The organism is Streptomyces sp. P3 (assembly GCF_003032475.1).
Lineage (GTDB): Bacteria > Actinomycetota > Actinomycetes > Streptomycetales > Streptomycetaceae > Streptomyces.
This window is the reverse complement of the sequence record NZ_CP028369.1, coordinates 6,760,846-6,818,192: the sequence shown is the minus strand read 5'-3', so window position 1 is coordinate 6,818,192 and position 57,347 is coordinate 6,760,846. Positions and strand designations below refer to the sequence as shown.

At 72.5% G+C, this 57,347-nt stretch carries 49 protein-coding genes and 4 pseudogenes (2 of these 53 only partly in view); 28 read left to right on the top strand and 25 right to left on the bottom strand.

From position 1 onward, the window contains the following. Positions 1–708, bottom strand: the 5' portion of a protein-coding gene (locus C6376_RS29915; protein ID WP_107446264.1) for an oxaloacetate decarboxylase. Its footprint begins 228 nt before the window's first position; 708 of the gene's 936 nt are visible here — the first part of the coding sequence; the start codon lies at positions 706–708; its stop codon lies off the left edge, out of view. A gap of 217 nt (positions 709–925) precedes the next feature. After that, a pseudogene (locus C6376_RS29910) lies at positions 926–1,437 on the bottom strand (ThuA domain-containing protein); the annotation flags it as partial. Positions 1,438–1,550: 113 nt separating this feature from the next. On the opposite strand from C6376_RS29910, the gene C6376_RS29905 reads away from it, so the two are divergent. Then, positions 1,551–1,946, top strand: a complete 396-nt coding sequence (locus C6376_RS29905) for a VOC family protein (RefSeq protein WP_107446263.1) — start codon at positions 1,551–1,553, stop codon at positions 1,944–1,946. 138 nt (positions 1,947–2,084) lie between these two features. On the opposite strand, the gene C6376_RS29900 is transcribed toward C6376_RS29905, so the two are convergent. Both C6376_RS29900 and C6376_RS45595 read right to left on the bottom strand, forming a co-directional pair. After that, complete coding sequence (locus C6376_RS29900) at positions 2,085–2,885, bottom strand: helix-turn-helix domain-containing protein (protein ID WP_107446262.1); 801 nt, start codon at positions 2,883–2,885, stop codon at positions 2,085–2,087. A 98-nt stretch (positions 2,886–2,983) separates the two neighbouring features. Continuing rightward, positions 2,984–3,126 (bottom strand): annotated as a pseudogene (locus C6376_RS45595) (AraC family transcriptional regulator); the annotation flags it as partial. A 108-nt stretch (positions 3,127–3,234) separates the two neighbouring features. Between C6376_RS45595 and C6376_RS46510 the strand changes: the two are divergent. Both C6376_RS46510 and C6376_RS46505 read left to right on the top strand, forming a co-directional pair. Next, a complete protein-coding gene (locus C6376_RS46510; protein WP_367881058.1) occupies positions 3,235–3,705 on the top strand; it encodes a hypothetical protein in 471 nt (156 codons plus the stop codon). 136 nt (positions 3,706–3,841) lie between these two features. Then, the gene (locus C6376_RS46505) at positions 3,842–3,973 is read left to right on the top strand and encodes a hypothetical protein (protein WP_319596763.1); all 132 of its coding nucleotides are present in this window, start codon (positions 3,842–3,844) and stop codon (positions 3,971–3,973) included. A 16-nt stretch (positions 3,974–3,989) separates the two neighbouring features. Here the strand turns inward: C6376_RS46505 and C6376_RS29885 are convergent, their stop codons facing one another. Continuing rightward, positions 3,990–5,369, bottom strand: a complete 1,380-nt coding sequence (locus C6376_RS29885; RefSeq protein WP_254076120.1) for a YihY/virulence factor BrkB family protein — start codon at positions 5,367–5,369, stop codon at positions 3,990–3,992. Positions 5,370–5,492: 123 nt separating this feature from the next. Between C6376_RS29885 and C6376_RS29880 the strand changes: the two genes are divergently transcribed. The 15 genes from C6376_RS29880 (at position 5,493) to C6376_RS29810 (ending at position 20,544) form a co-directional block, all read left to right on the top strand. Next, a complete protein-coding gene (locus C6376_RS29880; protein WP_107446261.1) occupies positions 5,493–7,142 on the top strand; it encodes an acyl-CoA dehydrogenase family protein in 1,650 nt (549 codons plus the stop codon). Between the two features lie 322 nt (positions 7,143–7,464). Continuing rightward, complete coding sequence (locus C6376_RS29875) at positions 7,465–8,742, top strand: helix-turn-helix domain-containing protein (protein WP_173985760.1); 1,278 nt, start codon at positions 7,465–7,467, stop codon at positions 8,740–8,742. Positions 8,743–8,908: 166 nt separating this feature from the next. Next, complete coding sequence (locus tag C6376_RS29870; protein WP_107446259.1) at positions 8,909–10,225, top strand: hypothetical protein; 1,317 nt, start codon at positions 8,909–8,911, stop codon at positions 10,223–10,225. A 16-nt stretch (positions 10,226–10,241) separates the two neighbouring features. Next, a complete protein-coding gene (locus C6376_RS29865) occupies positions 10,242–10,814 on the top strand; it encodes a GNAT family N-acetyltransferase (protein ID WP_107446258.1) in 573 nt (190 codons plus the stop codon). A gap of 164 nt (positions 10,815–10,978) precedes the next feature. Beyond that, positions 10,979–11,062: a putative leader peptide gene (locus C6376_RS46500; RefSeq protein ID WP_309486338.1), complete on the top strand. Its 84-nt coding sequence runs from the start codon at positions 10,979–10,981 to the stop codon at positions 11,060–11,062. Positions 11,063–11,235: 173 nt separating this feature from the next. Then, positions 11,236–12,933 (top strand): nitrite/sulfite reductase, encoded by a 1,698-nt coding sequence (locus tag C6376_RS29860; RefSeq protein ID WP_107446257.1) that lies wholly within the window; start codon positions 11,236–11,238, stop codon positions 12,931–12,933. Next, the gene (locus tag C6376_RS29855) at positions 12,930–13,118 is read left to right on the top strand and encodes a hypothetical protein (protein ID WP_107446256.1); all 189 of its coding nucleotides are present in this window, start codon (positions 12,930–12,932) and stop codon (positions 13,116–13,118) included. Before C6376_RS29860 ends, C6376_RS29855 begins: the two co-directional genes overlap by 4 nt. Next, complete coding sequence (locus C6376_RS29850) at positions 13,115–13,825, top strand: phosphoadenylyl-sulfate reductase (RefSeq protein ID WP_107446255.1); 711 nt, start codon at positions 13,115–13,117, stop codon at positions 13,823–13,825. The genes C6376_RS29855 and C6376_RS29850 overlap by 4 nt, the downstream gene beginning before the upstream one ends. A 5-nt stretch (positions 13,826–13,830) precedes the next feature. Next, positions 13,831–14,439 (top strand): adenylyl-sulfate kinase, encoded by a 609-nt coding sequence (gene cysC / locus C6376_RS29845; protein WP_107449270.1) that lies wholly within the window; start codon positions 13,831–13,833, stop codon positions 14,437–14,439. Beyond that, entirely contained in the window at positions 14,436–15,374 is a 939-nt protein-coding gene (gene cysD / locus C6376_RS29840) for a sulfate adenylyltransferase subunit CysD (protein WP_107446254.1), read from the top strand. Before cysC ends, cysD begins: the two co-directional genes overlap by 4 nt. A gap of 2 nt (positions 15,375–15,376) precedes the next feature. Continuing rightward, positions 15,377–16,711 carry a sulfate adenylyltransferase subunit 1 gene (locus C6376_RS29835; RefSeq protein WP_107446253.1) on the top strand — a complete coding sequence of 445 codons (1,335 nt, stop codon included), beginning with the start codon at positions 15,377–15,379 and terminating at the stop codon, positions 16,709–16,711. A 236-nt stretch (positions 16,712–16,947) separates the two neighbouring features. Beyond that, positions 16,948–18,078 carry an aliphatic sulfonate ABC transporter substrate-binding protein gene (locus C6376_RS29825; protein ID WP_107446251.1) on the top strand — a complete coding sequence of 377 codons (1,131 nt, stop codon included), beginning with the start codon at positions 16,948–16,950 and terminating at the stop codon, positions 18,076–18,078. Next, the gene (locus C6376_RS29820) at positions 18,075–18,887 is read left to right on the top strand and encodes an ABC transporter ATP-binding protein (RefSeq protein WP_173985759.1); all 813 of its coding nucleotides are present in this window, start codon (positions 18,075–18,077) and stop codon (positions 18,885–18,887) included. Before C6376_RS29825 ends, C6376_RS29820 begins: the two co-directional genes overlap by 4 nt. Beyond that, a complete protein-coding gene (locus C6376_RS29815; RefSeq protein ID WP_107446249.1) occupies positions 18,874–19,788 on the top strand; it encodes an ABC transporter permease in 915 nt (304 codons plus the stop codon). Before C6376_RS29820 ends, C6376_RS29815 begins: the two co-directional genes overlap by 14 nt. Before the next feature lie 6 nt (positions 19,789–19,794). Then, positions 19,795–20,544 (top strand): sirohydrochlorin chelatase, encoded by a 750-nt coding sequence (locus C6376_RS29810; RefSeq protein ID WP_107446248.1) that lies wholly within the window; start codon positions 19,795–19,797, stop codon positions 20,542–20,544. A 357-nt stretch (positions 20,545–20,901) separates the two neighbouring features. On the opposite strand, the gene C6376_RS29805 is transcribed toward C6376_RS29810, so the two are convergent. The 3 genes from C6376_RS29805 to C6376_RS29795 all read right to left on the bottom strand — a co-directional run bounded on the left by C6376_RS29805 (position 20,902) and on the right by C6376_RS29795 (position 23,566). Continuing rightward, entirely contained in the window at positions 20,902–21,501 is a 600-nt protein-coding gene (locus tag C6376_RS29805; protein ID WP_107446247.1) for a TIGR03086 family metal-binding protein, read from the bottom strand. A 5-nt stretch (positions 21,502–21,506) separates the two neighbouring features. Continuing rightward, positions 21,507–22,550, bottom strand: a complete 1,044-nt coding sequence (locus tag C6376_RS29800) for a ketopantoate reductase family protein (protein WP_107446246.1) — start codon at positions 22,548–22,550, stop codon at positions 21,507–21,509. 467 nt (positions 22,551–23,017) lie between these two features. Next, positions 23,018–23,566, bottom strand: a complete 549-nt coding sequence (locus tag C6376_RS29795; protein WP_107446245.1) for a DUF1697 domain-containing protein — start codon at positions 23,564–23,566, stop codon at positions 23,018–23,020. 394 nt (positions 23,567–23,960) lie between these two features. Here C6376_RS29795 and C6376_RS29790 point away from each other — a divergent pair, with 394 nt between their 5' ends. Next, entirely contained in the window at positions 23,961–26,228 is a 2,268-nt protein-coding gene (locus tag C6376_RS29790; RefSeq protein ID WP_107446244.1) for an MMPL family transporter, read from the top strand. 84 nt (positions 26,229–26,312) lie between these two features. Here C6376_RS29790 and C6376_RS29785 read toward each other — a convergent pair. Next, positions 26,313–26,696 (bottom strand): annotated as a pseudogene (locus C6376_RS29785) (glycosyl transferase); the annotation flags it as partial. 87 nt (positions 26,697–26,783) lie between these two features. Between C6376_RS29785 and C6376_RS29780 the strand changes: the two are divergent. Beyond that, entirely contained in the window at positions 26,784–27,647 is an 864-nt protein-coding gene (locus tag C6376_RS29780) for a phosphotransferase enzyme family protein (RefSeq protein WP_107446242.1), read from the top strand. A 105-nt stretch (positions 27,648–27,752) separates the two neighbouring features. On the opposite strand, the gene C6376_RS29775 is transcribed toward C6376_RS29780, so the two are convergent. From C6376_RS29775 to C6376_RS29760, 4 genes are all read right to left on the bottom strand, one after another. Then, positions 27,753–28,478 carry a 3'-5' exonuclease gene (locus tag C6376_RS29775; protein ID WP_107446241.1) on the bottom strand — a complete coding sequence of 242 codons (726 nt, stop codon included), beginning with the start codon at positions 28,476–28,478 and terminating at the stop codon, positions 27,753–27,755. 108 nt (positions 28,479–28,586) lie between these two features. Then, complete coding sequence (locus tag C6376_RS29770; RefSeq protein ID WP_107446240.1) at positions 28,587–29,825, bottom strand: SAV2148 family HEPN domain-containing protein; 1,239 nt, start codon at positions 29,823–29,825, stop codon at positions 28,587–28,589. A 102-nt stretch (positions 29,826–29,927) separates the two neighbouring features. Then, a complete protein-coding gene (locus C6376_RS29765) occupies positions 29,928–31,274 on the bottom strand; it encodes a copper amine oxidase (RefSeq protein WP_107446239.1) in 1,347 nt (448 codons plus the stop codon). Between the two features lie 127 nt (positions 31,275–31,401). Next, complete coding sequence (locus tag C6376_RS29760; RefSeq protein WP_107446238.1) at positions 31,402–32,220, bottom strand: Tat pathway signal sequence domain protein; 819 nt, start codon at positions 32,218–32,220, stop codon at positions 31,402–31,404. A 193-nt stretch (positions 32,221–32,413) separates the two neighbouring features. On the opposite strand from C6376_RS29760, the gene glgX reads away from it, so the two are divergent. From glgX to C6376_RS29745, 3 genes are all read left to right on the top strand, one after another. Continuing rightward, entirely contained in the window at positions 32,414–34,522 is a 2,109-nt protein-coding gene (glgX, locus tag C6376_RS29755) for a glycogen debranching protein GlgX (protein WP_107446237.1), read from the top strand. Between the two features lie 140 nt (positions 34,523–34,662). Continuing rightward, complete coding sequence (treY, locus tag C6376_RS29750) at positions 34,663–37,014, top strand: malto-oligosyltrehalose synthase (RefSeq protein ID WP_107446236.1); 2,352 nt, start codon at positions 34,663–34,665, stop codon at positions 37,012–37,014. Positions 37,015–37,310: 296 nt separating this feature from the next. Next, complete coding sequence (locus C6376_RS29745; protein WP_107446235.1) at positions 37,311–38,561, top strand: M14 family zinc carboxypeptidase; 1,251 nt, start codon at positions 37,311–37,313, stop codon at positions 38,559–38,561. A 118-nt stretch (positions 38,562–38,679) separates the two neighbouring features. Here C6376_RS29745 and C6376_RS29740 read toward each other — a convergent pair whose 3' ends face one another. The 3 genes and pseudogenes from C6376_RS29740 to C6376_RS29730 all read right to left on the bottom strand — a co-directional run bounded on the left by C6376_RS29740 (position 38,680) and on the right by C6376_RS29730 (position 40,045). Beyond that, positions 38,680–39,138, bottom strand: a complete 459-nt coding sequence (locus C6376_RS29740; protein WP_107446234.1) for an SSI family serine proteinase inhibitor — start codon at positions 39,136–39,138, stop codon at positions 38,680–38,682. Next, positions 39,135–39,422, bottom strand: a pseudogene (locus C6376_RS29735) (dehydrogenase); the annotation flags it as partial. The gene C6376_RS29740 and the pseudogene C6376_RS29735, both read right to left, overlap by 4 nt. A 71-nt stretch (positions 39,423–39,493) precedes the next feature. Continuing rightward, positions 39,494–40,045, bottom strand: a complete 552-nt coding sequence (locus C6376_RS29730) for a DUF1707 and FHA domain-containing protein (protein WP_057575862.1) — start codon at positions 40,043–40,045, stop codon at positions 39,494–39,496. A 165-nt stretch (positions 40,046–40,210) separates the two neighbouring features. On the opposite strand from C6376_RS29730, the gene treZ reads away from it, so the two are divergent. Beyond that, positions 40,211–41,956 (top strand): malto-oligosyltrehalose trehalohydrolase, encoded by a 1,746-nt coding sequence (gene treZ / locus C6376_RS29725; protein WP_107446233.1) that lies wholly within the window; start codon positions 40,211–40,213, stop codon positions 41,954–41,956. Between the two features lie 75 nt (positions 41,957–42,031). Here treZ and C6376_RS29720 read toward each other — a convergent pair whose 3' ends face one another. The 4 genes from C6376_RS29720 to C6376_RS29705 all read right to left on the bottom strand — a co-directional run bounded on the left by C6376_RS29720 (position 42,032) and on the right by C6376_RS29705 (position 46,347). Further along, positions 42,032–43,012, bottom strand: a complete 981-nt coding sequence (locus tag C6376_RS29720) for an aminoglycoside phosphotransferase family protein (protein ID WP_107446232.1) — start codon at positions 43,010–43,012, stop codon at positions 42,032–42,034. A 48-nt stretch (positions 43,013–43,060) separates the two neighbouring features. Continuing rightward, positions 43,061–44,188, bottom strand: coding sequence for an aminopeptidase P family protein (locus tag C6376_RS29715; protein WP_107446231.1), 1,128 nt, complete (start codon positions 44,186–44,188; stop codon positions 43,061–43,063). Positions 44,189–44,588: 400 nt separating this feature from the next. Continuing rightward, complete coding sequence (locus tag C6376_RS29710; protein WP_107446230.1) at positions 44,589–45,296, bottom strand: PDZ domain-containing protein; 708 nt, start codon at positions 45,294–45,296, stop codon at positions 44,589–44,591. 178 nt (positions 45,297–45,474) lie between these two features. Beyond that, the gene (locus C6376_RS29705; protein WP_107446229.1) at positions 45,475–46,347 is read right to left on the bottom strand and encodes a LysR family transcriptional regulator; all 873 of its coding nucleotides are present in this window, start codon (positions 46,345–46,347) and stop codon (positions 45,475–45,477) included. Positions 46,348–46,441: 94 nt separating this feature from the next. Here C6376_RS29705 and C6376_RS29700 point away from each other — a divergent pair, with 94 nt between their 5' ends. Continuing rightward, a complete protein-coding gene (locus C6376_RS29700; RefSeq protein WP_107446228.1) occupies positions 46,442–47,161 on the top strand; it encodes a hypothetical protein in 720 nt (239 codons plus the stop codon). 1 nt (position 47,162) lies between these two features. Here C6376_RS29700 and cyc2 read toward each other — a convergent pair whose 3' ends face one another. From cyc2 to C6376_RS29680, 4 genes are all read right to left on the bottom strand, one after another. Then, on the bottom strand, positions 47,163–49,334 hold the full coding sequence (cyc2, locus tag C6376_RS29695; RefSeq protein ID WP_107446227.1) for a germacradienol/geosmin synthase Cyc2: 2,172 nt from the start codon (positions 49,332–49,334) through the stop codon (positions 47,163–47,165). A gap of 161 nt (positions 49,335–49,495) precedes the next feature. Then, positions 49,496–50,698: a damage-control phosphatase ARMT1 family protein gene (locus tag C6376_RS29690; protein ID WP_107446226.1), complete on the bottom strand. Its 1,203-nt coding sequence runs from the start codon at positions 50,696–50,698 to the stop codon at positions 49,496–49,498. Positions 50,699–50,805: 107 nt separating this feature from the next. Continuing rightward, positions 50,806–51,456 (bottom strand): ScbR family autoregulator-binding transcription factor, encoded by a 651-nt coding sequence (locus C6376_RS29685; protein ID WP_107446225.1) that lies wholly within the window; start codon positions 51,454–51,456, stop codon positions 50,806–50,808. 570 nt (positions 51,457–52,026) lie between these two features. Then, positions 52,027–53,841, bottom strand: coding sequence for a S8 family serine peptidase (locus C6376_RS29680; RefSeq protein WP_107446224.1), 1,815 nt, complete (start codon positions 53,839–53,841; stop codon positions 52,027–52,029). A 387-nt stretch (positions 53,842–54,228) separates the two neighbouring features. On the opposite strand from C6376_RS29680, the gene C6376_RS29675 reads away from it, so the two are divergent. Beyond that, complete coding sequence (locus C6376_RS29675) at positions 54,229–55,167, top strand: lytic polysaccharide monooxygenase (protein WP_107446223.1); 939 nt, start codon at positions 54,229–54,231, stop codon at positions 55,165–55,167. Positions 55,168–55,207: 40 nt separating this feature from the next. Here the strand turns inward: C6376_RS29675 and C6376_RS29670 are convergent, their stop codons facing one another. Further along, a complete protein-coding gene (locus C6376_RS29670) occupies positions 55,208–55,849 on the bottom strand; it encodes a Tat pathway signal sequence domain protein (RefSeq protein WP_107446222.1) in 642 nt (213 codons plus the stop codon). Positions 55,850–56,533: 684 nt separating this feature from the next. On the opposite strand from C6376_RS29670, the gene C6376_RS29665 reads away from it, so the two are divergent. Next, positions 56,534–57,199: a DUF6230 family protein gene (locus C6376_RS29665; protein WP_107446221.1), complete on the top strand. Its 666-nt coding sequence runs from the start codon at positions 56,534–56,536 to the stop codon at positions 57,197–57,199. Then, positions 57,199–57,347, top strand: partial view of a DUF6114 domain-containing protein gene (locus tag C6376_RS29660; protein WP_107446220.1) — the start only. Its footprint extends 313 nt past the window's final position; only the first 149 of its 462 coding nucleotides appear in the window; the start codon lies at positions 57,199–57,201; its stop codon lies beyond the right edge, outside the window. The genes C6376_RS29665 and C6376_RS29660 overlap by 1 nt, the downstream gene beginning before the upstream one ends.

Genomic DNA, 57,347 nt, shown 5'->3' with positions numbered 1-57,347 from the left:
ATGGGCAGCGAACAGACACGGAGTGCTGTAGATGGCAACGTTCACACCGAGGTCCGAGAGCTCACCCAAGGAGAGCCGGGGCGACTTGCCGCCGGCGATCTGGTTGAAGAGCAGCGGCTTGTCCCCGACCACGGCGCGGATCCGGCGGATCCACTCCACACTGCGGACACCGTCGACCAGGACCATGTCCGCGTCCGTCGCGGCGAGGGACGCGGCGCGGTGCAGGATGTCGTCCTCCTCGGTTGCGTCGGTGCGGGCGACCACCACCAGGTCCTGGCGGGTGGCCAGCACCATCTGCAACTTGGCGAGATATTCGCGCAACGGCAGCACCTGCTTGCCGTCGGCGTGCCCGCACCGGCGCGGCCGTTTCTGGTCCTCCAGGATGACGCCGGACGCTCCGATCCGTTCCAGTCCCGCCACCACGTGGCAGGCGACCTCCGGGTCGACGTAACCGTCGTCGATGTCGACGAGCAGATGGTGCGTCGGGAACGCACCCCGCAACCGTTGCACAAAAGCCATCATGTCCGGCCATGCGATGAAACCGATGTCCGGCAGTCCGTAGTACGAGGCCGCGAAGCCGAAACCGGAGACGAACATCCCGTCGTAGTGCTGCGCCGCGATCGACGCCGAGTACATGTCGTACACGCCGATCAACGGAGTCGTTCCCGGACCGGCGATCCGGTCCCGCAGCTTGGTCCCGTGAGTCAACGTACGGCTCCTCCTGACATCCCTTTTCCGAAACGATCTCCGCAAGGCGTTTCGGAACAGATTTCCGAAACAAGAGGATGTCCGTGTCGAGCCAGAAGTCCGGCCTCGGTGCCGTTCTCACTCACTCCGATGGCGCAAGCGGTTCACCGAAGAAACGTCACTGGAGACTCGGTTCGCCGCACGCGGTTCAGCGCCGCCCACCCCAGCAGCCCGGCACTCAGCTCCGCATCCCGGCCGCCCACAGGAGTCCGCCTCGCCGGTGTGCCAGGAAGTCGGGGTTGCGGTAGGCCTCGGCCGCGTGGCCGAGAGCGGTGCAGAAGACCCGCCCTCGGCCCTGTTCACGGCACCACGCCAGTGGATGGTCGGCGCCCATCCCGCCGCCCTCGTACGACGTCTCGTCGGCGGTGACGAGGACGTGCACCCGTGTGCGGGGGTTGGAGCGGAAGTCGTACCACTCGTCGGTGAAGTCCCGGACGGCCGGCAGGGAACGGGGGGGGCGGGATGGTCGTGGTCCTCGACCACCGCCGTACCGGGCTGATGGTCCGGATGCCGGGCGAAGCGGACCCCGAGGAGTTCACCGTAGTACGGCCAGTCGTATTCGGTGCACGCCGCGGCGTGCACGCCGACGAATCCGCCGCCCGCTTCGATGTACCCGCGGAGCCGGCCCCGCCCACCCCGGGTGAGCACCTCACCGCTGGTGGTGAGGAAGACCACGGCCGCGTACCCGTCCGTTCCGACGTGCCCGTTCTGACGTTCCTGTCCCGACGTGCCTGTGGCGTCTCCGCTGCGACGTGTCCGTTTCTTTCAAGACCACCAGGGGCGACCTTGCCTACCGTGGCCTCATGAGTCCACGATTCGATGCCATCGGCTTGGTCGTATCCGACATGGCCGCCTCCGTCACCTTCTACCGCCGGCTGGGGTTCGTCTTCCCCGAAGACGCAGAAGAGCAGCCGCACACCGAGGCCGAACTGCCGGGTGGGATGCGGCTGCTGCTGGACACCGAGAGCACGGTCCGTTCGTTCCATCCGCAGTGGCAGGCGCCGTCAGGGGGCGGCCGGGCGTCGCTCGCGCTGCGCTGTGACACCCCGCAAGAGGTCGACACGGTGTACGCGGAACTGGTGGGCGCCGGCCACCCGGGCGAGCTGAAGCCCTGGGACGCCTTCTGGGGCCAACGGTACGCCGTCGTGCACGACCCGGACGGCAACGGCGTCGACCTCTTCGCACCACTGGGTCAGTAGGCCCGGACTCCCGATCGCCGCCGCCGTAACGGACGGCGCCGGACCCGCTCGGGCCGACTCGCAGCCCCCCTCATCCACCGGACCACCAGGCCCATCCCACCGGCCCACCAGAGGTGTCCCACCCGATCACCATGACTTTCACCGGGCCCCCCGTCCTGCGGGATCATGTGCCCGCCCGGACGGGCCGTCCGGTGGTTCGGCCGGCCGTGCCCGATGCACCGGGTCGGCAGGGCAGGGCTGCGGCATCGCCATCGGTCGCCGTCGGCGCAGCAGCAGGTCTCCCAGCGTGAGGCCGGTGAACTCCCGCACCTCCCGGGCCAGGTGGGCTTGGTCGGCGTATCCGGTGCGGGCCGCCGTGGCCGCGCGGGGCATGCCCTCGCGGGCCAGCGCGAGCGCCCGTTGCAGACGCAGGATCCGGGCCAGCGTCTTGGGTCCGTAGCCGAAGGCGGCGAGCGAACGACGGTGCAGCCGGCGTGCCCCGATGCCGAGCTCGTCGGCCGTCGCGGCCACCGAGCGGCCTGCGGCGAGGACGGCGACGAGGCGGCGCAGTTCCGGGTCGGGGGGAGCCGCTCGTTCCAGAGCCAACGACTCCAGCTCCGTGGCCGGTTGGGCCGCTGTGGTGATCCGGTCGGTCAGCCGCCGCACCTCGGCAGCCGGCCACAGGTCTGCCAACTCCACGCGCCGGTCACGCAGTTCGTGAGCCGGTACACCGAGGAGGGGAGGCGCGGCGCCCGGAAAGAAGCGGATGCCCGCCCAGGGCGCCGGCGGACCGTCGAGGATGTGAGCCCGGGTGTCCGGTCCGGCGACCAGCAGCCTGCCCTCGCTGTAGAGCAGGTCCATGCAGCCGTCGGGCAACACGGGAAACGCACGGTTCGACGCCGACGGCGTATTGGTCCATACCGTCGCCCCTGCCAGCCGGGAAGCCCGCTCCGCGTACACCCTTGGCAGCCTACGTCGCAGGAAGGGACGGCCTCGTCGTCGTCAAACGCCCGTGTCTCCCCTTGCCGCGTGCCCCTGATGCGCCCTCGTCCGGTGTTCCGAGGGCTGACGCCGTACACCCGCTTGAAGGCGCCGGGCAGGGAGAACGCGTTCGGTGACCGATCTGGCGGGCGATCGCGCCGATGGTGTCCTCCCGGTCGCGCAGTCGGTCGGCGGCGAGGGCGAGGCGCCGGCCGGAGACTCGGGGCACGGTTCGCAACGCGGCCCGGAGCATGACGGTCGTGGTGACCGTGGCGTCAGGTCGTACCGGCGGTTGGGTGGCATGCGCCGGCGGGCGGTGAGGCTGGACGTGCGGAGCACCTCGCGCGCCCAGGGGTTCGACTGGTGCGACGCCTCCACATGGGCGGACGTCCTGCGGGGCGCAGACGCGGCGTACCTGCTGTACCCGACGGACGTGGGCGACCCCGGTGGCCACGTCCGCGCGGTCGGACGGCTGGCCCGGGAGGCGGTCGTGCTGGGGGGTCGCGGCGGCTGGTGCTGTTGTCGTCGCGGGGGAGGAGCGGGCACTGCCGACCGAGGAGACGCTGCGGACGTCGGGCGCGGACTGGACCGTCGTGCGGCCGCGTGGTTCGCGCGGGACTTCAGTGAGGGGCCGCTGGTGGAGGGGCTGCGGGACAGCGGGGAGCTGGTGTTCCCTGGCGGGGAGGTCCAGGAGTCGTTCGTCCACCTGCGGGGCGTCGCCGACGTGGTGGTGAAGGCGTTCACGGCGGGCGACCGGTACGCGGGGCGGACACTGAATGTATCCGGGCCGCGCTGCTGACGTCCGGGAAGCGGTTTCACAGGTCGGGCGCGCGGCCGGACGCGAGCTGATGGGACGCCGGTGTACGTGCGCCGGTACGGCGGGCGGTCGGCCGGTTTCGGAGTCCCGCCGGAGGAAACGGAGTTCCTGGTGGGGCTTGTTCGAGTCGCTGTTGGACGGACACAACGCCCGTCTCTCGGCGGGCGTCCAGGAGGTGCTCGGACGCGAGCCGCGCGACTCCGAGGAGTTCGCGAGGGAGGCGGCGGTAACGGGTGTCTGGAAGTCGTAACGCCTTTCTCCTGAGGTCACCGTCGGGGAGGCTGTTCCTCACCGTTTCCGCCGGTTCCCCTGGCTCCGCTGATTCCGCCGTTACCGTCGAACCCGCTGTCTCCCGGGTCCGTGCTGTTTCGGCCGCTCACGCTGTCTGCCGGGTTCCCGCTGCTTCCGTGGCTCACGCTGTTTCCGGTGTTCACGCTGTTTCCGCCGCTCGCGCAGTCACCCTCGTTGCCGTCGTTTCCCCTGCTCGCGCCGTTCACCCCGTTCACCCCGTTTCCCTTCGCGGTGCTCTTCGCATGGGCGCGGAACCGTCCCGTCACGTCCTCCGGGGGCAGGAAGCGGGACCACCGCTCGGGGAACTCGGAGGGCATGTCGGGATCGTCCGGGTCGTCGTCCTCGTAGGAACGGGCCGCGGCCATGCGGGCGACGTATTCCGCGGCCTCCTCCTGGCGCAGTCGTTCGTTGGCCGCGCGGGCGGCGGCGGTCGCGGCGGCCGGCCAGACCCGGTCGATGGCGGCGTTGACGGCGGCGCCCACCAGTACCGCGAACGCGGACACCCCGATCCACAGCAGGACGGCGACGGCGGCGGCGAGAGAGCCGTAGATGGTGGCGCCCTCGATGGTGCTCGTCAGGTAGATACGCAGGAGGAAACTGCCGAGCACCCACATGGCGAGGGCGACGAGGGCGCCGGGGACGTCCTCGATCCACGGCGACCGGACGGGCACGGAGACGTGGTAGAGCGTGGTCAGGAACGCGATGGACAGGACGATCACCACCGGCCAGTACAGGACCTGTACGACGGTAGTCGACCAGGGGACGATGCGGACGACCGCGTCCGGTCCGGCGACCATCAAAGGCAGCGCGACCGAGCCGATCAGCAGGGCTCCGACGAACAGCAGGAAGGCGACCAGCCGGGTCTTGACGATGCCGCGGACGCCGTCGAGGCCGTACATGACGGTGATGGTGTCGATGAAGACGTTCACCGCGCGCGAGCCGGACCACAGCGCGAACAGGAACCCTATGGAGATGACGTCGGGACGGCCGCCCGTCATGACGTCGTCGAGGATCGGCTGCGCGATCTGCCGGACGCCCTTGTCGGACAGGACCGTGCGGGAGGCGTCGAGGAGGTTGGCCTCTAGGCTGGTGATGGTGTCGGTGCCGGTCCAGTCGTCGACGTAGCCGAGCAGACCGATGAGGCTCAGGAGCAGCGGAGGGACCGAGAGCAACGTGAAGAAAGCGGCTTCTGCGGCGAGACCGAGAATGCGGTACTCGATGCAGGAGTTGACGGTGTCCTTCAACAGCAGCCAGGCGGTCCGCCGCTTGGAGACGTTCCGGTAAAGGGCACGCGCCCGGTGGAGACGCCCCTCGGGGCTCCCGGGTTGCTCGGGTGACTGACTTGCTGGCTGCACGCCCTAAAGGTATCCGCCGTTCGGGGCTGCACTCACCCCCGGCAAGGCCTCTTCACCGGGTCGGGGAGCGGCGCGCGGGCCGCTGACGGTCATGACCGCGGTACCCGGGGGTAGGTTCGGGCCATGGCAGGCAGCACGCACACGGTGACCAACCAGCCCCCGCCCCTGACCGGATACGACGTCTACGGCGCAGACCAGGCGCTGGTGACGGCCGTCGAACGGCACCTGGATCCGGGGCTGCTCGACGAGGTGCGCGGCGAATTGTCGGCGCTCGGGCGGGCGGCGGGGTCCGCGCAACTGCAGGAGTGGGCGGCGCAGGCCGACGCCCATCCTCCGAAACTTCGTGCGTATGACCGTCACGGGCACCGGATCGACGAGGTCGACTTCCATCCGGCGTGGCATCGGCTGCTCGGCAAGGGGGTGGGCGCCGGGCTGACCGGGGCGTGGGGGCGGCCGGGCGGGCATGTGCGGCGGGCGGCGGGGTTCCTGGTGTGGACGCAGGTCGATGCGGGCAACTGTTGTCCGCTGTCGATGACCCATGCGGCCGTGCCCGCGCTGCGCACCGACCCGGTGCTGGCCGCCGAGTGGGAGCCCCGGCTGACGTCCACGGTCTACGACCGCGGGCTGCGGCCGGCCCGGTTGAAGGCCGGTGTGTTGTTCGGCATGGGGATGACGGAGAAACAGGGCGGCAGCGACGTCCGGGCGATCACGACGGTCGCCGCTCCGCTCGCCGAGGACGGGGCCTACGAGCTGACCGGGCACAAGTGGTTCTGTTCCGCACCGATGTCGGACGGTTTCCTGGTGCTGGCGCGGACGGCCCCCGGCGGGGGCGACGGCGGGCTGACGTGTTTCCTCGTTCCGCGCGTTCTCGAGGACGGTTCCCGGAACGTTTTCCGTCTCCAGCGGTTGAAGGACAAGCTGGGCAACCGGTCCAACGCCTCCGCCGAGGTCGAGTTCGACGGGACGTGGGCGCGCCGGGTCGGCGAGGAGGGGCGCGGGGTGCGGACCATCATCGACATGGTGGCGGCGACCCGGCTGGACTGTGTGCTGGGGTCGGCGGGGCTGATGCGGCAGGCGGTGGCGCAGGCGATCCACCACTGTTCCCATCGCGCGGCGTTCGGCGGCAAGCTCGTGGACAAGCCGCTGATGCGCAATGTGCTGGCGGATCTGGCGCTGGAGTCGGAGGCCGCGACCACGCTCGCGCTGCGGCTCGCGGCGGCCTGCGACGACGGGGGCGAGCAGGAGCGGGCGTTTCTTCGGATCGCTGTTCCGGCGGCCAAGTACTGGGTGACCAAGCGCTGCGCTCCGGTGGCGGTGGAGGCGTCGGAATGCCTCGGCGGAAACGGTTACGCGGAGGAGTCGGGGATGCCCCGGCTGGTGCGGGAGTCGCCGCTGAACTCGATCTGGGAGGGCGCGGGCAACGTCCAGGCGCTGGATGTGCTGCGGGCGCTGCGGCGCGAACCGCAGGCGTTGAACGCCTACCTCCACGAGGTGGGCCTGGCGCGGGGGGCCGACCACCGGCTGGACGGCGCGATCAAGGATCTGCTGACGGACCTCGCCGATCTGGACGGGGTCGAGGGGCGAGCCCGGCGGTTGACGGAGCGGTTCGCCCTGGTGCTCCAGGGATCGCTGCTGGTGCGGTTCGCGCCGCCCGGGGTGGCAGACGCGTTCTGCGCCTCGCGGCTGGGCGGGGACGGGGGTGCGGCTTTCGGGACGTTGCCGCACAGCCTGGACCTGGCGGCGCTCGTCGAGCGGGCCGCTCCCCGGGAGTGACGCCCCGGCCTTGGGAAAACCACGGGAACAGGAAGCGGGGGTGGTGCTGCGCCGACACGGCACCACCCCCGCCGCAATGGCCCTGCGAGGCCAGAATCGCCGCTCGGGACGGCGTGGCTCAAGTTTCAAACAACCTGTGGACGTGCACCAGGGTTGCAGGGGGTTGCAACTTGTCGATGGTTGTGACCGGAGTATGCCCCTCCGTCACGGGTGGACGGCAAGATGGGAGGGTTCCAGTAAGACCGGAAACAGTCGGCACAGGCGCTTGACAACCGGTTGTCAGCCTGTGTCCAACCCGGGAGGCCCAGTGGCGATGCCGCCGATGAACGTGCCGCAGCTCGCGGCCGTCGACGCCGCGCGCGCGGCGCGGGTGCTCAACGAGGTCCGTGACGCCCGGCTGGCCGGCCAGCGGGTGCGTGTCGCCCCGCGTCCGGTGATCGAGCAGTCCTGGGAGCGTCTGCTGCGCAGTGGCGTCGATCCGGAGCGTGATGTCCGGGCGGGGCTGCTCAGCGCCGACGAGGTGCGGCGGCGGCGCGAGGAATCGCCGCTGCGTGAGGTGTTGCCGGTGCTGCGGGAGGGGTTGCTGTCGGTCGCGGACGTCGCTCACCACATCATGGTGGTCGCCGACGGGGAGGGCCGGGTGCTGTGGCGCGAGGGCTGCGGCCCGGTGCTGCGCAAGGCCGACGGGCTCGGCTTCGAACTGGGCGCGGACTGGGGCGAGGCGGTGGTGGGCACCAACGGGGTGGGCACGCCGGCGGTGGTGCGCCGGCCCGTGCAGGTGTTCGCCGCCGAGCATTTCGTGCGCTCGCACGCCGCCTGGACCTGCGCGGGTGCGCCGATCACCGATCCGCGCAACGGCCGACTGCTGGGTGTCGTCGACGTCAGTGGGCCGCTGGAGACGATGCACCCGGCCACCCTCGCGTGGGTCGACTCGGTGGCGAAGCTCGCCGAGTCCAGGCTGCGGGAGCAGCATCTCGGTTCGCTGGAGCGGCTGCGCGCGGTGGCGGCGCCGGCGCTGGCCCGGATCGGCGGCCGGGCCGCGGCGGTCGACGGCGAGGGATGGACGGCCGCGGTGACCGGGATGCCGTACACGAGCCGGATCGCGCTCCCCAAGTCGCCTTCCCCGGGGCGTCGATGGCTGCCGGCGCTGGGGCTGTGCACTCTCGAGCCGTTGGCCGGGGGTTGGCTGGTGCGGTCGGTGGACGAGGCGGCCGGGCGGCCGCCGAGCGGTGCGAGCCGGATCGTGCTGGACCTGACCAGAGCCCGGCGCTGGTCGGTGACGGTGTCGGGGGACGCGGGCTCGTGGTCCCACGAACTCAGTCCCCGGCACGCGGAATTGCTGTATCTGCTGGCGACGCAGCGCGGCGGGCGCAGTGCGGCGGAGCTCGCGCAGGACATGTTCGGCGACTCGGACCGTACGGTGACGGTGCGGGCGGAGATGTCCCGGGTGCGGCGTTATCTGGGGGGATTTCTGGAACACCGGCCGTATCGTTTCTGCGAGGACGCCGAGGTCGACGTGCTTCTGCCCGCCGATCCTGCGGGGCTGTTGCCCCACTCGACCGCGCCGACGGTGGTCAGAAACAGAACGCCGTCACCGTAGCAATGGTGATTCATCCGCGTTCTTCCGACAACGTCTTCCGCATATTTGCGCGGACTTCGTCCTCCGGGGCGGCTGACTGCCGTAGCATCGCTTTACGGGTCACCCCACCTGCTCCTCTGTCAACGTATGGATCATCAGGCGCAGTTGGCCCGCCTCGGGAGGGCGAATGAGACAGCGCGGCCGACACCGCCGGCGCAGGCGCGGCAGGGCACTGCGGGCGTTTCTGTCCGGAACCGCTCTCGCCCTCACCGCCACCGCCACCGTGATCAGCGCTTCCCAGGCGACGGTCACCCACGACGGCCCGGGGGACCTGAAGCCGCTCACCTCCGCGTCCGAGGTCGCCGGGCTGCGGCTGACGGAGAACATGGTGCCCCAGGCCTCCCTGGACCGGCTCGCGGCAGGGATGGGCCGCCCGGTCGGTGTCGGCGCGGTGCTGGACGGCGCCGACCGCACCCTGCGGGACGCCGTCGACTGCTCGCCCGCCGAGCGCCGTGCCCTGCCCGTCTCCCCCACGGCGACGCGCGCGTACTGCTGGAACACCGACGACACGGCGGGCTGGCGGCCGGGCGCGGTCACCACGTCGGGGGACGCGGACGACGACGGCGTGTGGGGCTCGAACCGGGTGATCCTCTCCGGCTGGTCGCGCAGCGGCGGCGCTGCGGCGGACCGGGGCCTGGCCCGGGTCGGCTTCGTCGACGCCGCCGATCTCGGCCACCTCTCCTACACCTGGGCTCTGCTCGCCGTCCCCGTGGACGGCGGCCGGGACTACCGCGGACTGGTCTCGCACGTCTCCGGCATGGTCTGGTACCAGGACAAACTGCTGGTCACCGCGGACGACGGGGACCGGTCCGCGCTGTACGTGTACGACATGAACCGCGTCCAGCGCACCACGGTCGCCGCCGACGCGGTGGGCCGGGTGCCGGGCGGCTGGTCGGCGCACGGGTACGGTTTCGTGCTTCCGGCCGTCGGCTCCTACGAGCTGAGCGGCGGCTCGGGCGCGCCGCGTCCCTCGACCGTCTCCCTCGACCGCAGCACCGCGCCGGACAGTCTGGTCGCCGGGGAGTGGACGCTCGACGACGGCGACCGCGGCGCCCGGCTGTGGCGCTATCCGTTCAGCACCGCGTCCGGCCACGCGGGTCTGCTCGCCGCCGGTCCGAACGGGCGGGTGACGGCGTCCGAGGCCTACACGACGAAGGTCACGGGGGTGCACGGCGTGCTGTCCTGGGACGCGCGGTGGTACGTGACCCGCGGCGCGGGCCCGCACGACGAGCACGGAACACTGTGGCGGCAGAGCCCGGACGGCGAACGCGGCGCGGACGGCGGCCCGGGCGCCGCGGTGTGCGGCGCGGCGGACCGGCACGACTGCTGGAGCACGCAGACGGAGTCCCTCTCGTACTGGGCTGCGACCGGCGAGGTCTGGGCACAGTCGGGCCGGGCGCTGTTCGCGCTGCCCTTGGCCTCGATCGACAGAATGTCGCAGTGATGATTCCCTGACGGGCATGACGAACATCCCCGTGACCACCTGGTCGCTGGAGCAGACCGGTCCCGGCGACCTCCTCCCGGCCGCCGCGCCCGAGGGCGGCGTCCGGATCGTCCGCTCCGAGGTCCCCTCCCCCGAGTTCAGCCGTTTCCTGTACGCGTCCGTCGGCGGGGACATTCGCTGGATCGACCGGCTGCGCTGGACGTACGCGCAGTGGCGCGAGCATCTGGAGCGTCCCGGGGTGGAGACCTGGGTCGCCTACGAGCGGGGCACGCCGGCCGGGTACGTGGAGCTGGAGCCGCAGGACGACGGGGTCGTCGAAATCGTGTACTTCGGTTTGCTGCCGGCTTTCCGCGGGCGGCGGATCGGCGGGCACCTGCTGTCGTACGGCGCCGCCCGGGCGTGGGATCTGACCGACCGCTGGCCGGGGCTGCCGCAGACCAAGCGGGTGTGGCTGCACACCTGCAGCCTGGACGGCGAGCACGCGATGGAGAACTATCGGCGACGCGGTTTCACGCTGTTCGACACGAGGGTCGAGGAACAGCCCGAGGTGTCGGCGCCGGGTCCCTGGCCGGGAGCGTTCCCCGTCTGAACCGCTGTTTCCCCCGGCTGTTTCCTCCTCACGGTGACCTGCGCGCACAAGAGATCTCGCACGTCATGTGACAGACGACACCCTTGTCTCGCATTTCGGGACAAGGGTGTCCGCATCGCGGACGAAGCTGGACTGTGTCCAGATCGCCGTGACACGCTTTCGCCATGTCCGGAACTGGAATTGCCTTGGTGAGTCGGCGGCACGTCGACCTCGGCCGCATGTCCAGCGCCATCTGTCCGGCGAGCTGACGAGCCGCAGCTCCGCCCGACATCCGAGTACAGCCTCCCCCCTGCGCAATGACGCGTATGGTCCCTGTGCGCCCGTGCGCGCAGGTCAGAGCCTCTCGCCCCGTCACCCGACCACCGCCGGACGGCGCTGCGCGCCGACACCTTCCGCTGCTGTCCCGAAGGACGTATCAACCATGGCCGCCACCCCGCAGAAGCCTGCAGCCGCGACTCCCCGCCGCAAGGTGAGCCGTCACCGCGGCGAGGGCCAGTGGGCCGCGGGGCACCACACCCCGCTCAACGGCAACGAGCAGTTCAAGAAGGATGACGACGGTCTCAATGTGCGGACACGCATTGAGACGATCTACTCCAAGCGGGGCTTCGACTCGATCGACCCCAACGATCTGCGCGGCAGGATGCGCTGGTGGGGTCTGTACACCCAGCGCAAGCCCGGAATCGACGGCGGCAAGACCGCGATCCTGGAGCCGGAGGAGCTGGACGACAAGTACTTCATGCTGCGCGTGCGCATCGACGGCGGTGCGCTCACCACACAGCAGCTGAGGGTCGTCGGCGAGATCTCGCAGGAGTTCGCGCGGGGCACCGCCGACCTCACCGACCGGCAGAACGTGCAGTACCACTGGATCCGCATCGAGGACGTGCCCGAGATCTGGAACCGCCTGGAGGCGGTGGGCCTGTCCACGGTCACCGCGTGCGGCGACACCCCTCGTGTGATGATCGGCTCCCCCGTCGCCGGCATCGCCGAGGACGAGATCATCGACGGCACCCCGGCGCTGGAGGAGATCAAGCGCCGCGTCCTCGGGAACAAGGCGTACTCGAACCTGCCGCGGAAGTTCAAGACGGCCATCTCGGGCTCCCCCGTGCTGGACGTGGTCCACGAGATCAACGACGTCGCGTTCGTCGGCGTCCGCCACCCCGAGTACGGGCCGGGCTTCGACCTGTGGGTCGGCGGCGGGCTGTCCACCAACCCCAAGCTGGGCGTGCGGCTGGGCGCCTGGGTACCGCAGGACGAGGTCCCGGACGTCTACGAGGGTGTGCTGTCGATCTTCCGTGACTACGGCTACCGGCGTCTGCGCACCCGCGCCCGTCTGAAGTTCCTGGTCGCCGACTGGGGAGCGGAGAAGTTCCGGCAGGTGCTGGAGGACGAGTACCTGCAGCGCAAGCTGGTCGACGGCCCGGCCCCGGACCAGCCGGTGGACCGCTGGCGCGACCACGTCGGCGTGCACCGGCAGCGGGACGGCCGTTTCTACGTCGGTTTCGCACCGCGTGTCGGCCGGGTGGACGGCACGACCCTGACGAAGATCGCGGAGCTCGCGGAGGCACACGGCTCGGGCCGCGTCCGGACCACCGTCGAGCAGAAGATGATCGTCCTCGACGTCGAGGAGGCGCAGGTCGCGTCGCTCGTCGAGGGCCTGGAGGCGCTGGACCTGACGGCCCGGCCGTCGACGTTCCGGCGCGGCACCATGGCCTGCACCGGCATCGAGTTCTGCAAGCTGGCCATCGTCGAGACCAAGCAGCGCGGCTCCCAGTTGATCGACGAGCTGGAGCGCCGCCTGCCGGACTTCGACGAGCCCCTCACCATCAACCTCAACGGCTGCCCGAACGCCTGCGCCCGCATCCAGGTCGCGGACATCGGCCTCAAGGGCCAGCTGGTCCTCGACGAGCGGGGCGAGCAGGTCGAGGGCTATCAGGTGCACCTCGGCGGCGCGCTCGGACTCGAAGCCGGTTTCGGCCGCAAGGTCCGTGGTCTGAAGGTCACCTCGGACGAGCTGCCGGATTACGTGGAACGCGTTCTCAAGCGATTCCAGGACGAGCGCGAGGACGGCGAGCGGTTCGCCGCCTGGGCCGCGCGCGCCACCGAGGAGGCCCTGTCATGAGTGAGCGGGCCGCCCCTTTCCACTGCCCCTACTGCGGCGACGAGGACCTGCGTCCGAGCGAGGCCGCACAGGGCGGCCACGGCGCCTGGGAATGCGCGGCGTGCAACCGCGCATTCCAGCTGAAGTTCCTCGGGCTGCTGTCCCGAGGCGTTCAGCGCACCGAAACGGGAGGGGACCGGATATGACGACGCTTCAGGAAGGCCGTACGACCGACGAGTTGAAGGCGCTGGCCGAGCAGGCGGGCCGCGACCTCGAGGACGCGTCGGCGCTCGAGATCCTGCGGTGGGCGGTGGACACCTTCGGCAGGCAGTTCTGTGTGACGTCCTCCATGGAGGACGCCGTGGTCGCGCACCTCGCGTCCCGCGTCCTGGGGGGCGTGGACGTGGTGTTCCTCGACACCGGTTACCACTTCCCCGAGACCATCGGCACCCGGGACGCGGTCGAGGCCGTGATGGACGTCAACGTCATCACGCTCACCCCGCGCCAGACGGTGGCCGAGCAGGACGCCGAGTTCGGGCCGAAGTTGCACGACCGCGATCCCGACCTGTGCTGCAGGATGCGCAAGGTGCAGCCGCTGGAGGAGGGGCTGCACGGCTACCGCGCCTGGGCCACCGGGCTGCGGCGCGACGAGTCGCCGACCCGGGCGAACACCCCGGTCGTCGGCTGGGACGACAAGCGCCAGAAGGTCAAGATCTCGCCGATCGCCCGCTGGACCCAGGACGACGTCGACGCCTACATCACGGAGCACGGCGTACTGTCCAACCCCCTGCTGATGGACGGCTACACCTCCGTCGGCTGCGCCCCGTGCACCCGCCGGGTCCTCGAGGGCGAGGACGCGCGCGCCGGGCGCTGGGCGGGACGCGGGAAGACCGAGTGCGGACTGCACGGCTGACCGCCATGACCGCGACCTCCACGAACAGCGCCGCCCCCGGCGGCACCCCCCATCCCCCTACGAACCGGGAGAACCACGTGACGACCGGAGCCACCGTCTGGCTCACGGGTCTGCCGAGTGCCGGCAAGACCACCATCGCGTTCGAGCTGGCCGGCCGGCTGCGCGAGGAGGGCCACCTCGTCGAGGTGCTCGACGGCGACGAGATCCGCGAGTTCATCTCCGCCGGCCTCGGTTTCAGCCGCGAGGACCGGCACGCGAACGTGCAGCGCATCGGTTTCCTGGCCGAGCTGCTGGCCCGCAACGGAGTCAAGGTGCTCGTCCCGGTGATCGCGCCGTACGCGGACAGCCGTGAGGCCGTGCGCAAGCGTCACCAGGAGAGCGCAACCGGTTACCTGGAGGTGCACGTGGCGACTCCGGTCGAGGTGTGCTCGGTCCGTGACGTGAAGGGCCTGTACGCCAAGCAGGCGGCGGGCGAGCTGACCGGACTCACCGGGGTCGACGACCCCTACGAGGCCCCCGAGGCGCCCGATCTGCGGATCGAGTCCCAGGACCAGACCGTGCAGGAGTCCGCGGCGTCGGTGTACGCCCTGCTCAGCGAGAGGGGACTGGCGTGACGACGACCGTCGCCGACACCGAGGAGGGCACGGTCAGCCCGTACGCCCTCAGCCACCTGGACTCCCTGGAGTCCGAGGCGGTGCACATCTTCCGCGAGGTGGCGGGCGAGTTCGAGCGGCCGGTGATCCTGTTCTCCGGCGGCAAGGACTCCATCGTCATGCTGCACCTGGCGCTGAAGGCGTTCGCCCCGGCCGCCGTCCCCTTCTCGCTGCTGCACGTGGACACCGGGCACAACTTCCCCGAGGTCCTGGAGTACCGCGACCGGGTGGTCGCCGAGCACGGGCTGCGCCTCCATGTGGCCTCCGTGCAGGAGTACATCGACCGCGGGGCGCTCAGGGAGCGTCCGGACGGCACCCGCAACCCGCTCCAGACGCTGCCGCTCACGGAGAAGATCCAGGCCGAGAGGTTCGACGCGGTCTTCGGCGGGGGCCGGCGCGACGAGGAGAAGGCACGCGCCAAGGAGCGGGTGTTCTCCCTGCGCGACGAGTTCTCGCAGTGGGACCCGCGTCGCCAGCGGCCCGAGCTGTGGAACCTGTACAACGGCCGCCACGCCCCCGGCGAGCACGTCCGGGTCTTCCCGCTCTCCAACTGGACCGAGCTGGACGTCTGGCAGTACATCGCCCGTGAGGGCATCGAACTGCCGGAGATCTACTTCGCGCACGAGCGGGAGGTGTTCCGGCGGGCCGGCATGTGGCTGACCGCCGGCGAGTGGGGCGGCCCCAAGGACGGGGAAACGGTCGAAAAGCGTCTCGTGCGTTACCGCACCGTCGGTGACATGTCCTGCACCGGCGCCGTCGACTCCGACGCGGTGACGCTGGACGACGTCATCGCCGAGATCGCCGCCTCCCGGCTGACCGAGCGCGGCGCGACCCGCGCCGACGACAAGATGTCCGAGGCCGCGATGGAAGACCGCAAGCGCGAGGGGTACTTCTAAGCATGAGCACGATCACCTCCGAGGAACTCTCGGCCACGACCCTGTTGCGGTTCGCCACCGCCGGCTCCGTCGACGACGGCAAGTCCACCCTGGTGGGCAGGCTGCTGCACGACTCCAAGTCGATCCTGAGCGACCAGCTGGAGGCCGTCGAGCGCGCCTCGGCGAGCCGCGGGCAGGAAGCGCCCGACCTGGCGCTCCTCACCGACGGGCTGCGCGCCGAACGCGAGCAGGGCATCACCATCGACGTGGCCTACCGCTACTTCGCGACACCCCGGCGCCGGTTCATCCTGGCCGACACCCCAGGTCACGTGCAGTACACCCGCAACATGGTGACGGGCGCCTCCACGGCGGAGCTGACGGTGATCCTGGTCGACGCCCGCAACGGCGTCGTCGAGCAGACCCGCCGGCACGCGGCGATCGCGGCCCTGCTCCGGGTCCCGCACGTCGTTCTCGCCGTCAACAAGATGGACCTGGTCGACTACCGGGAGCCGGTGTTCGCGGCGATCGCCGAGGAGTTCACGGCGTACGCGAGCGAGCTCGGCGTTCCCGAGGTGACCGCCATCCCGATCTCGGCACTGGCCGGCGACAACGTGGTGGATCCGTCGGCGAACATGGACTGGTACGGCGGGCCGACGTTCCTGGAACACCTGGAAACGGTTCCGGTCAGTCACGACCTCGCGCACTGCCACGCCCGGCTGCCCGTCCAGTACGTGATCCGGCCGCAGACCGCCGAGCACCCGGACTACCGGGGCTACGCGGGCCAGATCGCCGCGGGCACCTTCCGGGTCGGCGAGCCGGTGACCGTCCTGCCGTCCGGCCGCACGTCGACGATCTCCGGCATCGACCTGCTGGGCGAGCCGGTGGACGTGGCGTGGACGACGCAGTCGGTGACCGTGCTGCTCGCCGACGACGTCGACGTCTCGCGCGGCGACCTGATCGTGCCCACCAAGGACGCGCCGGCCACCACCCAGGACGTCGAGGCGACCGTGTGCCATGTCGCCGACCAGCCGCTGACCGTCGGGCACCGGGTGCTGATCAAGCACGGCACCCGCACCGTCAAGGCGATCGTGAAGGACATCCCGTCCCGTCTCACGCTCGACGACCTGTCCCTGCACCCGCATCCGGGACAGCTCGTCGCCAACGACATCGGCCGGGTGAAGATCCGCACCGCACAACCGCTTCCGGTGGATTCCTACGCCGACTCGCGCCGTACCGGCTCGTTCATCCTGATCGACCCGGCCGACGGCACGACGCTCACCGCGGGCATGGTCGGCGAGTCGTTCGCGTCGCCGGAGCCGGTCAAGGACGCGCTCGACGACGACGGCTGGGACTTCTGACCGTGGCCGCGACCGACGTCTACGCGACGTTCGCGAAGGAGGGCGGCCGGGTGGGCAGCGGCGCCCTCGGCAGCGGGCAGGGCGGAGTCGCGCGATGTGCGCGCTGACGTACGCGCACCGCCTGCGCGCCCGCCCGCCCCTCCCGCCGTCGTGGAAACGACGAAAACCCTTTGCCGAGCTCCCGGCCACGACCTGAGAGACCGTGACCGCCGGGCCGACGAGAGGAACCCCTCCCGGTGCCTGCCAGTCTCCCCCTGTCACGGCTTCGCCGCGGCGTCGCGGCCCTAGCGGCGCTGCCCCTGCTCGCCCTCGCGGCCTGCGGTTACGGTTCGCAGGCCAAGGAGGGCAACGCCAACGAGCAGGTAGCCGCCGGGGCGCGGAAGATCGACGGGCTCGACACCGTGCGCATCGGGTACTTCGGCAACCTGACGCACGCGACGGCGCTCGTCGGCCGTGAACAGGGCATCCTGCAGCAGGCTCTGGGCGCCACCAAGGCGTCGTACGCGACGTTCAACGCGGGCCCCTCGGAGATCGAGGCGTTGAACGCCGGTTCCCTCGACATCGGCTGGATCGGTCCGTCCCCTGCGATCAACGGCTACGCCAAGTCCGACGGCAGGAGCCTGCGCATCGTGGGGGGCTCGGCGTCCGGCGGGGTGAAGCTGGTGGTGGATCCGGACAAGATCACCTCGCTCGAGGACGTCAAGGGCAAGAGGATCGCGACGCCTCAGCTCGGAAACACGCAGGATGTGGCGTTCTTGCACTGGATCGCGGAGCAGGGCTGGAAGGTCGACGCGCAGAGCGGCAAGGGTGACGTGACCGTCGTCCGCAGCGACAACAAGGTGACGCCGGACGCGTTCAGGTCGGGGTCGGTGGACGGCGCCTGGGTGCCGGAGCCGACCGCCTCGAGGCTGGTCGCCGAGGGCGGCAGGGTGCTGCTGGACGAGGCGTCGCTGTGGCCCGGCGGGAAGTTCGTGATCACGAACGTCATCGTGTCGCAGAAGTTCCTCGAGAAGCACCCGAAGGTCGTGGAGGCCGTGCTGAAGGGCTCGGTGGAGACCAACAGGTGGATCGGCGCCAATCCGGCGAAGGCGAGGGCCGCGGCGAACAGGCAGCTGGAGACGGACACCGGCAAGGCGCTGCCCGCCGACGTGCTGGACCCGGCGTGGCAGTCGATCAGGTTCACCGACGACCCGCTGGCGGCCACCCTCGACGCCGAGGCGGCGCACGCCGTCGAGGCGGGCCTGCTGGAGAAGCCCGACCTCGAGGGCATCTACGACCTGACGATCCTGAACAAGGTCCTCGAGGCCGAGGGCGAGTCCGCCGTCGACGACGCCGGTCTGGGTGTCGACCGACCGAAGTCCCGATGAGTCCCCAGGAGGTGACGACCATGGCCACGACCTTCGCCAAGGCCGCCGAGCCCACCGAGTCCGTGGCGTTCGCGGCACGCCTCGACCACGTCTCGAAGTCCTTCGCGGGTCCGGGCGGGCAGCAGCTCGTACTGGACGACATCACCCTCGATGTCGCGCCCGGCGAGTTCGTCACCCTGCTCGGGGCGTCGGGCTGCGGCAAGTCCACCCTGCTGAACCTGGTGGCCGGCCTCGACCGGCCCACCGCCGGGTCCATCACGACGGACGGCCGCCCTGCACTGATGTTCCAGGAACACGCGCTGTTCCCGTGGCTGACCGCGGGCAAGAACATCGAACTCGCCCTGAAGCTGCGGGGGGTCGCGAAGCCCGAGCGGCGCGGCAAGGCCGAGGAGCTGCTCGAGCTGGTCCGGTTGAAGGGCGCGTACGGAAAGCGTGTTCACGAGCTTTCCGGCGGTATGCGGCAGCGAGTGGCGATGGCCCGCGCGCTGGCACAGGAGAGCCAACTGCTGCTGATGGACGAGCCGTTCGCGGCGCTGGACGCCATCACGCGGGACGTGCTGCACGACGAGCTCACCCGGATCTGGGAGGAGACGGGGCTGTCCGTCCTGTTCGTCACGCACAACGTGCGGGAGGCGGTGCGGCTCGCACAGCGCGTCGTCCTGCTGTCCTCGCGGCCCGGCCGGGTGGCGCGCGAGTGGACGGTGGACATCCCGCAGCCGCGCCGGATCGAGGACGCCCCGGTGGCGGAACTGTCCCTGGAGATCACCGAAGTCCTGCGTGGGGAGATCCGCCGTCATGGCCAGCACTGAGACGAGGACGACGGTGGCCAAGGGCACCGATACGAAGGCCGACGCCGGCGGGCTGGCCGGTGTGGAGGCGGGGCTCGACGCGCTGGACGTCGTCGCGCCCGCCGCGCGGGTGCCCTTCCGGCGGACCCTGGTCGACAAGATCCTGCCGCCGGTCGTCGCGACGGCGCTGCTGCTGGTCGTCTGGCAGATCACCTATCGGACGGTCGACGACCCGACCAAGCTGGTCTCCCCGCTGGACGTCTGGCACACGCTCCGCCGGGCATGGCTCCAGGGCGAGTTGCTCGGGTACATCTGGACGAGCGTCTCGCGCGGACTGCTCGGCTTCCTGTTCGCCCTGGCGATCGGCACCCCGCTGGGCCTGCTGGTGGCGCGGGTGAAGTTCGTGCGGGCGGCCATCGGGCCGATCCTGTCCGGGCTGCAGTCGCTGCCGTCGGTGGCGTGGGTGCCGCCGGCCGTGCTGTGGCTGGGTCTGAACAACTCGATGATGTACGCGGTGATCCTGCTGGGCGCGGTGCCGTCCATCGCCAACGGACTGGTCTCCGGCGTCGACCAGGTGTCGCCGCTGTTCCTGCGGGCGGGCCGCACGATGGGGGCGACGGGGCTGAAGGGCACCGTGTACATCACGCTGCCGGCCGCGCTGCCGGGCTATGTGGCGGGTCTGAAGCAGGGCTGGGCGTTCTCGTGGCGTTCGCTGATGGCGGCGGAGATCATCGCGTCGTTCCCCGATCTCGGCGTCGGCCTCGGCCAGTTGCTGGAGAACGGGCGCAACGCCAGTGACATGTCGATGGTGTTCGAGGCGATCCTGCTCATCCTGTTCGTCGGCATCGCGATCGATCTGCTGATCTTCAGTCCGCTCGAGCGGTGGGTGCTGCGCAGCCGCGGCCTGCTGGTGAAGAGCTGACGTCCCATGCACAAGAAGCCCGTTCTCCCCGCCCTGGTGGTGATCGCCCACGGCAGCCGTGATCCGCGGCATGCGGCGACCGTCCACGCCCTGGTACGCCGGGTGCGTTCGCTGCGGCCGGGATTGCGTGTCGAGACCGGTTTCCTCGACTTCAACGTGCCGTCCGTCCACGGGGTGCTGAGGTCGCTGGCGGCGGACGGCGTGCGGGACGTCGTGGCTCTGCCGTTGCTGTTGACCCGCGCGTTCCATGCGAAGGCGGACGTCCCGGCGGTGCTGCGGGACGCGCCGCCGCAACTGCGGATCAGGCAGGCCGAGGTGCTCGGCCCCTCGCCGTTGCTGCTCTGCGCGCTGGAACGGCGGTTGTACGAGGCGGGGCTGTCGCCCGCCGACAAGTCCTCGACCGGGGTCGTGCTGGCCTCGGCGGGGTCCTCCGACCCGGAGGCGATCGCAGTGATCGCAGAAATCGCGCGGGAGTGGCGGCGCACCGGTTGGTGTGCCGTGCGGCCTGCGTTCGCCTCCGCCTCTCTGCCGCGCACCGAGGACGCGGTCCGCGAGTTGCGGGCGCTGGGGTGTGCGCGGGTCGCCGTCGCGCCGTACGTCCTGGCTCCCGGTTTCCTGCCGGACCGCATCGCGCGCGGAGCGACCGAGGCGGACGTCCTGGCCGACGTGCTGGGCCCGGCGCCGGAGGTGGCCCGGGTGCTTCTGGAACGTTACGAAACAGCCCGGACACCGGCGCTGGCGGCTGTGGGGGCGTGAGGTCGTCCGGCGGCAGTTGCGGTACGGCGAGGACGTGCTCACCGGTCACCGGGCCCGCCCGGCGGATGCGCGGCCGCAAGCGACGGGCGGGCGCCTGTGCGGGCCCGCCCAACGCCTGTGCGTCGTGCGTGTGCGGTGTGCGTCGTGGCATGTGAGTCCTTGCGGTGGCGGACGTCGGCACGGCGGGCGCGCTTGGACGCCGTCCGGCAACCACCGGGAACCGCCGGAACCACCGGGACCGCCGGTAAGGGTCCCAGGGCCGAGGGGACGAACCGGCCGTCAGCCTTCCCCCGGGCAACCACCGCAGCCCAGGCCTCCCGGCCACGCGCGCCGCGAGCCGACGGCACGGACCGGCCGTCAGCCTCGCGGTCGGACGGCGCCCCGGCGCGGGTCGCGGCCGCTCGCCGCGAGCGCCCGCTCGAACACCGGCGCGTCCTGCGCCACCGGCACCGCCTGCGCGAAGCCGTCGTAGCGGCGGTAGAGGTCCCCGTGCCGTTCGACGACGCCGAGGACGGACCGGGCCGCGTCGTCGCAGATGCGGAACTCCTGGCCGGTGGCGACCGCGACGTCCCATCCGTGCACCGCGGTCTCCTTGAGGATCAGCGAGGCCACCTCGGCGGCGGGCATCGCGGCCGACCCGAGGTCGATCTCGCCCTCCCACACAGCCGGGTCGGCCCACGCGGCGACGGCCCGCTCGAGCTGCTCGGCGTACGCCGTCGCCCAGTGCGGGTCGGCGGTGAAGTCGCGGCCGGTCAGTTCGTCGGGCAGCGGCTTGCGCAGGGCGCGGTGCTCGAGGCCGTGGGAGGTGTAGAGGACCCAGTGGTCGACCAGGGTGCGCAGGGTCCAACCGGGGCAGTGCGTGGGGTCGTCCAGCCGTTCCGCGGGGACGCCGCGGGCGACGCGCGACGCCTCGGCGGCGCATTCGGACAGGTACCGGTGGGTCTCGTCGTGCTGCATGCCGCTCACGCTACGGAGCGGGGTCCCCGGGAATCTTGAAGAAACGCGACAGCGTCGTCGGCCAGCCGGAGCAGGTCCGGCAGCGGCAGGGAACCGGGCTCCCGACGCTCCCGGGCGAACTCGTTGGCAAGCCGTTGCAGCAACTCGTTCAGCGGGGTGGGCACGCCGTTGAGGCGGCCGAGGAGCACGATCTCGCCGTTGAGGTGGTCGGCCTCGATGGTCCCGGTGCCGCGGCTGAGGGACTGCCAGGAGGAGCCGCCGCCGCGCGGGGCGTCGTCGAGCGGGACGAGGGTGATCTTGTCGCCGCGTGCGGCCCGCTGTTCCCCGGTGCTCACGTAGGGGATGCCGGCGGCGCGCAGCACGCTCTCGCCCTCGGCGCGTACGCGCGCGTACAGCGCCTCGGCGCGGGGGTCGGCGGCCGGCCCGCTCACCGCTTCCAGGGCGTTGCCGAGGTTGGACAGGAGTTTGGCGTACTGCCACCGGGAGACGTCCGGTACGACGGGCGCCTCGAAGCGTGCCTTCTCCAGGTCGGCGGCGACACGGCGGACGGTGTCGTCGGCGCCGTGCGGATGGCGGCCGAGGTGCAGGATGCCGGTGAGCGGGGTGCCCGCGGCGGCGACGACGCCGGGGTCGACGTGGGTGGACGGCAGCCAGACGCACACGCCGTAGACGTGCCGGAAGCGGCGCAGGGCCAGTCGTGGGCCCTCCACGCCGTTCTGCGCGCAGAACAACGGCAGCCGCTCGGCCGCGGTGCCGCCGCCCTCGACCGGTGCCGGGCCCCACGTGCGCAGGGCCGACTCGGCGTCCTGGGTCTTGACGGCGAGGACGAGGACGTCGTCGGCGCGCAGTGTGCCGACCTCGGCCGGGCTCTCGACCACGGGCAGCCGGAACGTCAGCAGGCCCTGCGGGACGCGCAGCCGCAGTCCGTGCTCCGCGAGCGCCGCCCGGTGCGCGCCGCGCGCGACCAGCACGACCTGCTGCCCGGCCTCCGCCAGCCGTCCTGCGATCGTGCCCCCGACCGCCCCTGCCCCGATGATGACGTAGCGCATGGGTCGAGCCTCGCACAGTTGTCCGGGAACGCGGGCGGGATCGGTCGGCACGGGCGTGGCGACGGGCGGTGGTCAAGGCCCGGGTGGAGCGGGACGGTCGCGGACGCCGCACACCCCGACCGCGCCGGCGCCTGCGGCCGGGCCGCGAACGACGCCGGACGGTGCTCGACGAGCGGAACACCCACCGTGACCACCACCATCACCACCATCGCCACGGCCACGGCCACGGCCACGGCCACAGCGCGCCCTCGCACGGCCTGCCCCTGGGCGTCCACGCGTTTCGGTGACCCGGCCCGCGCCGGGCGCGAGCCCGGTACGCGCCACGCGAACCCGACCCGGCGCCGGATGCGAGCCCGGTATACGCAGGGCACCGCCCGGACGCGGGCCGAGCCCGTGCCGGTGCGGCCGGGGAGGCGCAGGCGTCGCCGCCCCTGTCCCGTCCGGCTACGGCCGCCGTCGGCGCCGGGTCACGGCCGGGTCATCTCCACCAGCTTGAGGACGGTGTTCCAGTTGCGGGTGGTGGCGATCAGCCCCTTGTTCACGCGCGGCCTTCCCAACTGCTCGGCGAGTCTGGAGCGGCCGAGGCCGTCGGGGGCGTACAGGTACAGGACGCGGTCGCCGAGGCGGAAGTCCTCGGGGAGGTGGGCGGCGCGGTCGATACCGGCGAAGCGCTCCTCGTCGACGGGTCCGGAGAAGTAGGTGGCGTGGAGCTGCTTGGCCTCCAGGTCGGCGGCCGGGAACGGGCAGGCGTCGGCGACCTCGCGCAGATAGGCGTGGTCGCGCACGATCACGCCCACGGTGAAGCCGAAGCGTTTCTCGATCGCCGCCGTAAGTGCGGCGGCGAGGCTCTCCTCGTCGCCGTGGGCGCTGGAGAAGACGGCCTGGCCGCTCTGGAGGTAGGTGCGCACGTCGCCGTGGCCGAGCTCCTCGATCAGGGTGCGCAGTTCGGCCATGGGGAGCTTCCGGTTGCCGCCCACGTTGATGCCGCGCAGCAGGGCCGCGTACGTCGTCGTCATCTGCTCAGCCTAGGTGGCCGCCGTGCCCCGTGGGGGTGAGCACGACGGCCGCGGCCCGACGAGGGGCCAGGGCGAAACTCTTGCCGATCGACGGGCCGCGGAGCAACCTCTGACGGACTTCTCCACAGGCCTGTGACGTGTTGTGCAAACTTTCGAAACGACACATCCGGGGTTTCACCGGCGACTGCACCCTGATCGCCGTCCCCGAGATCCGCGGATAGGTGTAAGGGGTCACTGTCCTACCCAGCGGTGAGACGGCGCGGTCCGAGGGGAGGACCCGCGTGCCCGGCACGTCACCGGGCAGCACGACGAGACGGCTTTATCCAGGCCATACCTTCGAATCGGAAGGTGGCGGCAGGGGGCTTCCACCGCATCACAAGAGGGCAGGCCCGTCATGGGGAACGGAGATACAAGGGTGCGGGGCTTCGCCGCGCGGGCCGGCGGCTGGAGCGCCCGGCACCGATGGGCCGCCGTGGGCATCTGGGTGCTGTTCGTCGTCCTGGCCATGGGGATCGGCTCGGCGGCCGGCACGGTCGAGGTCAAGGAGAGCGACCAGCTCGGGGGCGAGACCCACACGGCCGCCAGGATCATCGAGGACGCCGGCATCGAGGAGCCGGCCGGCGAGACCGTGCTCATCCAGGCGAAGAGCGGCTCCCTCAAGGCCACCGACCCCGAGTTCAAGGCCGCCGTCACCGCGGTCGTCGCGGCCGTCGGCAAGACGGGTGCGGTCACCGACGTGACCTCGCCCTACGACACGCGGACGATCTCCAAGGACGGCCGCAGCGCGCTGGTGCAGTTCGACATGCGCGGTGACTCCGACACCGCGGGCGAGCGGGTCGAGCCGGTTCTCGACGCCGTCGCCGGCGTGCAGAAGGAGCACTCCTCGGTGCGGATCGAGGAGATCGGCGGAGCCAGCATGATGAAGACGTTCGACGACGCGTTCGGCGACGACTTCCAGCAGGCCGAGTACTCCGCGGTGCCGGTGGCACTGGGCATCCTGCTGATCGCCTTCGGCGCGCTGGTGGCGGCGCTGCTGCCGGTGGCCCTCGCGGTCACGGCGATCATGGCGACGATGGGTCTGATGAGCATCGTCAGCCACTTCCAGCCGATGGACGACACCGCGAGTTCGGTGATGCTGCTGGTCGGTCTGGCCGTGGGCGTCGACTACTGCCTGTTCTACCTCCGCCGGGAGCGCGAGGAGCGGGCCGCGGGACATGATCCGCAAACCGCTCTCCGGATCGCCGCGGCGACCAGCGGCCGTGCCGTGATCGTCTCCGGTGTCACCGTGTGCGTGGCGATGGCGGGCATGCTGTTCACGGGTCTCGCCACGTTCGAGGCGATGGGTCTTGCCTCTCTGATGGTGGTCGCGGTCGCCATGGTCGGTTCGGTGACCGTGCTGCCGGCGCTTCTCTCGCTGCTCGGCCACCGGGTGGAGAAGGGCCGGATCCCGTTCCTGCACCCCGACAAGCGCCGCAAGAAGGGCGACGGCGGCCGTGCCGCGCAGGGCAGCCGGTTCTGGAGCGCCGTGCTGAAGGTCGTCCTCGCCAGGCCCGGCGTCTCGCTGGTCGTGGCGGCCGGCGCGCTGCTCGCGATCGCCGCTCCGGCGGTCGGCATGAAGACCCAGAACCTCACCCTGGACCAGGAGTTCGGCGACTCGCTGCCCATCGTGCAGACGTACAACCGGGTCAACGACGCCTTCCCGGGCGGCTCCGAGCCGGCCGAGGTGATCGTCAAGGCGGACGACATCAACTCCGCCGACGTGAAGGCCGCGCTCCAGGCGTTCAAGGAGCAGGCCGTGAGTTCGGGCGCCTCCCGGGGGCCGGTCGAGATCAAGCTGCACGACGCGCAGAACGTCGCCTACGTGTACGTGCCGCTGGTCGGCGGCTCCGACCTGGACAAGGCGGGTGCGAGCCTGGCGAAGCTGCGCGACGAGGTGCGGCCCGCCACGCTCGGCACGGTGGACGGCGTCCAGGCGCCGATCACCGGGCAGGTGGCCGGTTCGCAGGACTTCAACGACCAGTTGGCCGGAGCGGTCGCCCCGGTCTTCGCGTTCGTGGTGGTCTTCGCCTTCCTGCTGATGCTGCTGTCGTTCCGCTCGCTGACGGTCGCGATCACCTCGATCGTGCTCAACCTGCTTTCGGTGGGCGCGGCGTACGGCATCCTCGTCGCGGTGTTCCAGCACGGCTGGGGCGCGTCGCTGGTGGGCGCGGAGGGCGTCGGCGCGATCATCACCTGGCTGCCGCTGTTCCTGTTCGTGATCCTGTTCGGTCTGTCGATGGACTACCACGTGTTCGTCGTCTCCCGGATCCGCGAGGCGCGGTTGCGGGGGCGTACGACGAACGAGGCGATCGAGCACGGTGTGGTCACCACGGCGGGCGTGGTCACCAGCGCCGCCGTCATCATGGTCGCCGTGTTCGCGATCTTCGGCACGCTGTCCATGCAGTCGATGAAGCAGATGGGCGTGGGCCTCGCGGCGGCGGTCCTGATCGACGCGACGATCATCCGCGGTGTGCTGCTGCCTGCCGTGATGGCGCTGCTCGGTGAGCGCAACTGGTACCTGCCGAAGTGGCTGCACTGGCTGCCGGACCTCACGCACGACGAGTCGCCGCAGCCGGTCGCGCCGGTGGCGCGGGACGACGAGGGCCGGCCGGTGGGGGTCTGACGCCCCGGGGTATCCCCGCAAGGCGGTCGTCCTGAGGGCCCGTTGACTTCCCCGGGAGTCGACGGGCCCTTCCCGGTGTCGGGTTCAGCCGCGCGTCCTGGCGGGTTCGGCCTCGACGAGGTCCGCCGCCCGTGGTGTGCCGCCTTCGGCCGCCGTCTCCGCCTGGACCGCCCGGAGCCGGCGGGCCACTGCGGGATCGCCGACGAGCGCGAGGGCGGCCTCGCGCAGGGCCCCGGCCTTGGTGTCCGCCGGGCCGGTCCGCCGGGCCACGCCGTGCTCCCGGAGGATGTCCGCTCTGCCGGACCGGCCCACGGCCTGCGGTACGGCGATCACCGGCGTGGCCGGCCCCTCCCGGCCGCCGCCGGCGCCCGCGTGGGTGACGAAGAGGTCGGCCTGCCTCAGTACCGCCGGCTGCGGTATCCGGGACCGCACCTCGACGGAGTCCGGCACCTCGCCCAGCACGGCCGGCGCCTGGCCGCCCGGATGCGAGACTGGCCGTCGGCGGCCGGATCACGCCGCCGGCGGGCCTGGCGGGTGGCGACACGGAGGCGGACGATGGACGAGGCGCGGGCGCGGGACGTACTGGCCGCGGCGGGTGTGCTGCCCGGCCCGGCGGCGGACGCGCGGCTGCTCGCACTGGGGGAGAACGCGGTGTTCGCCGCCGGCGGCCTGGCGGTGAAGGTGGGCCGGGACGCCGAGCTCCTCGAACGGGCCCGGCGCGAACTGGACGTCGCGGCCTGGCTGGCCGAGGCGGGCGTGCCGGCGGTGCGGTCGGCGGAGCCGAAGCCGCTGCTGGTCGAGGGGCATCCGGTGACGGTGTGGCACCGGCTGCCGGACCCGGTGCGGCCGGCCGGGCCAGGGGACCTGGCCGCGCTGCTGCGTCTGGTGCACGCCCTGCCCGCCCCCGCCTTCGCCCTGCCGCCGCGGGATCTGCTGTCGGGGGTCGAACGCTGGCTGCGACTCGCCGGCGACGCGATCGACCCGGCGGACGCGGCCTTTCTGCGCGCGCGGCGCGACGGCTTCGCCGAGGCCGCCCGAGCCCTCGCCCCGCGGCTGCGGCCCGGCCCGATCCACGGCGACGCGCTGGCGCGCAATGTGCACATCGGCCCCGGCGGTCCGGTCCTGGTCGACCTGGAGACCTTCTCCGCCGATCTGCGCGAGCACGACCTCGTCGTCATGGCGCTCTCCCTCGACCGGTACGGCCTGCCCGCCGAGGCCTATGACGTCTTCACCGAGGCTTACGGGTGGGACGTGCGGGAGTGGGAGGGCTGTGCGGTGCTGCGCGGCGCGCGCGAGACGGCGAGCTGCGCCTGGGTCGCCCAGCACGCACCGGCGAACCCCGAGGCCGCGGCGGAGTTCCGGCGCCGGGTGGCGTCGCTGCGCGAAGGGGACGAGGCGGTGCGCTGGTACCCCTTCTGAGGCGGCGGCCCGACGGGAACAAGGCCCCGCCGAGGACGCTCCCCCACCGGGGACGCCGGCGCCCCCGGTGAGCGCGGCGGCACGGCAGGCCCGCCCGGCCGCGTGTCACACGCTGGGGCTGTCGGCCGGCTCCCGCACCGGCCAGGACCCGTCCACCACCGCTTCCGCGTCGCCCTTGCGGCGCAGGAAGCTCTGGAAGTCGGCCGCCCACTCGGCGTACCAGTCGATCTGACGGCGGTGCAGCTCCGCCGGGCCGAGGCCGGCGACCTTGGGGTGGCGGGCCGCTATCGCCCCGGCCAGCCGGGCGGCGGCGAGGGCGTCGGCGGAGGCGTCGTGCGCGGAGTCGAGGCGGACGCCGTATTCGGCGCAGACCGCTTCGAGGTTGCGCTTGCCGCGCCGGTAGCGGTCGACCGAGCGGTCGATGGTGTACGGGTCGACCACCGGCGCGGGGTCGAGGTCGCCGAGGCGCTCGCGCAGCGAGGGCAGCCCGTGGCGGCGCAGTTCGGCCGACAGCAGCGTGAGGTCGAAGGCGGCGTTGTAGGCGACGACCGGGACCCCGGTGCGCCAGTAGCCCGCGAGGACGTCGGCTATCGCGTCGGCGACCCGGTCGGCCGGAGCGCCGTCGGCGGCCGCCCGCTCGTTGCTGATCCCGTGCACCGCGACCGCGTCGGCCGGGATCTCCACGCCCGGGTCCGCCAGCCACTCGCGATGTCCGAGGACCTGCCCGTCCCTGACCTCGATCACGGCTGCCGTGACGATCCGCGCCTCGCGCGGGTCCGTCCCGGTGGTCTCCAGGTCGAAGCCGACCAGCAGTTCCTGGTGCCAGGCCATGTCGGCCCCCCCTTCTCGGTGGTGCGTCCCCCAGTGGTTCCCACCTTCCCATGGGCCACTGACAATCAGAGGAGCGCCTTCCGCTTGCCTGGGGGTGAACCGGACGTTTCAGGACACCGGCCGCGAGTCCGCCCAGGCCAGCTCGAACTCCTCGCGGTATGCCGGGAAGAGGCCCGATTCGTCCACCTCGCCCGGCTTGACGACCCGGCTGCCGCCCCTCAGCACCAGCACCGGCGCCTCCATGCCGCGCATGCGCCGCAGATAGGACTGGATCACCGCGATGCCGTCGGTGCCGTCGCCGTCGACGAGGTAGGCGGTGAAGCGGGGCGTCTCGTCGTACACCTGGATCTGGAAGGCGCCCGGATCGCGCAGCCGGGAGCGGACCCGGCGCATGTGCAGGATGTTCATCTCCACCGCCCGGCTCAGCTCGCCGCGCTTCATGCCGAGTTCGCGTTCACGGCGCTTGACGGCGCTGGAGGCGGGATTGAGGAAGAGCAGCCGGACGCGGGCGCCGCCCTCGGCGAGGCGGACCAGGCGGCGGCCGGAGAAGTTCTGCACCAGCAGGTTGAGGCCGATGCCGATGGCGTCGATCCGGCGGGAGCCGTCGAAGATGTCCTCGGCGGGGAACTGGCGCAGCAGTCGCACCCGGTCGGAGTGGACGGCGACCACGTCCGCGTACCGGTCGCCGACCAGGTCCTCGACGGCGTCGACGGGCAGCCGGCGCGCGGAGGGCACGTCGCCGCCGGTGCCGAGCATCTCCAGCAGGCGCGCGGAGGCCCGTTCGGCCTGGTTCAGGACGGCTTCGGACAGTGCGCGGTTGCGGGAGACGACGTTGCGGGTCACCTCCAGCTCGTCCAGGGCGAGTTCGACGTCGCGGCGGTCGTCGAGGTACGGCTCGAAGCAGGGCCAGTGCTGCACCATCAGCTCGCGCAGCTGGGGCAGGGTGAGGAAGGAGATCACGTTGTCGTCGGCCGGGTCGAGCAAGTAGCCCTTGCGGCGGCTGACTTCGCGTACCGCGACGGCGCGCTGCACCCATTCCTGGCCGGCCGGCCCGGCCGCGGCGACCACCCATTCGTCGCCGTGGACGGGTTCGTAGATCGGGCGCAGCACGGCGGCCACGACCGCGCGCAGCCGCTGCTCGACGAGGTTCAGCCAGATGTAGGCCCGGCCGGCTCGCCGGGCGCGGGTGCGCACCTCCCGCCAGGCCTCGGTGTCCCAGTCCAGCTCCGGTCCGATGGCGTTCGTGTCCATCGGCCGGGCCAGGGACACCGTGCCGGGCGGGACGTCTGCGGAGCCTCCCTCGTGACCCTCGTCACCAGGGGGCAGCTCCAGCCCTCCCGAGCCCACCCGCGCACCGCCTTCCGCTCCCCCGAGCACTCCCCGTCCCAACGATCAAGGAAGGGTACTCCGCGAGCGGCGGGCGGTGCAGCCGGATGGACAGGTCGATTCTCAACTGCCGTTGTCGGGCTGTCCGTTCTGTCCCGCGAGGGCGGAGGGTGTGAGCGGATTCATGGCGGTGACGTCCCGGGGGGCGAGTGAGAAGCCCTGCCAGTGGACCGGCATGGGCTGCTGGTCCTCGTCCCGGGCGACGTGGTGGAAGCCCACGTTCACCCAGGCCACGGGGTGGGTGAGGGCCTGGTCGTTCACCCACTTGTCGACCGAGTACCCGTGCAGCGGGCTACCGCAGTCGCGCACGTTGTTGCTGGCGTACTGCTCGCACTTGTTGTACTGCGTGAAGTACACGTCGTGCCGGGTGAAGGGGCGCCCCGCGTACTTGGTGGTGGCGCCGGGGACGAACTCGTAGGAGCGGGCGTGGCCGTCCTTGTTCTTGCCGGTCGCGCTGATCACCCGCCACCAGCGCATGTTCGCGGCGTCGCCCGCGAGTTCCTTGGTGACGGCGGTGCGGGTGGTCTTGGTGGTCGGGCCCTGCTGGGCGCCGGCGGGCGGGCTGACCACCGAGTCGTACTGCTCCACCTTGCCGGTCGAGGAGCCGTCGAGACCGAAGTCGAGCCGCCAGAACACGTTGTGGTTGTGGCTGGTGGCGTAGGCCTTGGCGCCCTTGCCCAGGGGCCAGCCGCGGCCGTCGCCGGCGTCGTAGTCGAAGGGCGAGAGGCTGCCGGTGGCGCCGACGTTCATGTTGATCGCGCCGTCGTCGGAGAAGCGCCACTCGGTGATGTACTCGTACCAGCCCACCTTGTTGACGGTGTAGACGAGCAGGTCCTTGCCCTGGGCCTGGAAGACCTTGTTGCCCGTGTCGGCCTGCATCCGGTAGGCGTGGCCGCGCGAACGGGTCGTGGTGCACAGGCCCTTGACGTTCGGGCCGCCGGCGAACGAGTCGGGGACCTTCACCGTGCGGATGGTGCCGCCGGGGCACTCGGCGGGGGTCATGTTGACCAGACCCGAGCCGAAGTTGTAGTCGGTGATGTCGTTGTACTCGTTCTTGCCGTCGTCGTACGGCACGTGGATCTGGGCGATCTTGGCGCTGTTGAGGACGCGGATCGGCTTGGTCTCGCCGGGCGGCTGGTAGGAGACCTTCTCGAGGACGAGCCCGGACTTGGCCTCGAAGCGCCAGCACATGCGCCAGGTGGTGCCGGTGGAGAGCTTCTGTTCGATGCGGTAGGCGGCGCTGCAGTCGGCGGCGGCCGCGGGGGCGGCCTTCGGCTGGGCGGCGGCCGGGCCGGCGCCGGCGGCCGCACCGGCGGCGAGCGTCGCCACACACAGGCCGACGGCCGCGCCGGTGCGGGCGCGGGCGGCGCCCTGCGACCGGGGGCCGCTGCTCAGAAACGGAACGCGCATGACGACATGACTCCTTTGCATCCCTCTGCAGGAGGCAGGCGGGGCGACGAACGGACGGACGGGCGGGCGTGGGCCTGCGTGGGCCCACGCGTCGGTTCTGGACGGTTCAGGACGGTTCGGCGCCGGCTCAGCCGGTGATGCGGACCACCTTGCGGGCGCTGAGGTCGATCACCAGGCTCCGGGTGTCGATCCACGGTCCGTTCCTGACCTTCGACAGCAGCCGTACGCAGCGGTGTTCGCCGCACTTGGCGAGGGCCGCCGGCCCGGCGCCCGGCACCGCCCGGTACACCATGCCGGCGAGCTGCAGCTGGGCCGGGGAGGTGAGGGCCTTGCCGGTGGCGTCCTTGAAGTCGGCCTTGAGGCCGGCGCCCAGCGGGTCGGCGATCAGCAGGGCGGCCGCCTCGTCCTGCTCGGCGGTGCCGAGCGGCGGCTGGACGCCGTGCTGGGATCCGGTTGCCTCGACCTTGCCGGTGGCGAGGTTGACGGTCTTGGTGACGAGCGTGTCGGACCCGTAGTCGTAGAACGACACCTCCGCGCGCCGGGGCGCGTCGGGGTCGTCCACCTCGTCGGCCTCGGGGTCGGCGAGGTCCACGCCGAGGCGCTGGGGGCCGCGGTCGCCGTCCACGTCCTTCGCGGCGGTGAGCGGCTGCTGGTTGAGCGCGATCTTCTCGACGCGCGCGATCTCGTCGTCGGTCAGCGGGTCGCGCCCCATGCCCTTCGTGCCCTCGGCGGGCGCCTCCTCGACGACGCCGGGCCGCACCGCCGCCGTGTCGCCCTGCCGTGTGCCGGCCGCCTGCCCGGCGCTCTGCCCGTTCTTGCCACCCGCCGTGTCGTCCGCCCCCGCCGTGCCCGGGAGGGTGATCCCGACCATCACGGCTGTCGCGGCCACCGCTATGGCCGTACCCGCCACCACCTTGCCCAGGTGGCGGCGCACCGTCGTGCGCACAATCTCCCCCTACTCCCCCTGCTGCCCGGGAGTACGTCTGCCCCACTGGTTCGGCATGCGACGTCTGTTTGTCTCCGCATGCACCGGTCATCGGGTAAGAGGGGCGTGAGTCACGGGTGGTTCCCTCAGATTCCGGGAGACTCGGGCGGCAAGGCGACCCCGCGGCGGCGGCACACCTGAAAGAGTCGTATCCATGCAGGTCTGGCCTGGAGAGGCGTATCCCCTCGGTGCCACGTACGACGGCGCCGGCACGAACTTCGCGGTCTTCACGGAGGCCGCGGACCGAGTAGAGCTGTGTCTGCTGCACGACGACGGCTCGGAGACGGCGGTGGAACTGCGGGAGAGCGACGCGTTCGTCCGGCACGCGTACGTGCCGGGCGTCATGCCGGGGCAGCGGTACGGCTTCCGGGTGCACGGTCCCTACGACCCCGGTCGCGGGCAGCGCTGCAACTCGGCGAAGCTGCTGCTCGACCCCTATGCGAAGGCGGTCGCCGGCGAGATCCGGTGGGGCGAGGAGGTGTACGGCTACCACTTCGACGCGCCCGAGCGGCGCAACGACCTCGACTCGGCGCCCCACACGATGACGTCGGTGGTGGTCAACCCCTACTTCGACTGGGGCGACGACCGCAGGCCGCGCACCGACTACCACCAGACGGTGATCTACGAGGCCCATGTCAAGGGTCTGACGATGCGCCACCCGGGGCTGCCGGAGGAGCTTCGCGGCACCTACGCGGCCCTGGCCCACCCGGCGGTCCTGGAGCACCTGACGGAGCTGGGGGTGACGGCCCTGGAGCTGATGCCGGTGCACCAGTTCGTCAACGACCACCGGCTGGTCGACATGGGGCTGAACAACTACTGGGGCTACAACACGATCGGCTTCTTCGCCCCGCACAACGCGTACGCGTCCTGGGGCGACCGCGGCCAGCAGGTGCTGGAGTTCAAGTCGGCGGTGCGGGCACTGCACGAGGCGGGCATCGAGGTCATCCTCGACGTGGTCTACAACCACACCGCGGAAGGCAACCACCTGGGCCCGACGCTGTCCTTCCGGGGCATCGACAACCCGTCCTACTACCGGCTGGCGGACGACCCCCGGTACTACACGGACACCACCGGCACCGGGAACTCGCTGCTGATGCGCTCCCCGCACGTGCTGCAGATGATCATGGACTCTCTGCGGTACTGGGTGCTGGAGATGCATGTCGACGGGTTCCGCTTCGACCTCGCGGCGACGCTGGCGCGCCAGTTCCACGAGGTGGACCGGCTGTCGTCGTTCTTCGACCTGGTCCAGCAGGACCCGGTGGTGTCCCAGGTGAAGCTGATCGCGGAGCCGTGGGACGTCGGCGAGGGCGGCTACCAGGTGGGAAACTTCCCGCCGCTGTGGACCGAGTGGAACGGCAAGTACCGCGACACCGTGCGGGACGTGTGGCGGGGCGAGGCCCGCGCGGTGGGCGAGTTCGCCTCCCGGCTGACCGGCTCCTCCGACCTCTACCAGGACGACGGACGGCGCCCGCTGGCCTCCATCAACTTCGTGACCTGCCACGACGGGTTCACCCTGCACGACCTGGTCGCCTACGACGACAAGCACAACGAGGCCAACGGGGAGGACAACCGGGACGGCGAGAGCCACAACCGGTCCTGGAACTGCGGCGTGGAGGGCGACACCGACGACCCCGCGGTGCTGGGGCTGCGGGCCCGGCAGATGCGCAACTTCGTCGCCACGCTGATGCTCTCCCAGGGCGTGCCGATGATCAGCCACGGGGACGAGTTCGGGCGCACCCAGAAAGGCAACAACAACGCCTACTGCCAGGACAGCGAACTGGCCTGGGTCGAGTGGCCGCAGGACGGCAGCGAGCTGCTGGACTTCACGCGCGCGCTGGTGCGGCTGCGCAGGGAGCATCCCGTGTTCCGGCGGCGCCGCTTCTTCCACGGCCGGCCGGTGGAGGGCACCCATGACGAGCTGTCGGACATCGCCTGGTTCACGCCCGGCGGGACGGAGATGGCGCAGCGGGACTGGGACCGCGCGCAGGCGTCCGCGCTGTCGGTGTTCCTCAACGGCAACGCGATCTCCGAGCCGGGTCCGCGCGGCGAACGGATCACGGACGACTCCTTCCTGCTGATGTTCAACGCCACCGCCAAGACCCTGGAGTTCGTGGTGCCGGTCGGCCACGGACGGCAGTGGCAGGTGGTCGTGGACACGGCGGACCCGGCGTCCGTGGCGGAAGGGGCGGGCGCCGAGGTGCAGGCGGGAGCCCGGCTGACGCTGCCCGACCGGAGCATGACGGTGCTGCAGCGGCCCACATAGGCCGCTCCCGGGCGGCACGGGACGGCGGCGGGGTCCGATCGGGGGACGGGCCCGGCCGACGGACACAGGGACGGATCCGGACCCGCCCCGGAGGGGGAGACGGTGACACGAAACGCGGCGGGGCGGGTACGTAGGGTGTCATGACCCCTGAGCGACGTGACGCCCCCGTTCCCGTGCCGCCCACGGCGACCTACCGGCTGCAGCTGCAGCCCGGGTTCCCCTTCGGGGCCGCGGCGGCGGCCGTGCCGTACCTGGCCTCGCTCGGCGTCTCGCATCTGCACCTCTCCCCCGTCCTGGAGGCCGTGCCCGGCTCCCTGCACGGCTACGACGTCACGGACCCCACGCGCGTGCGGGCGGAGCTGGGCGGGGAGGAGGGACTGCGGGCGCTGGCGCACACCGCGCGGGAGCACGGCCTCGGCCTGGTCGTGGACATCGTGCCGAATCACATGGCGATGTCTGCGCGCCACAACCGTCCCCTGTGGGAGGTGCTGCGGGAGGGCCCCGGCTCGCCGTACGCGCGCTGGTTCGACGTCGACCGGGAGGCGCAGGGCGGCCGGATGCTGTTGCCGGTGCTCGGCGGTCCCCTCGGCGGGGAACTGGAGCATCTGCGGGTGGACGGCGACGTCCTGCGCTACCACGAGCACGTCTTCCCGCTGCGCGAGGGAACCGGCGGGCTGCCGCTGCCGCGGCTGCTGGACGCCCAGTGGTACCGCCTCGCCTGGTGGCGGCTGGCCCGCACCGAGCTGAACTACCGGCGCTTCTTCAGCATCTCCGAGCTCATCGGGGTGCGGGTGGAGGACCCGGTGGTGTTCGAGGCCACCCACGGCACGATCCTGCGGCTGCTGCACGAGGGGGTGCTCGACGGCCTGCGTGTGGACCATCCGGACGGCCTCGCCGACCCGGACGGCTACCTGGAGCGGCTGCACGAGGCGAGCGGCGGCCGGTGGACGGTGGTGGAGAAGATCCTCGCGGACGGGGAGCGACTGCCGGACTCCTGGCCCGTCGCCGGCACGACCGGCTACGACGCCCTGCGCCACGTCGACGGCCTGTTCACGGACCCCGTGGGGGCGGGGGAGCTCCTGACCGGCTACCGGCGCTTCGCGGCCCCGCGGACGGACCGGGGCGGCGACTGGGCGGCGACCGTGCGGCGGGCGGCCCACCAGGTGCTCTCGCACGAGCTGGCGGCCGAGACGGACCGGCTGACGCGGACGGCCTCCCGGGTGTGCGCCGCGTCGCCCGACCCCATGCTGCGCGACCGGGCGCCCTGGGCGCTGCGCCGGGCCCTGGTGGAGCTGCTGGTCCGCATGGACGTCTACCGGCCCTACGCCTCGGGCGACCCGGCGGTCGTCGTCACCGAGGCGGCGGCCCGGGAGGCCCGGCAGGCGTTCGCGGTGCCCGAGGAGGCGGGCGCGGTCGATGTGGTGCGGGGGCTGGTGCTGGGCAAGGAGGGCCGGGCGGGGGCGGAGTTCCGGGCGCGGTTCGCGCAGACGTCGTCCGCGCTGCGCGCCAAGTCGGTGGAGGACACGGCGTTCTACCGGTACGTGCCGCTGCCCGCTGCGAACGAGGTGGGCGGCGACCCCGGCTCCCCGGGAGTGTCGCCGGCCGCCTTCCACGCGTACTGCGCGCGCGTGCAGCGCGACTGGCCGGCCACCGGGACGGTCGTGTCGACGCACGACACCAAGCGCAGCGCCGACGTGCGCGCCGCGCTCGCCGTGCTCACCGAGTGCCCGCAGCGCTGGTCCGACGTCCTGGCGGAGGTCGCCCGCACACAGGACGACGCGGTGGACGGGCAGCTGGCGTGGGCGGCCTGGCAGACCGTCTTCGGGCTCGGCCCGGCGGCCCCGGAGCGCGTCCGGGAGGCGCTGCTCAAGCACGCGCGCGAGGCGGGCCTGTACACGAGCTGGACGGAGCAGGAGCCGCCGTACGAGGACGCGGTGGCCGCGTTCACGGCGGCGGGGCCGTGCGGGCCGCCCGGCGAGCGGGTGGCCGCGTTGCGCCGGGCGCTGGCGCCGCACATCGGGGCGAACGTGCTCGGCACGGCGCTGGTGCATCTGACGATGCCGGGCGTGCCGGACGTCTACCAGGGCGCCGAGTGCGAGTCCCGGACGCTGGTCGACCCGGACAACCGGCGCCCGGTGCGCTTCCCGCCGGAGGGCCCGGACACCAAGGCGGCGGTGACCGAGGCGGCGCTGTGGCTGCGCCGACGGCGTCCGGACGTCTTCGGGGAGTCGGCGACGTACGAGCCGCTGCCCGCCGAAGGGGCGGCGGCGGAGCACTGTCTGGCCTTCGCGCGTTCCGGCGAGGCGGTCACGGCCGTCACCCGGTTGTCGCTGCGGCTGGCGGAGGCGGGCGGCTGGCAGGAGACGCGGCTGGCGCTGCCGCCGGGGCGCTGGGCCGACGCGCTGGCCGGGGAGCGGGAGTTCAGCGCTCACGCGCGCGTGGCCGACCTGTTCGAGCGGCTGCCGGTGGCGCTGCTGGAGCGGGTCGGCTGACGCGGCGGGCGGCCACGCCGGCGGACGACCGGTCCCGCGGCGTACCGGCTGCGGACGGGCGGTCGGACGGCGGGGACGAGCGGCCCGGCGGGAAGGAACCGGCGGCCGGGCGAGCGCGAACGGTGAGGACGTCCGAGCGGACGTCGAAGGTGGCGTGTCCCCGGCCGCGCGTCGGCTCGCTCCGCTCCGCCCGCCCGCGCTTCGAGCGCCCCCGGGGCCCGCTCGCGGGCGTTCTTGACAGTTCACAGAGACCGTGGGGTACTGCGGAGGCGAAGGCCGGGCGGACGAATACGGGGGTGAGTCTCCTGCCGGAGCTGCGCTACCCCACGGTGACCGAACTGACCTCTTCTGCCCGGTATCTGGCCGCACGCCGGCCCGACACGTGCACGCTGCGGCAGGTGGGGGTCTCCCGTGCGGGCCGGCCGCTGCACCTGCTGTCCGTGGGGCACGCCCGGCGGGCCGTGCTGGTCGTCGCGGGCGCCCACGCCAACGAGCCGACCGGCGGGTGCACGCTGCTGGCGCTGGCCGAACGGGTGCTGTACGAACGCGAACTGCGCGACGGCACGTCCTGGCACTTCCTGCTGTGCGCGGACCCCGACGGGGCGAGCCTGCACGTCACCCCCGCGCCCCGCAGTCTGCTGGAGTACCACCTCGGCTTCTTCCGCCCGGCGGGCCCGGAGCAGCCGGAGTGGTCCCCGGCGGTCCTGCCGCCGGACCGCCTGCCGCCCGAGACGCGTGCGCTGACCCGGGTGATCGACGAGCTGCGCCCCTACCTCCAGGTGACCCTGCACGGGACCGACCTGGGCGGCAGCTGGGTGCAGTTGACCAAGGACATCCCGGGGCTGGCCGAGCCGTTCGCCAAGTCCGCGGCGCAGCTGCACATCCCGGTGGAGACGGGTGCCTCCGACGCGGCGGGCTGGCCGGCGTCCGGGCCCGGCGTGCACGTGATGCCGGCCGCCGGCGCGGAGGCCGCCTATCCGAGCATGCCCGACGACGCCCGGCACAGCACCTGGTACCACGCCCACCGCTACGGCGGTCTGACGGCCGTGGTGGAGGTCCCGATGTGGGCGAGCGACATGGTGGACGACCCCGCCCCGCATCCCGCCCCGGCGGCGGCGATCCGCCGGCTGGCGCGGCGGCTGCTGCGGGACACGACGGAGGTGGAGCGGGTGCTCGTCGAGGTGCTGCCGCGCCTGGAGGGCGTCGACGGTCCGCTGCTGCGGGCGGCCAGATGGGCGCTGGACCTGGTGCCCGGGCTGGCCGCGGACTGGACCCGTACGCCGCCGGCCGACACGACGATGGCGTATGTCGGCAGCGTGGACGCGTTCGCCCGCCGGCTGCCGTTGCGGGCGGCCGCGATGTTGTGGCGGGTCCTCCAGGAGTACGACGACGACGCGGCTCCGCGCCTGGAGCACCTCGTCGCGACCTGGAGCGACGCCTTCGCCGACCGTTTCCGCGCCCGCTGGGTCCCGCTGGAGCACCAGGTCGAGCACCAGTCCCGGACGGTGGTCGCGGCGGCCCTGCACGCCCGGCACCGAGCGGCGTAGCCGCGGACGGCCGACGGATCCGTCGAGAGGGCCGGTGCCGTGGCGAGGGGGCGGCCGGGCCGCGGCCGGGGCGGGCCCCGGGAGCGCGGAGGCTCCCGGGGCCCGCCGGACCGCGTGCTCAGACCTCGGGCGCCTGATCGTCGTCCAGGGCGAACACCGGGCCGGTCAGCGCCTCCCGCTCGCAGTCGTTGCTGTAGGTGTGGCTGTAGTCGACCGGACGGCCGTCCCAGCGGCCCTGGGCGCGGACCTTCACCGGGGCGTACACGAGCGGGCAGACACGGCTGCCGTCGCGCGGGACGGCCTCGACGTCGCCGCCGGACCGGGCCAGGGCGTCGCAGGCCTCCGCGGCCCGCGCGTGGCCCTGCGGCGGGTCGCACAGCAGCAGGGTGCCGCGCGCGTCGCCGGAGCGGGCGTCGCCGCGGGTGACGGTGAGCTGGAGCCAGTTGCCGGGGAGGGCGTCGTGGGAGGCGGCCAGGGCGTGCGGGGCGGCGCCGGCGGCGAGGAGGAGGGCGGCCGCGGCCGGCAGGACGCGCCGTACCGCGCGGGCCGGCCGCAGAGCGTTGAGGAAGTGCGTCATTCCCGGTGCATCGGCACGACGGGCCGGGTACCCCAGTCCGACTCACCCGAACGGGCACCGGCCGGACGGAACGCGGCGAGGACGACCCGGGCCCGGTACTCCGCCTGACGCGCCACCGGGATCCAGCGCGCCCCGCGGTCGTCCCGGTGGACGGCGCACCACGCGCCGAGGAGCGCCTCCGGTTCCGGCAGCACGCCGGCCGGGTCGCGTCCGGCGCCGGTGACGAGCCGGTGGAGCAGGCCGGCCGTGCGTACGGCGATCCGGCCGCCGACGATGCGCAGGGCCGTCGGACGGTCAGTGAGCCATCGGCCGGGGGTACGTCGACACCGCTTCGGGTCAGGGGACTTGACCGGTTTCAGTTCGCCGAGAGACGGAATCCCGTCCGGCCGAAGGCGACCTGGTCGCCCTCGCGGACCACGGCCGCGCCGATGACGCGCCGCCCGTTGACGGTCGTGCCGTTGGTGGAGCCGAGGTCGCGCAGCACCCACACGCCGCCCTGGCGGATGAGTTCGGCGTGCACCCGCGAGACGCTCTCGTGGGTCAGCCGCAGACCGTTCACGGGATCGCGGCCGATGCGCAGCGCGTGCGCGGTGCCCGGATGCGGCAGCAGCAGCTTGGGCAGCCGCTCGGCCTGCCAGGCGCGGCGCAGTCGTACGGTGAAGCCGGATACCGCCTCGACCGCGCCGAAGACGACCCGCGAGAAGCGGTTCTCCTCGGACAGGTCGGCGGTGAGGACGGCGAGCTCGTCCGGGCGTCGGGCGGCGAGGGCCAGCTCCATGCGCCGGATGAACGTGTCGTGCGACAGGCGCCCCAGGGCGACGCCGTCGCGCAGCACCTTCAGCGCCCGGTCGCGCTCCGCGTCGGACAACCGCGCGGGGTACGTGTTGAACTCGAAGGACGACGTCACGGTGGTGATTGTCGGTCAGCGGGCTCCGGGTGTCCAGAAGACGGGGAGACGGCCCCCGCACGGGTGGGGCGTCAATGGGAGTGTTCCCGGGCAGGATCGATCTCCCGTGGAGCACGATGGACGGGACGGGCTACATCACGGTGAGCAGACGAAGGGGAGCCGTCCGTGCAGTTCGAGGTGTGGGCACCGCAGGCCGGACGCGTGACGCTGCGATGCGGCGGCGCCACGCGCGCGTTGGGACGCGATCCGGAGCGTGCGGGATGGTGGACGGGCGAGGCGCAGGCCGAGGACGGCACCCGGTACGGCTTCGCGGTGGACGACGGCCCCGTCCGGCCCGATCCCCGCTCGCGCCGTCAGCCGGACGGGCCGGACGGTTTGAGCGCCGTCGTCGACCAGAGCCTGCACGAGTGGCGCACGCAGTGGTCCGGACGTCCGCTGCCCGGCGCCGTGCTGTACGAGCTGCACGTGGGCACCTACACGCCCGAGGGGACGCTGGACGCGGCGGCCGGGCGGCTCGGCCATCTCGCCGGACTCGGCATCACCCATGTGGAGTTGATGCCCCTGTGCCCGTTCCCGGGCCGGCACGGCTGGGGGTACGACGGGGTGTCCCCGTGGGCGGTGCACGAGCCGTACGGCGGCCCCGCGGGGCTGAAGCGGTTCGTCGACCGGGCCCATGCGCTCGGTCTGGGCGTGGTCCTGGACGTGGTGCACAACCATCTGGGCCCGTCCGGCAATCACCTGCCCTCCTTCGGCCCGTACTTCACCGAGACGCACCACACGCCGTGGGGCGCGGCCGTGAACCTGGACGCCCCCGGTTCCGACGAGGTGCGCGCCTACCTGCTGGGCAGCGCGCTGGCCTGGCTGCGCGACTACCGGCTCGACGGGCTGCGTCTGGACGCGGTGCACGCGCTGGCCGACACGCGCGCGTACCCCTTCCTGGAGGAACTGTCGGCGGCGGTGGACGCCCTCGCCGCCGAGACGGGCCGGCCGCTGTTCCTGATCGCCGAGTCCGACCTGAACGACCCGCGGCTCATCACCCCCCGCCGGCAGGGCGGCCTCGGCCTGCACGCGCAGTGGAACGACGACTTCCACCACGCCCTGCACACCGCGCTCACCGGCGAGTCGCAGGGCTACTACGCCGACTTCGCACGCGACCCGTTCGCCGCCCTCGCCAAGACGCTGACCGGCGGCTACTTCCACGACGGCGTCCACTCCGCGTTCCGGGGCCGGCGCCACGGCCGCCCGCTGGACCGGGCCCGGGTGCCCGCGCACCGGCTGCTCGGGTACGGCCAGACCCACGACCAGGTCGGCAACCGGGCCCAGGGCGACCGCCTCTCGGCGTCCCTCTCTCCGGGGCTGCTGGCGTGCGCGGCGGCGCTGACGCTGACCGCGCCGTTCACGCCGATGCTGTTCATGGGCGAGGAGTGGGCGGCGGGCACGCCGTGGCAGTACTTCACCGACCACACCGACCCGGAGCTCGCCGAGGCCGTACGGCGGGGCCGGCGGCGGGAGTTCACGGCGCACGGCTGGGCCGAGGAGGACGTGCCCGACCCGCAGGACCCGGCGACCCGCGAGCGCTCCTGCCTGGACTGGTCCGAGCCGCGGCGCGAGCCGCACGCGCGTGTGCTGGCCTGGTACCGCGAGCTGATCGCCCTGCGGCACGCCCAGCCCGACCTCACCGATCCCGACCTGGCCGACATCAAGGTCGCCCACGACGTCGGGGGCCGGTGGCTGGCCTTCCGGCGCGGCGACGTCCGGGTGGCCGTCAACCTCGGCGAGGAGCCGGCCGCCATCCCGCTGGGCCCGCGCCCCGCGCGCGTGCTGGCCGCCTGGGAGCCGGTGGACGTCCCGGGTCCGGACGGCCTGCTGCATCTCCCCGGGGAGTCGTGCGTGGTCCTGGAGCAGGAGTGAGGCGGGGCCTGGCGGTGGGGATGGGCGTGGCGGTGGGCGTGGGCGTGGGCGTGGCGGTGGGGTGAGCCTTTCGCCCTATCCGTCCCCGTCCCCCTCGGTCGCGTCCCCGCCGTCCCCGTCCTCACGGAACTCCGTGACCCGCTCCAGCAGGATCGCCTCCCAGGCGCGCCGCAACCGGGTCCGCGGCAGGGCGAGTGCGTCGGCGTCCCGCGGGCCGGCCCTGCGGCTCTCGACGCGGCGGGCGAGGTGGACGACGGTGTCGCAGCGGGCGAGCCACAGGCCGCGAAGGCAGGGGCGGGCGCCGTAGCCGGCCAGGGTGGCGGCCCGTACGGCGGCCCCCGCGCCGACGGCGAGGGCGAGGCCCGCGATGTCCTCGGCGGGATCCCCGAGGACCGCTTCGGTCCAGTCGAGGACGCCGCGCACCCGGCCGTCGGCGCTCACCACGAGGTGCTCGCCGCGCAGCGCGTGGTGGACGAGGACCGCGGGGGCCGCCTGGGCGGCGAGCTGGGCCGCGCCCGCCGGGGTCAGCTGGTGCAGCCGGGCGGGGTCGAACTCGTCGGCGCGGCCGAGGCGTTCGGCGGCGGCCACGGCCATCCGGCGCAGCGCCTCCAGGGAGCGTGGGGCGGCCCGCGGCACGCCGAGCGCTTCAGCCTGCCGGGCCGGCACCTCGCGCAGCCCGCCGAGCAGTCCGGCGAGGTCGGCCTCGCCGACGGCCGACACGTCGTGCTCCTCGGCCGTGCCGCCGGGCAGCCTGGTGTCGAGGGTGTAGGCCAGCCCCGGGGACCACTCGCCGTGCGCGACACCGGCCGGCACGGCGATCGGGAGGTGCTGCCGGACGAGGTCGCGCAGCCGCAGTTCACGACGGCGGCGCACGGTCGTCTCGCGGTCGGGGGCGAGCCGCAGCACATGGCGGGCGCCGACCCACCAGGTGGTGGGCGCGCCGCCCTCGGTGACGGGCCGCACCTGCGGGCCGGGGCCGCTCGCCCCGTTCTCCTCGAGGAGCGCACGGACCAGTCGGCGGACGGTGTCCGCGGTGGGTGTCGGTGCCTGGGTCATGGTCGCGCCGTTGCCGTTCGGGTGGGTGCCGGGGACTCCTGGGGCGGGTCAGTCCACTATGACCAGCTCGCGGGTGGTGTCGTTGAGGCGGCGGCCGCCGTCCTCGGTGACGGTGACGATGTCCTCGATGCGCACACCGAACCTGCCGGGCAGGTACACGCCGGGCTCCACGGAGAAGCACATGCCGGGCACGAGTGGCCGCTCCTCGCCCTCGATCATGTACGGCGGCTCGTGGGTGGTGACGCCGATGCCGTGGCCGGTGCGGTGGATGAAGTACGCGCCGTAGCCGGCGGCGGCGATGACCGCGCGGGCCGCCCGGTCGACCTCCTGGCAGGCCACGCCGGGCCGGACCGCCCGGAATCCGGCCTCCTGCGCCTCGCGCACCAGGTCGTGCACCCGGCGTTCCTCGTCGGTGGGCTCGCCGACGTGCACGGTGCGGGAGGTGTCGGAGCCGTAGCCGTCCTTGAGGCCGCCGAAGTCGAGGACGACCATGTCGCCGTGCTCGATGACGCGGTCGCCGACCTCGTGGTGCGGGTCGGCGCCGTTGGGCCCCGAGGCGACGATGGTGAAGTCGACCCGGGAGTGGCCGAACCGGCGCAGGAGTGCGGCGAGCTCGGCGCCGACCTCCGTCTCCCTGCGCCCGCCGAAGGGAACCTTGCGGATCTCCTCGAACACCCGGTCCGCGGCAGCTCCCGCCGCCGCCATCAGCTCCAGCTCGGCGGCGTCCTTGACGGCGCGCAGCATGGGCAGGGACTCGGTGAGGGAGGTGTAGGACGTGGCGGGCAGGGCCTGCTGCAGGGCCAGCAGGTGCATCGCCCAGGCGTTGTCGCTGATCCCGAACCGCCCCCGGTCGCCGAGGAGGGCTGCGGTGGCGGCATAGGGGTCCTTGCCGTCGGTCCAGTCCCGCAGGGTGAGCACGGGGGCGCCGGCCGCCTTCGCGGCGTCGGGGGCCTCGAGGGCGGGCACGACGAGGACCGGGTCCCGGCCGGCGGCGAGGACGAGCAGGGTGAGCCGTTCGGTGGCGGCGGTCGGCGCGTAGCCGGTGAGCCAGACGAGGTCGGGTCCGGGCGCCACGAGCAGTCCGGCGAGTCCGGCGTCGGCGGCCTCCCGCGCGGCGCGTTCCATGCGGGCCCGGTAGTCGTCGGCGGTGAAGGGCGCGGGGGCGGTGCCGGTCATCCGGGCCTCCCAGGAGGGACGTGGCGGCTGCTGAGGTGACTGCTGGTGCCGGTGCGGCTGTGGACGGCTGACGGGCGAGGTGACGCCGGCGAGACGACCACGGGCAGCATCCTGCCCGTCCGGCGGGGGTCGCGCGAGCCGGTCGGCAAGGGTTTCGGACGGCCGGCCCGCCCGGACCGGCCACCCGGGGCCGTACGCAGGCCGGGAGCAGGAACGGCGCCCCGTCTCGGACCTGCTCCGGGCGGCGGCGCGCCCCGGTCCGGGAGAGGGCGCGCTTCAGCCGGCCCGCGAACGGCGCGGCGCAGGCATGGGTGCGGGCGGTTCGCCGGCCGGTACGCGCGGGCGGCGTGCCGACGGCCCGCGGGTCCGGGCGGCCCGTCCCGGGCCGTCCCGGGCCGTGTCAGGTGACGATGCCGGGGACGACCGTCACCTTCCGGTACCCGCCGCGATGGCGGACCGCCACCTCCACCTCCGCTCCGGGGTGCGCCCGGTCGACCGCCCGGGCGAGGTCGGTCGCCGAGTCGATCTCGGCGCCGCCGAACGTCAGCAGGACGTCGCCGCGGACCAGACCCGCCCTGAAACCGGGACCGGGGACGTGCACGGCGACGATCTCGGCGCCCGTCCGGCCGGCGTCCACCGCCTCGATCCCCAGGCTCGCCCCCGCCGAGCGCGACGACGCACCCGTCCCGGCGGGCGTGCCGGAGCGCGCTGCGGCGCCGGACCCCGGCGCGGGCGCGCCGTCCGGCCCGGACCGCGACGCCGTCCTCCCCTCCCCCGTGCGGTCCCCCGTACGGCCCGACGCCTGCGGCCGATCCGCCTGCCCCGCCGGCCCGGCCCGTCCCTCCGGCCCGGCGCCTCCCCCCGGCTCCTCCTGCCGCTGCGGCTCGGCCGGCCTGCTCATGCCGGTCACGGCCGCCCCCACCGTGCCCAGGCCTACGCCGGACAGGACGAGTACCGTGCCCGCGAACAGACCGGCCACCAGGGTCGTCAGGCGTCGTCCGCGACGCCTGGCGGCGGGCGGACGGTGGCCCTCGCCGCCGCTCGGCAGAGCGGCGGCGTCGGGGTCATGGCCCGGCAGGGGTTTGGGTCGCAACGCTGTCTGTTCCATGGATCGCCTCCGGCTGGTGCTCTACCCGGCGCACCCGCGCACCACGAGCCACGAACGAGTGAGACTGACCCGGATGCGGACGAGGTACGGGCGCCCCGGCGCGCGATGCGTCCGGTGCGGCATCCGCGCGCGGATGACGCGGCCCCGCCCCCACGACGCCGGGCAGGGCTGCCGCGCCTCACGCGCGCGTCGCCAACGACTCCAGCAGAGCGCGGGCCGCGCCGCCCGCCGGAGCCGCGGCGTGCACGATCTCGACCCGGTGGACGACCCGCGGCTCGACGACGGGCACGGCGACCGTCCCCGGGACCCCCGTGGCGGCCGAGCGGGGCAGCAGGGTCAGGCCGTGCCCGGCGGCGGCGAGCGCGGTCAGCAGCCTGAGGTCGCAGCCGTCGTAGCGCAGTGCGGCGCAAAAGCCGTGGCCGCCCCCGGCGGCGGCGCGCAGCTGGGACAGCGGCAGCGCGGCGTCGGGCGCGTCAAGCCAGCGCGCGTCGACGAGGTCGCCGAGACGCAGACTCTTGCGGCGGGCGAGCGGATGAGCGACGGGCAGCAGGACGCTGACGGGCTCCTCGCCGACACCGCGTGTGGTCAGCGGCGCCACGTCGGGCAGCCGCAGCGGGTCGCTGGGCGCGGCCAGGCCGTCGACGAACCCCAGGTCGGCGGTGCCGTCGGCGACGGCGGCGACGACGTGGTCACGGCCGAGCACGCGCAGCGTCACTGCGGCGGGCGGAAGCGCCGCGAGGGCGGCGGGGCCGAGTGCGGTCGGCGAGGCGGCCAGCGTCAGCCCGGTGGAGGGCGCGGAAGCCAGCCGGACGACGTCCGCGCGGGCGGCGTCCAGACGCAGCAGCAGCGGCCCCGCGTGTTCGAGGAGACGTTCGCCGGCCGGTGTGGGGGCGACCGGGCGGCGGGTGAGCAGCGGCGATCCGAGGTCCTGTTCGAGGGCCGCGATGTGCTGGGAGACGGCGGACTGGGTGTACCCGAGTTCCCGGGCGGCCCCGGAGAAGGAGGCGAGCCGGGAGACGGTGACGTAGGTGCGCAGGTGGTGCGGGTCCATGCGTCCAGGGTCCCAGGGTGCATCAGCTCTGCTTATCGACCGTGCAGCAATCATCGTTGGACGCGAACCGGGGGCCGCGCCCAGGATGAGGCGCATGACCGGTACAGCAGCTCGGACCGCACGGATCGCCCTGGTGGGCGACCGCTCCTTGAACGTCGTCTCCCACACGCGGATACCGCTCCTCCTGGACGCCCTGGCAGCCCGGGACCGGCTGATCCTGGACGCCTACTGGATCCCCTCGAAGGAGGCGGAGACCGAGAACGCGGTGCGGGACTTCGACGCGGTGTGGGTGGTGCCGGGCAGCCCCTACCGGAGCGAGGCGGGCGTCCTGTCCGCCGTCCGCACGGCGCGCGAGGAGGGCATCCCGTTCCTCGGCACCTGCGGCGGTTTCCAGCACGCGCTCCTGGAGTACGCCCGCACGGTCTGCGGGCTGTCGCGCGCGGCGCACGCCGAGAACGACCCCGACGCCGACGACCCGCTCATCGAGCCGCTGGCCTGCTCGCTGGTGGGCCACGAGGGCGCGGTGACGCTCGAGCCGGGCTCGCTCGCCCACGAGGTGATCGGCTCGGAGCGCACGGTGGAGCGTTACTTCTGCGCGTACGGCCCCTCCCGCCGTCTGGACGTGCTGCGCGCCCACGGGCTGCGTTTCTCCGGTCACGACGAGCAGGGCCGGCCCCGGATCGCCGAGCTGGCGGACCACCCGTTCTTCCTGGCCTCCCTCTTCCAGCCGGAGCTGGCCGGTGACGGCTCGCGCCCGCACCCGGTCGTCCGGGCGCTGGCGCGGGCCGCCGTCGGGCACGCGGCCCGGCGGTGAGTCAGGAGAGCGAGAACTGCGGGAGCGGCGAGGGCGGTGCGAGGCCGGGCAGGAAGCCGTGGGTGCGGCGGGCCAGGTATCCGGCCTTGTACCGGTCGACCTCGCGGTGCCAGTTCAGGATGCCCGCCAGCCAGTTCTGCAGGTCGCCCACGTAGTCCCCCATCGCCGAACGGGCTTCGGGCGGGAGGTCGAAGTCGTCGCAGAGGACGGGCAGTTCGTGCGCGACGATGTGCTCGAACTGCTGCATGCGCCGGGTCATGAGGTCGTGGACGACGCCGAGCGCGGTCGGGTAGTCGCAGCCGAAGAAGTTCTGCACGACGAGGATCGCGTTGTGCACCTCGCCCTCGTACTCGATCTCCTTCTGGTACGAGAAGACGTCGTTGGTGAGGCATGCGTAGTCCATCGCCGCGTTCTCCAGCGCGCGCACGACCCCGCTGCGGTAGACCTCCGGCGGGACGGCGGGGCCGCGGCCCGTGCGGCACAGGCTCAGGGTGAGCTCGGAGCCGAAGGTGGCGCGGCGCATCTCCAGGTAGTCGACCGGGTCGGGAACGCGGTTGTGGAGCTGGTTGGACAGCTCCCACACCCAGCTCTCGGTCATGGCGTCGACCGCGTCGCGCAGGGTGCGCCGCTGGTCGGGGGTCATGTCGTGGGTGGTGCGCGTCCAGAGGTCGATCAGGCCGCGTTCCATCGCGTCGACGGGGACGACCGGGACGGGCTCGCCCTCGACGGGCATGCAGGCCGACAGGCGGGCCGTGGTGAGGCGGGCGGCCGCGAGATCACGGCGGTTGCCGAAGACGAGCGGGTAGTAGTCGTCGCCGTAGGTGCCCCAGGCCAGCCACTGGGCGCTGAGGTCGAGCGCCTGCGCGGTGGCGTCCGGGTCGAGGCCGGCCGAGCACAGGGCGAGGTCGCAGGAGGCGAGCCTGTCCTCGTCCCAGACGCCCTCCGCCAGCATGCCCATCCGGTGCGTCCACGCCAGCAGCCTCGGCCGGCAGGACTCCAGGTGCGGGCTGATCCCGACCGTGAACGGCATGTGGAAGTCGGGCAGCCGCGAGGGGCCGACCTTCCGGAACGGCATGTGCGTGTGGGCGCGCAGGCGCTCGGCGGCCGCGCCGGCCAGCAGCGCTGCGACGTCGGCGGCCGACGTGCCGGGGCCGGCCGGCTTCTGCCAGGGAGCGGGGGACGATGCTCCCTCGTTCATGTAGCGGCTGGAGCGCATGTGCCATTCGTGGCCGCCGGACTGCCAGTCCTGCAGGCCCTTGGTGTAGGCGGCGACGGCGGCCACCTCGTCCGGCCCGAGTCCCTTGTCCAGGGCGAGCGCGGGGACCTCGGTGAACGCGGTGTGCTCGAACTGGTGGAGCCGGGAGGTGAGGATGTCGTTGACGGTGTCGGCGGCCTCCTGGGTGGTGCAGCCGAAGAACGTCTCCAGGACGAGCACGCCGTTGCTGTTCTCGCCCTCGTCCTCGACCTCGCGCTGGTAGGAGAACAGGTCGTTGCGCAGGTGCACGGCGTCCGAGAAGGTCTCCATCAGCACCCTGAGCGGCCTGGTTCCCGCGACGACGGCGGGAACCTCGGCGGTGGCGTACTCCACCAGCCCCGCCGACCAGGGCGCGCCGCCCACCTTGCGGCGCATCTCGATGTACTCGACGGGGTTGGCGATGCGCCCCTCGTCGATGTTGGACAGCTCCCACATCGACTCGTTGAGCAGGTGCTCCGTCGCCACGGCGAAACGCCTGCGCCAGTCCTGCGACATGGCAGGCACCGTGCGCGCCCACAGGTCCTTCAGCCCGGCCTCCACCGGGTTGCGCGGCACGGGAACCGGCGTCGACAGGTCCAGCGGCATGAACAGCGGGAGCCGGTCCAGATGGGCCTTGCCCGCGGCGCGGTCGGGGGTGCGCTTGAACATGTCGAGGAAGTGGTCGTCGAAGAAGAACACCCACACGTACCAGTCGGTGATCAGCGACAGCGCGGTCCCGTCGCAGTCGGGGTGGGTGTAGGCGCAGAGCAGGCCGTAGTCGTGCGCCTCCAGATCGGCCTGTTCCCAGATCCCGGATCCCTCCAGCATGCCCATGTCCCGCGCCCACCGCGTGGAGTGCGCCCGCGCGTCGGCGACGTTCGGGTTCAGCCGCGCGGGGTACGGCATGTAGAAGTGCGGGAGTTCGAACGGTTGCGTCATGGCCGGGCCCTACCCGGGGGTCCGCGCGGCCATCCGCCGGGTGACGGATCATCACACCATCGCGTGAATCGGCGCGAAGCGGGCAACGCGAGGCGAGCCGGCCTGTGCCGTGACCGCGCCCCCAGTGCCGGCCGCCGCTCCTCGGACGACCGGTAGGCGGCTCACTCCCGTACCTGGATGAGCGCGTGCGTGCCGCCGGTGCGCCAGCGCTGTCCCTCGGCCGCTGCCAGGGCGGCCTCCGTACCGGCATCGAGACCGGTGATCACGTCGGACTTCAGCGTGCGCAGCGCCGCGACCGGGCCGGGGAAGTACGCGGTGACGTCGGCGAAGGGGGTGGTGGGCGCCCAGCGGCTGTCGCCCACCAGCCGGCGGTAGTTGAGGTCGCCCTTCACGATCGTCAGCTTTGCCGCGGCGAACTCGGCCCGCAGGTCGTCCGGCATCCGCGCGTAGGGCAGCGGGGCGGCGGAGAACGGGTGCGCGCGGACCGTGAGCGTGCCGTCCGCCATGGCCTGCCACAGCCGGCGGCCGTGGTCGGCGGCCGCTCCCCGCGCTCCCGACAGTTTGCGCACCGCGTCGACGACGTCCGCGGTCGTGGCGTCCGAGACGTAGTACGGGTAGGGCTTGACGTGCAGGGCGACCCGCCCGCACCGCCGGTGTGCGAGCAGGTGCGCGGCCAGGAGCAGGTCGGGCACCAGTTCGCGTCCGGCGTTGTCGGCGACGAGGCACACGGTGCCGGAGCCGGAACCGGCACCGCTGTCCGCCCCGGCCCGCGGCAGGAGCCGCCAGAGCCGCTCGGCGTCGTCGGCGACGAGCCCCGGCACGGCGGCCCGTTGCTCGGCCCCGGCGTCGGAGAGCCGGAAGCCGAGGTCGGCCCGGTTGCCCCAGAGGGAACCGTGCAGCAGGGCCCGGTCCCGTTCCTCGACCGGGCGGCCCTCGAGGGCGTCGAGCGCGGCCAGTTCCTCGTCGGTTTCGGGCGCCTCGAGCTCGGCCAGCTTGAACGGGCGGAACGGGTCGATGCCCTGCCAGGGCCCGGGACCGAAGTAGCCGACCGCTTCGAGGAGTCGGCGGTAGAAGTAGCTCTCCGACCACAGCCACGGCACGTCGAACCAGGAGTGGCCCGTGTGCGTGTCGAGGCCCCAGACGCGCCATCTGTCGCGGTCGTGCGCGTCGGCGGGCAGCGGGTCGATCACGCCGTCGGCGCAGGCGGCCAGCAGCGCGTCCAGGCCTCGGTGGAGGTCGGGTCCGTAGGGGAAGGCCTCCCGCACCTGCCGGATGATCGCCGGGTGTCGTTCCGCCAGGACGCTGTGGGGGAACGAGCCCGGCTCATTGCCGAGGATCACGGGCGGAGCGGCGGCGTGGGGCATGCGGTTCACCGTATCGCGCAGTCGCGCACCGCACCCGCCGGCCGCACCCGCGCCGCGTCCGGCGGCCGCGATCGCCCGCCGTCGCCCCTCCCCGGCGGCGACGGCTCTCACACGGCCGCCATGGTCTCCCGCTCGAGTCGGGCGGCGAGGCTCACATAGCGTGGGCGACGCGGTACCGGTACCAGGCCCCGGATGAGGACGTGCCACATCTCGGCCATCCGGCGGGGCAGCCGGCCGGTGGGTTCGCGGGAGCGGCCGACGACGCGGGTGCCGACGAAGAAGCAGACCAGCGAGTGGGCGACGGCGTCGAGGTCGACGTCGGCGTGGATGTCGGACTCCCGCACCGCGCCGACGAGGCGTCGGGAGATCAGGTCCAGCAACTCCGTGAAGGGGTGCGGCAACGGGGGCCGGACCGCGACTCCGCCGGTGGCCAGGCGCAGACCGGCCCGGGCGATCGGCCCTTCGACCCAGAGCCGGGTCAGGCCGAACGTCAGACGGATCAGGGCTTCGAGGGAGGTGCCGCCGCGGTCGTCGATCTCGCCGGCGATCCGGCGGGCGGCCTTGGACTGCAGCTCCATGATGGCGTGCGCCAGGTCCTCCTTCGCCGCGAAGTGGAAGTAGAGGGCCCCCTTGGTGACATGGGCGTGCGCGACGATGTCGCTCAGGCTGGTCGACTCGTAGCCGTGCCGGTCGAACAGGTCGGCGGCAGCCGTGATGATCGTCGTGCGGGTCTGTTCGGCGCGTAACTGCCTCGCCATCGACTGGTACTCTCCCGGGCCGGTAAAGAACGGGTCATGCCGTTTTTTCTTACCCCGTGTACACCATAGCTCACCCTGCGAGTGAGCCGGCAGGACGGGAGCGCGCCGTCGACTCCCCCTGCGCGCCCCCTACTTGCCCTACGGCAAAGGGTCTTCCAGGGGACAGCCTGCCACAGGGGACGCGCTTGCGGCACGGTGACGGAGAGGATCAAAAAAGACGGGGTGCGCGGTTTCTGACGCTGTTTCACGCCGACCGACAGATGACGGCGGCGAACCGACACGTGTCACCGCCCTTTGGAGGGCCTCGGTCGGGAGACGTACCCGCATCATGGGGCGTGCACCCGCCGCCGGCAACAGGCCGGAAACCGATGGTGGAGCGGGAAACACGTGCGGCGAAGAAAACCACCGCAGCAACAGAAAGCGCTGCGGAAACAGAGGGCAGGACGGAAACGGAAAGCAGCGCTGGAACGGCAGGGCGGCGACAGACGGCAGGGCGGGCCGGCCGGTGTCTCGCACACCGGTCGGCCCGCCCCATGGGTTCGTCGCTCACGGCGACCGCGGAAGTCGCCCCTAGAAGGTCAGCTTCCAGCTGTTGAGCTTGCCCGTGTCCTGTGCGGCCGTGTCCTGCACGCGCAGCTTCCACGTGCCGTTGGCGGTCTCGCCGGACGCGTTCACCGTGTAGGTGGCAACCACGTTGTCCGCGGAGTCGGAGGAGCTGGCCGCCTTCAGCCGGTAGGCCGTGCCGTCGGGCGCGACGAGGTCGATCACCAGGTCGCCGCGGTAGGTGTGGGTGATGTCGACGCCGACCTGAAGGGCGGACGGCGCGTTGCCCGTGCGGCCGGTGACCGCGATCGAGGACTCGACGGCGGAGCCGTTGTCCGGTATCGAGAGCGCGCTGGTGTTGGAGAAGACGGTGCCACCCGTGGAACCGCCGCCGGATCCGCTCACCGCCTGCACCGTCTTGGCTGCGTCGGCCAGACCCGCGCCGCAGCCGCCGGAGCAGGCGCCGGGCAGGGCACGGGCGTTGTTCTTGATGGCCGTCTCGATCTGCGCCGGGGTCAGCGAGGGGTTCGCCGACTTCATGAGCGCGACCAGGCCCGCGATGTGCGGGGTGGCCATGCTGGTGCCCTGGTAGTAGGCGTACGACTCGCTCGACGGCGTCTTCGCGCCGGAGTTCAGCGTGGAGAGGATGCCGTTCGTGGTGCCGGTGCTGGTCTGGCCGCCCGGCGCCGAGATGTCCACGAGGGAGCCGTAGTTGGAGTAGGACGCCTTCGCGCCGCTGCGGTTGGTCGCGGCGACCGAGATGACGTTGTTGCAGTTGCCCGGGTTGTGGTTCGCGACGTTGTCGCTCTCGTTGCCCGCGGCCACGACGACGGTGGTGCCGCGGTTCACGGCCCCGGTGATGGCGCTCTGGGTCGCCGGGGAGCATGCTCCGTCGCCGCCGAGGCTCATGTTGATGACCTTGGCGACGTTGGAGTTGGCGGGAACACCGGAAACGGTTCCGCCGGACGCCCAGGTGATGGCGTCGATGATGTCGGAGTCGTAACCGCCGCACTTGCCGAGCACCCGCAGCGGGGAGATCTTGGCGCCGTACGCGATGCCCGCGACGCCCTTGCCGTTGTTCGCGACGGCCGCGATGGTGCCGGCCACGTGCGTACCGTGCCAGGAGGAGGTGCTGGCGGGGATGCCCGCGCCGCACTCGTCGGCGTTGTACCAGTCGCCCGGGTCGGCCGGGTTGGAGTCGCGGCCGTCGCCGTCGACGGACACGGCGGTGTCGGAGACGAAGTCGTAGCCGCCGACGATGTTCGCGGCGAGGTCGGAGTGGGCGACATAACCGGTGTCGATGACGGCGACGGTCACGCCGGTGCCGGTCGAAGTGCCCCAGGCGCCCGGCACGTTCATACCGGCCGTGGACTCGAAGAGGTCCCACTGCTTGGCGTACTCGGTGTCGTTCGGGTCGACGGCCTGGGGCTTGTTCAGGCGGTCCGGGACCACGTAGGCGACCTGCGGGTCGGCCTGGTAGCGGGCGACGACGTCGGCGACGTCCGCCTTCGTGAGGTCCTCGCCCAGGTCGACCAGGGCGGCGCCGGTGCCGAGGCGGCGCTGGAAGTCGACGTCCTCGCCGGCCGCCTTGCCCTTGGCGGCGGCGTCGGCCTCGGCGGCCGGGTTCGACGTGGCTTCGGCGACGCCGGACCTGTAGCCGACGATGAGGCGCTCGGCGGGGGCGCCGGGAGCGGCCTCGGTCTGCGCAGCGGGGATGCCGGAAGCCGCGGAAGCGGTTTCCTGGACAGCGACGGCGGAGGCGGTCGAGGCGGCGGTGAGCAGGGCGGCGGAGACCGCGGCGACGGATATGAGCTTCCGTCTCAAGGCAGGTGTGGTGCGCAAGAGCGTGCCTTTCGGTGGCCGGTTCCGGACAGGGCGGAGCGGCGGGCGATTCGCTTCGACGTCGAAGCGGCGGGGGGTGAATCGGCGGGGGGTGTATCGAAGAGCAGCGCAGAAGGCCGGCCGTGGCGCGCGGGCAGCCGATCCGCTCGGGGTCACCTGTGGTTCGGCTGTGAACGAACGATAGGCAGAGCAACAGTCGTGCGGATACAGGGGAAACCCTCGACCCGGCCGACAGCTCCCCCGCGGCCCGCACGATCGGCCGGTGATCGACCGATTTGGCGCGGTGGTACAGGCCAACAAGGCCCTGGGCGGGCGGGTTGAACGCAGGCGGCCGCGTTCCCGTACTGACGGCAGACCGTTCCCGCGCCGGCCGAGGAGACGTCCCCGATGCCCCGCACGACCGCACACCGCACCGCGGCACTGGCCACCGCCGTCGCCGGGCCGCTCCTGCTGGGCCTGTGGGCCGCCGGACCGGCCCAGGCGCACGGCGCGCCGACCGACCCGGTCAGCCGGGTGTACGCCTGCTCGCCCGAGGGCGGCGCCGACGCCGGCTCTGCGGCCTGCCGGGCGGCGCTCAGGGCCAACGGCACGTCCTTCGCCGCCTGGGACAACCTGCGCGTGGCCGACGTGAACGGCCGTGACCGGCAGACCGTCCCCGACGGGCGGTTGTGCAGCGGCGGTCTGGCCGCCTACCGGGGGCTCGACCTGGCCCGCGCCGACTGGCCGTCCACGCGGCTGACGCCGGGGGGCACGCTGCGGATGACGTACGCCTCGACGATCGCCCACGAGGGCACCTTCAAGCTGTATCTGACCAAGCCGGGATACGACCCGTCGAAACCGCTCACCTGGTCCGATCTGCCCGAGCGTCCGTTCGCGGAGGTGCGGAACCCCGCGCTGACGAACGGCGCCTACCGTTTCACGGCGAAGCTGCCCGCCGACCGGACGGGACGTCAGGTGCTGTACACGATCTGGCAGAACAGCAGCACGCCCGACACGTACTACTCGTGTTCGGACGTGGTGTTCCCGCAAACGGTTACGGAAGGAAAGGCTCGGAGCACGCCGACGAGCAGGGCGTCCGCCACTTCGGCGCCGCGTACGGCGTCCTCGAGCCCGAGTCCGACGGCGATCCCGGACCCCGCCGGCCCGTCGGCGTCGCCGGTCACCGGGGTCTCGCCGGCGCAGGCCGCCGCGGCGCCGCAGAGCACGCCGGTGGCCGCGGACACGGGTGGCTCGGGGCCGTCCGCGCCCGTGCTGGCGGGCGGCGCCGCCGTGGTGCTGTTGCTCACCGGCGGCGCCGCCCTGACCGTGCGCCTGCGTCGGCGCTGAGACCCGGGTCGCACGGCGTTCAGTGGTCCCCGTCAGTTCGTCAGTTGACGGTGACGGCCTGGCCCCCGTCGGTCACCGGGGCGTACTTCGCGGTGAAGAAACCGTTGGCGAAACAGAGCGACGAACCGGACGACTTGGTGAACTGCTGGTTGACGAACGAGATGCTGTTGTCGGTGTTGCTCGCCGTGCCGGACAGGCTGGGCGCCTGGTAGACGCAGTTGATGCTGCCGAGCAGGGTGCGCAGCACGACCGTGGTCTGGATGACGGAGCCGGACGCCGGGGTCACGGTGACGGTGCCGTCGGATGCCACGCTGCTGGTGTAGGGCAGCGCGTTGACCGTGATGCTGGTGACGCCGAGCACTCCGAACACGTTGGTGGTGCAGCTGCCGAACGTGTGCGCGCTGAGCGACTCGGTGGCGGTGCCGGGCGCGGTGGGGTTGTCGCTGACGGTCGCGGTGAACCCGGACGCCGCGCAGGACAGGCCGCTGGTACCGGTCGCGCTGGAGTAGAGGGTGGCGTTGGTGCCGCTGGCCAGGGAGGCGTTGAGGACGTCGCCGACGGCCACGTCGCCGGCCGGCGTCGTCAGCACCGCGCCCGCGGCGGAGGCCGGGGTCACGGCCGTGAGGGAGAGCGCGGCGACGGTTCCGGCGAGGGCGAGGAGGGAGCGGGAGCGGGTGCGCATTCGAGTGCCTCTTTCGGAAGTGGGGCTGTACCGGGGGGAGTTGCTCGGTGGGTGTGAACCGGCGTGTCGCTGGTGGCGACGTGGGGGGACACCGGGAGGCGTCCACCGCTGCCGGCCCGTGACGCCTTCTCCGTACGCGACGGACCGGCAACGGCAGGCGGCCGGTGACCGTGCTGGAGGTCACTGGTGAGTGACTCCGCACGGGCCGGGCGGGAGAGGGCCGCCGGTCTCGGGCCGCTGGGGGAAGCGGCTTGGCCGGCGGCCATGAAGGGATCGAGCGCGGGACCGAGGGCCCGTACTGGCTGAATGAGTCCGGGAGCGCGAACGAGGTCGTCGCGCTGCGGATCCGGCGCCACGGATCCGGGCTGAGCCAGGGCAGTTGTAGACCTGATGGTCAGTCAACGTCAAGACCAGGAAACAAAGTTGATGGCCAAGCAGATATATGCGACAGCCCCCGGCGACGCACCCGGTCGAGGGATGGCACATAATGAACACTCTTTTTCCACATCTCCCTTGACCCGCCGGTGTAACCATCGGTAACTTCCTCGAAGGCTACTGCTGCGTAACGAGAAAGCCCTTGCGGCTTCCGGGAGTTGCGAGGAGACGTGCGCAGCAGCCGCTGTCCGCGCCAGGACAACGTGCCGCTGAAGCCCAACCCGCACGACTTAGCGCATGGGAGCAGAAATGGCCTCGTCCCCGGACGTCAGTTCGTCCGCCGACAACACCCCCGAGAACCCCGAAAGCGGTTCCGCAGAGAGACGCGGCCGGGTCCGGCTGCGCCGGGCCGCCGTCATGGCGGTGCCCGCCACCTTCGTCGCCGCGGGGCTCGCGGTCCTCACCGCCCAGGGTGCCCTGGGCGTGCAGTTCGCGATCTCCGGGATGCCGTTCGTGGTGACCGCCGACCGGCTCGACGGTGAGGGTTTCGCGCAGTTCGGCGGACTCGACAACATGATCGAGAACAGCCCCAACCAGGGCGACACCGGCGGTCAGGTCCTGGTCGTCACCTCGGTCGTGAAGAACGGCAAGATCACCAACATGTGCCAGAGCGTCGACCTCGGCGGCATCCAGCTCGTGCTCAAGGCGGGCGGCGGCTCCACCCCGGTCAGCGTGAAGAACCTGGCCATCGACTCGGACGAGATCTCCGGCGACGCCGAGTTCAACAACATCGAGATCGGCCGCGACTCGAGCACCTTCGACAAGGTCCCGATCCAGGGTCCCGCGGGCGTCTACGGCCAGCAGGCCGACACGGTCGTCATCAAGAACCTGTACCAGCACAACTACGCGGCCACCGCCGCCGTCTTCAAGCTCCCCGGACTGAAGATGAGCTTCTCCAGCGAGGGCTGCAAGTAATGACCTTCACCCAGTGGCGGGACCGCTTCCGCAGGTGGAGAGGCCACCGGCCCTTCGCGGGCGGCCTGATGCTCGTCCTGGGCGGCGCCGAGATCCTGGTGACCATGAAGGCACCGCTTCCGGTCATCCTGCACGTCGGCATGCAGGG

Coding starts and splice junctions, on each gene's coding strand:
- C6376_RS29850 (WP_107446255.1), top strand. CDS start 13,115: ATGACGACGCTTCAGGAAGGCCGTACGACCGACGAGTTGAAGGCGCTG.
- C6376_RS29880 (WP_107446261.1), top strand. CDS start 5,493: ATGGCAGGCAGCACGCACACGGTGACCAACCAGCCCCCGCCCCTGACC.
- C6376_RS29685 (WP_107446225.1), bottom strand. CDS start 51,456: ATGGCGAGGCAGTTACGCGCCGAACAGACCCGCACGACGATCATCACG.
- C6376_RS29670 (WP_107446222.1), bottom strand. CDS start 55,849: ATGCGCACCCGCTCCCGCTCCCTCCTCGCCCTCGCCGGAACCGTCGCC.
- cyc2 (WP_107446227.1), bottom strand. CDS start 49,334: ATGACGCAACCGTTCGAACTCCCGCACTTCTACATGCCGTACCCCGCG.
- C6376_RS29795 (WP_107446245.1), bottom strand. CDS start 23,566: ATGACGACGACGTACGCGGCCCTGCTGCGCGGCATCAACGTGGGCGGC.
- C6376_RS29705 (WP_107446229.1), bottom strand. CDS start 46,347: ATGGACCCGCACCACCTGCGCACCTACGTCACCGTCTCCCGGCTCGCC.
- C6376_RS29805 (WP_107446247.1), bottom strand. CDS start 21,501: ATGCAGCACGACGAGACCCACCGGTACCTGTCCGAATGCGCCGCCGAG.
- C6376_RS29905 (WP_107446263.1), top strand. CDS start 1,551: ATGAGTCCACGATTCGATGCCATCGGCTTGGTCGTATCCGACATGGCC.
- C6376_RS29720 (WP_107446232.1), bottom strand. CDS start 43,012: ATGACCCAGGCACCGACACCCACCGCGGACACCGTCCGCCGACTGGTC.
- C6376_RS29775 (WP_107446241.1), bottom strand. CDS start 28,478: ATGGCCTGGCACCAGGAACTGCTGGTCGGCTTCGACCTGGAGACCACC.
- C6376_RS29665 (WP_107446221.1), top strand. CDS start 56,534: ATGGCCTCGTCCCCGGACGTCAGTTCGTCCGCCGACAACACCCCCGAG.
- C6376_RS29870 (WP_107446259.1), top strand. CDS start 8,909: ATGAGACAGCGCGGCCGACACCGCCGGCGCAGGCGCGGCAGGGCACTG.
- C6376_RS29865 (WP_107446258.1), top strand. CDS start 10,242: ATGACGAACATCCCCGTGACCACCTGGTCGCTGGAGCAGACCGGTCCC.
- C6376_RS29810 (WP_107446248.1), top strand. CDS start 19,795: ATGCACAAGAAGCCCGTTCTCCCCGCCCTGGTGGTGATCGCCCACGGC.
- C6376_RS29875 (WP_173985760.1), top strand. CDS start 7,465: ATGAACGTGCCGCAGCTCGCGGCCGTCGACGCCGCGCGCGCGGCGCGG.
- treY (WP_107446236.1), top strand. CDS start 34,663: ATGACCCCTGAGCGACGTGACGCCCCCGTTCCCGTGCCGCCCACGGCG.
- glgX (WP_107446237.1), top strand. CDS start 32,414: ATGCAGGTCTGGCCTGGAGAGGCGTATCCCCTCGGTGCCACGTACGAC.
- C6376_RS29710 (WP_107446230.1), bottom strand. CDS start 45,296: ATGGAACAGACAGCGTTGCGACCCAAACCCCTGCCGGGCCATGACCCC.
- cysC (WP_107449270.1), top strand. CDS start 13,831: ATGACCGCGACCTCCACGAACAGCGCCGCCCCCGGCGGCACCCCCCAT.
- C6376_RS29765 (WP_107446239.1), bottom strand. CDS start 31,274: ATGCGCGTTCCGTTTCTGAGCAGCGGCCCCCGGTCGCAGGGCGCCGCC.
- C6376_RS29855 (WP_107446256.1), top strand. CDS start 12,930: ATGAGTGAGCGGGCCGCCCCTTTCCACTGCCCCTACTGCGGCGACGAG.
- C6376_RS29790 (WP_107446244.1), top strand. CDS start 23,961: ATGGGGAACGGAGATACAAGGGTGCGGGGCTTCGCCGCGCGGGCCGGC.
- C6376_RS29780 (WP_107446242.1), top strand. CDS start 26,784: ATGGACGAGGCGCGGGCGCGGGACGTACTGGCCGCGGCGGGTGTGCTG.
- C6376_RS29835 (WP_107446253.1), top strand. CDS start 15,377: ATGAGCACGATCACCTCCGAGGAACTCTCGGCCACGACCCTGTTGCGG.
- C6376_RS29820 (WP_173985759.1), top strand. CDS start 18,075: ATGAGTCCCCAGGAGGTGACGACCATGGCCACGACCTTCGCCAAGGCC.
- C6376_RS29715 (WP_107446231.1), bottom strand. CDS start 44,188: ATGACCGGCACCGCCCCCGCGCCCTTCACCGCCGACGACTACCGGGCC.
- C6376_RS29690 (WP_107446226.1), bottom strand. CDS start 50,698: ATGCCCCACGCCGCCGCTCCGCCCGTGATCCTCGGCAATGAGCCGGGC.
- C6376_RS29675 (WP_107446223.1), top strand. CDS start 54,229: ATGCCCCGCACGACCGCACACCGCACCGCGGCACTGGCCACCGCCGTC.
- C6376_RS29815 (WP_107446249.1), top strand. CDS start 18,874: ATGGCCAGCACTGAGACGAGGACGACGGTGGCCAAGGGCACCGATACG.
- C6376_RS29860 (WP_107446257.1), top strand. CDS start 11,236: ATGGCCGCCACCCCGCAGAAGCCTGCAGCCGCGACTCCCCGCCGCAAG.
- C6376_RS29700 (WP_107446228.1), top strand. CDS start 46,442: ATGACCGGTACAGCAGCTCGGACCGCACGGATCGCCCTGGTGGGCGAC.
- C6376_RS29800 (WP_107446246.1), bottom strand. CDS start 22,550: ATGCGCTACGTCATCATCGGGGCAGGGGCGGTCGGGGGCACGATCGCA.
- C6376_RS46500 (WP_309486338.1), top strand. CDS start 10,979: ATGTCCGGAACTGGAATTGCCTTGGTGAGTCGGCGGCACGTCGACCTC.
- C6376_RS29740 (WP_107446234.1), bottom strand. CDS start 39,138: ATGACGCACTTCCTCAACGCTCTGCGGCCGGCCCGCGCGGTACGGCGC.